We start from the raw sequence: 57,671 nt of genomic DNA on the forward strand, positions 1-57,671 counted from the left end.
TTATAAATTTGACAATCCGGAGACCATTGTTCAGGATTTGGAAGTCTTAAAGGAAGATATACCAATGTTTATCGAGGTAGATATCTCTCGCAAGGAGCATGTTCTTCCAATGGTGCCGGCCGGCAAGAGCAATCATGAGATGTTGGGGGTGAAGTTCCATGCGTAGAATGTTGACAGCTAAACTCCAAAACCGTTCGGGTGTTCTAAACCGCTTCACGGGTGTTCTTTCCAGACGTCAGGTCAATATTGAGAGTATCTCAGTCGGAACGACGGAAAATCCGGAAGTATCCCGTATCACCATCATCATTGATGTGGCTTCATTGGCAGAGGTTGAGCAGATTATCAAGCAGCTGAACCGTCAGATTGATGTGATTCGAGTTCGAGATATCACGGACCGTCCTCACTTGGAGCGCGAAGTGATTCTGGTTAAGGTCTCGGCTCCAGCTGATAAGCGGGCAGAGATTCTGTCTATTATCCAGCCATTCCGGGCAACAGTTGTAGATGTAGCACCTAGCTCCATTACCGTTCAGATGACCGGTGATGCAGAGAAGAGCGAGGCTCTGCTTCGAGTCATTCGCCCATATGGTATTAAAAATATTGCTCGGACTGGAGCGACAGGCTTTACCCGAGATTAAATCAAACCTTTAATTTGTTAAAACCGCCTAACAGGCAATAAAAATAGAAAAGAGAGTAAAACTTATGGCAGTAACAATGGAATACGAAAAAGATGTAAAAGTAGCAGCACTTGATGGTAAGAAAATTGCCGTAATCGGCTATGGTTCACAAGGTCATGCTCATGCGCAAAACTTGCGTGATACAGGCCACGATGTGATTATCGGTGTTCGTCCTGGTAAGTCATTTGACAAGGCTAAAGAAGATGGCTTTGATACTTATACAGTAGCAGAAGCAACTAAATTGGCTGATGTTATCATGATTTTGGCTCCAGATGAAATCCAACAAGATCTCTATGAAGCAGAAATCGCTCCAAATCTGGAAGCTGGCAATGCTGTTGGGTTTGCTCATGGTTTCAACATCCATTTTGAATTTATCAAAGTTCCTGCTGATGTAGATGTCTTCATGTGTGCGCCGAAAGGTCCTGGTCACTTGGTTCGCCGTACTTTCGAAGAAGGTTTTGGCGTACCAGCTCTCTATGCAGTTTACCAAGACGCTACTGGAAATGCCAAAGACATCGCAATGGACTGGTGTAAAGGTGTTGGTTCAGCTCGTGTTGGTTTGCTTGAAACAACTTATAAAGAAGAAACAGAAGAAGATCTCTTTGGTGAACAAGCTGTGCTTTGTGGTGGTTTGACTGCCCTTATCGAAGCAGGTTTTGAAGTCTTGACAGAAGCAGGTTACGCTCCTGAATTGGCTTACTTTGAAGTGCTGCACGAAATGAAACTGATTGTGGACTTAATCTATGAAGGTGGCTTCAAGAAGATGCGCCAATCTATCTCAAACACAGCTGAATATGGCGACTATGTATCTGGTCCGCGCGTGATTACTGAGCAAGTCAAAGAAAACATGAAGGCGGTCTTGGCTGATATCCAAAACGGTAAATTTGCAAATGACTTTGTAAATGACTACAAGGCTGGTCGTCCAAAACTCACTGCTTACCGTGAGCAAGCTGCTAATCTAGAGATTGAAAAAGTCGGTGCAGAATTGCGTAAAGCAATGCCATTCGTTGGTAAAAACGACGACGATGCTTTCAAGATTTACAATTAAGATAAAGAGCAGATAAGACATTAGGGGTAGGAATGCGAATTCCCAGCCCCTTGTTTTGCTTGATAGAGAATAAACTGAAAAAACAGGGAAGGAAGAAACATGCTCAGAGCAAAAGATATCACGCATGCTCATAAAGTGTTAAAAGATGTGGTTGTCAATACACCTCTTGACTATGACCACTATTTGTCAGAGAAGTACCAGGCTAAGATTTACCTAAAGAAAGAAAATATGCAGCGGGTACGCTCTTTTAAACTCCGCGGGGCTTATTATGCCATTTCTCAACTTAATGAAGAGGAACGTCATCGTGGGGTTGTCTGTGCTTCTGCGGGAAATCACGCCCAAGGAGTGGCCTATACTTGTAAGGAAATGAAAATTCCAGCAACTATTTTTATGCCCATCACGACTCCTCAGCAGAAGATTGGCCAAGTCCGCTTCTTTGGCGGTGAATTTGTGGATATCAAGCTGGTTGGAGATACCTTTGATGCTTCGGCTAAGGCAGCGCTTGACTATACTAAGGCTGAAAACCGCACCTTTATCGATCCTTTTGACAATGAAGATGTCCAAGCGGGTCAAGGGACTGTAGCCTATGAAATCTTAGACGAGGCCAAGAGAGAAGCTATTACTTTTGATGCAGTTTTGGTACCAGTTGGCGGCGGCGGCCTGATATCAGGAGTCTCAACCTATATCAAAGAAAGTCAGCCAACTATTGAAGTCATTGGTGTGGAAGCCAACGGTGCCCGCAGTATGAAAGCAGCCTTTGAAGCAGGTGGTCCAGTCAAGCTCAAAGAAATCGACAAATTTGCGGACGGCATAGCAGTCCAGAAAGTCGGTGCGTCAACCTATGAGGTTACACAAAAGAATGTTCAAAATCTTATCGGTGTAGATGAAGGGCTTATTTCAGAGACCATTATTGACCTATACTCCAAGCAAGGGATTGTCGCAGAGCCAGCTGGTGCGGCAAGTGTTGCTGCTTTGGAAGTGCTGAGCGAGTATATCAAGGGGAAGACTATCTGCTGCATTATCTCAGGTGGAAACAATGACATCAACCGTATGCCAGAGATGGAAGAACGGGCACTTATTTATGATGGTATCAAGCATTATTTCGTGGTTAACTTCCCACAGCGTCCAGGTGCCCTGCGTGAATTCGTAAATGATATTTTAGGGCCTAATGACGATATTACTCGTTTTGAATATATCAAGCGGGCAAGCAAGGGAACGGGGCCGGTTTTGATTGGTATTTCTCTGGCAGATAAGCATGATTATGCTTCTTTGATTAACCGTATTGAGCAGTTCGATCCATCCTTTATCAATTTGAACGGAAATGAAACACTCTATAATATGCTGGTCTAATTATAAAAATATTTTAGCCTAATTTTTATGTTTTTGTTTGAAACTACAAATTAGATATGGTAGAATATATTGTAGTGAATCAAGGAGGACTTGAACATGCTTTTTATTCCACTCTTCTTTATCATATTGCTTATAATATTTATATTCTTAATACTTAGTGCGGTTTATGTGGTTCGTCAACAATCTGTAGCAATCATTGAACGGTTTGGACGTTATCATAAAACTAGCAGCAGCGGCATCAATTTTCGTCTTCCATTAGGAATTGACAAGATAGCGGCTCGTGTTCAGCTACGTTTGTTGCAGAGCGAAATTATCGTTGAGACTAAGACACAGGATAATGTTTTCGTAACTATGAACGTTGCGACTCAATATCGTGTAAATGAAAACAACGTGATTGACGCTTATTACAAGCTTATGCGGCCAGAAGCTCAGATTAAGTCCTATATTGAAGATGCCCTTCGTTCCTCAGTTCCAAAACTGACCTTGGACGAGCTCTTTGAAAAGAAGGACGAAATTGCCCTAGAAGTCCAAAAGCAGGTGGCAGAAGAAATGTCGACTTATGGCTATATTATTGTTAAAACATTAATCACTAAGGTTGAACCAGATGCAGAAGTTAAACAGTCTATGAACGAAATCAATGCGGCGCAGCGTAAGCGCGTGGCTGCTCAGGAATTGGCCGAAGCGGATAAGATTAAGATTGTGACCGCTGCTTCTGCGGAAGCTGAGAAAGACCGCCTGCATGGTGTTGGTATTGCCGAGCAACGGAAGGCCATTGTGGATGGTTTGGCAGACTCGATCAAGGAATTGAAGGGTGCCAATATTGAGTTGACAGAAGAGCAGATTATGTCTATTCTTTTGACCAACCAGTACCTGGATACGCTGAATAATTTTGCAGATAGTTCGGGTAGTAATACCATCTTCCTTCCAGCAAATCCAGAAGGTGTTGAAAGTATTCGAACTCAGATACTTTCAGCTCTCAAAGCTAAGTAAAGAAAATTCTGAATTATTTATTTTTTTTGAAAGTAGTCTGTTTAAGTTGACAAACTGTTAAAAAACAATTATAGTTAATACTATAACTAGATAGAGAGGAGTAAGAAATGGCTAAATCTAATTTCGAGAAAGTAGAAACTGTTGTTAGTTGGGTACGTGATAAGAAGATCACCGGTTACCGTATTAGTAAAGAAACAAATGCACGTGAAATGTCTATCATTGCTCTTGCTCAAGGACGTGCAAAAGTGAAAAATATCTCTTTTGAAACAGCTCTTGGCTTGATTGATTTCTACGACAAAAACCATGAAAAATTTGAAGACTAAACTTCAAAATTGTGCAACCGATATTGCTCATTAAATAAAAAAAGGAATCTGGACTTGGATCCAGATTCCTTTTTGCTTTTGAAAATAGAAGTAATTTAGCTGAGGAAGCGCTGCAGGAATTCTTTGGTTCTTTCTTCTTTGGGATTGGTGAAGATATCCTGCGGGCTGCCAGTTTCAGCGATGACGCCCTTGTCCATAAAGATAACACGGCTGGAGACATCACGGGCAAATTCCATTTCGTGGGTTACGACTATCATAGTCAGTCCTTCCTGAGCCAGTTCTTTCATGATTTTCAGAACTTCACCAACCATTTCAGGGTCGAGGGCTGAAGTCGGCTCGTCAAAGAGGATGGCATCAGGATTCATGGAGAGGGCGCGGGCAATAGCGACCCGCTGTTTCTGACCGCCTGAGAGTTGCTTAGGCTTGGCCTGCCAGTATTGCTCGCCCATGCCAACCTTGTTGAGGTTTTCTTTGGCAATTTTCTCGGCTTCTGACCGTTCTTTTTTCAGGACAGTTGTCTGAGCGACGATGGTATTTTCTAGGACATTAAGATTCTCGAAGAGATTGAAAGACTGAAAGACCATGCCCAGCTTTTCACGGTAATGGGTCAAGTCGTAATTCTCGTCCAGGACATTCTTGCCGCGATAGAAAATCTGTCCGCCAGTTGGTGTTTCCAGAAGGTTAATGGAGCGCAGGAAGGTTGACTTTCCGCTGCCGGAGCTACCGATGATGGAAATCACTTCTCCTTTATGAACGGTGAGGGAGATGTCCTTGAGGACTTCGTTTTCACCGTAGGACTTTTTGAGGTTTTTAATTTCTAAAATGGTTTCTGTCATGATTTTACTTCTCCTGTCTGCATTTGATTGGCACCTGTCGTGTAGTTGTCTGTGTCGAAGCGTTTTTCAACATAGCGCAGGATGCGTGTCACGCTGAATGTCAGGACAAAGTAGATTACAGCGATAATGGTAAAGGTTTGGAAATATTGGTAGGTCTGGGTAGCAATAGTATTTCCAGAGAAATAAAGCTCAACAACTGAGATAACGTTCAACACGGATGTATCCTTGATATTGATGACAAATTCATTACCAGTTGCAGGCAGAATATTACGGACGACCTGAGGCAGAACAATCTTGCGCATGGTCTGACCATGAGTCATACCCAGTGCTGTTGCAGCCTCGAATTGCCCTTTATCAACGGCAAAGATACCACCGCGGACAATCTCGCTCATATAAGCTCCGGTGTTGATAGAGACGATGAAAATAGCAGCGATAGTCCGGTCGATAGAAATTCCAAAAGCCTGAGCTGTTCCGTAGTAGATAACCATGGACTGAACAATCATGGGAGTTCCGCGGAAAATCTCAATATAGACATTTAAGAACCAGCCAAAGATTTTTTGCAGTGATGCTAGGAGTTTATTCTTAGAAGCTGGTGCCGTCCGATAAACGCCAATCAGCAGTCCGATGATGAGGCCTGCAATGGTTCCTGTAATCGAAATGAGTAGAGTCAAACCAGCTCCGCGTAGGAATTGAGGCCAGTTTTCAGCCAGAATCTTAGCTACTTGACTGAAGAATGATTCCTTAGCTGCTTCACTATCCGTATCAACAGGCTGTTTCTGAATCATCTCATCCATCAGCTTAACTTGGTCATTAGTAGAAATCTTAGCGATAGCTGTATTAGCTTGCTCGATACGGTCGTCATCCTTGCGCATCCCAATAGCAATGGAAGCATCCTCTTCGCCAACTTCAAAGCCTTTCTCAAATTGAATCATTTTGAAGTTGGAGTTGGCAGTCTCGGCGGTCAAGGCTTCTGGCCGCTCAGAGATATAGCCATCAATAACCCCGGATTCCAAGGCTTGACGCATCTGAGCAAAATCGCCCATAGCTGTTTCTTTTTTGGCGTCAGGCAGCTGGTCAATGAGATTGTAGAGATAAACTCCTTGCTGGGAAGTGACTTTAGCGTCTTTGAAGTCTTCTAGAGTCTTAGCGGATGCATATTTTCCATCTTTACGAACTAGGAGAACTGGTTCGCTGGTGTAGTAACTGTTGGAAAAGGCGATTTCCTTTTTTCGCTCGGCAGTTGGACTCATACCCGCAATAATCATGTCAATCTTTCCGGAGGTCAGAGCAGGAATTAAGCCGTTCCAGGAAGTCTTGACAACCAGAGGTTCCTTGCCCATCTCTTGAGCAATTTTTTTGGCAATCTGCACATCGTATCCGTTGGCATATTGGTTGGTGCCTTCGATTTTTACAGCACCGTTGGAATCGTCATCCTGAGTCCAGTTGAAGGGCGCGTAGGCTGCTTCCATACCGATTCTCAGGTAGTCATCGGCCTGAATAACATGGATCGTTCCTAAGGTGACCAGGAGGGCTGTAAATAAAGTGAGTAATAATTTCTTCATGGGTTTCTCCTGCTTATCTAATAATAGTTCTTCCTATTCTATCGAAAATTACCGTTCTTTTCAATCCTAGTAAGCCCTTACTTGATAAAAATGATATAATAGAACAAAATATCTGTAAAGAGAGGTTGAGTATGAAACGATATTTTTGTCTCCTATTAGTCTTATTTTCCTGTCTTTGTTTTGGTCAGGTTGTCTCGGCTGTTGACTATGATATTGAATCCTATCAAGGCGATCTGGCCTTGCGTGAGGACAATACAGCTACCTACACAGAGAAAGTAACCTACAAGTTTAATGACGACTATAACGGTCAAATTGTGTCGCTGGGCTCTGCTGGAAAGATGCCCAATGGCTTTGCCATTGATGGGAATCCGACGGTCTCGGTTCTGACGAATGGTGAGCCAGATATGGACATTAACCCCCAAGTCAAAGACTTGGGAGATGGCTATGAGGTCAAAATCTATAATTCAGGAAACAACGGTGACAGAGTTGTTGTTACTGTGACTTGGCAGCTGAGAAATCTCCTTTTTCTTCACAAGGATATTGCTGAGCTCAACTGGACTCCTATCAGCGACTGGGATCAGGGGATAGAAGAAGTCGTTTTGACAGTTTCTGGCTTGAGCAATCCAGATAAGAGCGAGCTTTTTGCTCATAGTGGCTACTTTGGAACCCAGCCTTTCGTGGATAAGGATGGCACCGACTATCTGGTCAAACTCAATGGAATTGGCTCGGGTGATAATGTCGAGCTCCACGGCTATTGGGATCGACAAGCGGTCTCTCTTGTGTCCCAGAATGAAGACGAGAGCGACTACTTGCCAACCTTTAAAGCTCAAGAAGAAAAAATTGCCCGCAAGACGGTCTTTTACCGGCAACTAGGAGAAATTTATATGCCCTTGCTGCTCCTATGTGCCATCCTTGCAGCGGCTATTCTTTATTTTGTCTTTGCCCAGAAGATCAAGCCTAAGCAGTCTTATCCCAAGAATGCCCGTCTATATGAGGCTCCTCAGGACTTGTCTCCTCTTGTCTTGGCGGAAAATATTTACGCGGTGGACATGGAGGATGTCGATCCGACTAGGGGCGGCAAGGCAGTGCTGAACTTTGAAAACATGGTTCAGGCGACTTTGTTAGACTTGCTGGATAGGGGCAATCTCCTCCTGCAGGGAGATGCTGAAAATCCTGTTCTGCAAATAGCGACCTATGATGGACTGGCGGACTTTGAAAGACGTTTTCTGGGCATGGCTTTCAACAAACAATCCCAAGCCAGTGTGAAAGATCTCTTTTCAGCCTATCAAATTTCAGAAGATATTTATAAGCACAAGTCTTCTGCGGATGAGTCCTATATTCGTAACATTGGTAGTAATATCAAGTCCTTATTTACTAACAGTTTGCGCTCCTTATCTAAAGAAGTGCGCTCTGAAGGCAAGCGTTTGGGTCTCTTTAGTCACTACCGGCCTCTTAAAGTTCAGGAAAAGAGATTACTAATTACTGCCATTATTCTAGCTAGTGCTGTTTTGCTGTTTTCTCTTGGATTTTTATTTGTCTACTTGGGCGCTTTTGGAGGCTTTATCTGGATATATATTCCCTTAGCACTGATGGGGCTTGTTTTGATTTGCATTTTTGCTAGTAAGGCGCAGCTTTATTGGCGAGATGGCGTCCTGAATGATGAAGGCGCGCATGATTACTATCTGTGGCGAAGTTTTTCCAATATGCTGCGAGATATTGCTCATCTGGACAATACAGAAATTGAAGGTATTATCCTTTGGAACCGTCTCTTGGTCTATGCGACCCTCTTTGGCTATGCAGATCGTGTCAGCCGTGTCATGGCTCTGCGTCAGATTCGCTTGCAAAATCCATCTATGGACAGCTATGTTCAGGCTAACTTGCACTATGCCTTCTATAGCAGTATGCACAGTTTCTCAAACTACGGCCATGTAGCCACCACAGCCAGCAATTTCTCCGTCTCATCTGGCGGAAGTTCAGGTGGTGGGTTCTCCGGTGGCGGAGGTGGCGGAGGCGGTGGAGCTTTCTAATAGACAAGCCCTCGCCTATCCAGAAAAGTCTTATTACTGGCTTTTCCTAGCATTGAAATTGTGATATAATAAGACCTAATACTCTTTGGGAATTTAAATGTGACTTTCCTTGAGTAAACCCTTGTTTCAGGAGTATTCTATGTTTATCATTGAAATTTTTATCTCTATTATTTACGGAATCATCGAAGGAATCACAGAATGGCTGCCGATTTCCAGTACAGGGCATCTGATTTTGATTCAAGATTTTATCCAGTATAAAAATCAAAGTCCAGCCTTTATGGAAATGTTTAATGTCGTTATCCAGCTGGGAGCTATTTTGGCGGTTGTTGTCATCTATTTTGATAAGCTCAACCCTTTTAAACCAGGCAAGTCAGCACGTCAGGTTCAAAAGACTTGGCAACTTTGGGCTAAGGTCGTCGTGGCAGCCTTGCCGGCTGCTGTTATCGGCTTATTCTTGGATGATTGGTTTGAAGCGCATTTCTACAATCTGGTCTCTGTATCAGTGATGCTGATTGTCTATGGGGCGGCCTTTATCTATCTGGAAAGGCGCGAGCATGAGGAGCCTGCTGTGACAGATTTAGCTTCTCTTCCTTACAAAACTGCCTTGCAAATTGGTCTCTTTCAGATTCTAGCTCTCTTCCCTGGAACTAGCCGTTCTGGTGCCACCATTGTCGGTGGTCTCCTGAATGGTGTCAGTCGTTCTGTCGTGACAGAGTTCACTTTCTATTTGGGGATTCCTATTATGTTTGGCGCTAGTGGCTGGAAAATTCTCAAGTTCATCAAGAATGGGAACAGTCTGGGATTTGGGCAAATCTTTTTGCTCTTAGTTGCCATGGGGGTGGCCTTCGGTGTCAGTCTAGTCGTGATTCGTTTCCTGACAGACTACGTCAAAAAGCATGACTTTACAATTTTTGGGAAATATCGGATTGGCCTAGGCGGCGTGCTTCTGGTTTATGCAGCATTCAAAGCCTTGATGGGATAAAAGGGGGAGATTTTAATGTTTCCCTGACTCTCTCATGTAGTGAAATAAGAAGCTCTCGGAATTTTCTGAGAGTTTTTTCTTGCAACCTCCATTTTCAGACCAATACTAGCTATTTTTTGAAATACGGGGGATTTTTTAGTATAATAGTAGGACTAGAAGTGTATGAGGTAGAGATATGGAAATGAAACAGATTAGTGATTCGACCATAAAAATCACGATTCAGCTGGAAGATTTGGAAGAGCGCGGCATGGAAATGGCCGATTTCTTGGTCCCCCAAGAAAAGACGGAAGAGTTTTTCTATACTATCTTAGATGAGTTGGAAATGCCGGATAATTTTTTGGACAGCGGTATGCTGAGTTTCCGTGTGACGCCTAAGCCAGATAAGGTAGATGTTTTTGTTACCAAGTCTAAATTAGATAAGAATCTGAGTTTTGAGGATTTGGCAGATCTGCCAGACATGGATGAGCTGTCTCATATGTCTCCAGATGAATTCCTCAAGACATTGGAAAAGAGCATTTTTGAAAAGAGTAAGGAAGACATAGAAGCAGTCCAATCTTTGGAAACAGCCGAAGCAGAGGAAGGGGCGCAATTTTCTCAGCAGGCGGCCGATGAGCAGTTGACAGAAAATGCAGAGCGTTACATTTACTATATCCTGCGTTTTGAAGATATTAAGGCTGCTGCGGCCTTTGCCCAGACGGTGGACTATAAGATTGACTTATCAGAGCTTTATAAGCATGATTCTGCTTATTATTTGACGATTTTAGTAGATGTTGAGGGTTTTCCAGAGCGCTATCCAGCTTGGCTCTTGGCCAAGATGCGTGAGTTTGCAGATGATTCAGATATCACTCGGGCGGTGCTTCAGGAGCACGGTCATCTGCTTTTGGTGACAGATGCGGTCTCCGGCCTGCAGAAGGTTGAATGCCTATGATTACTTTTCCGTTAAAGTTTATCTTGGTATTGCTGGGAACTTTTTTTATCGGGGTGATTCTGACGCCCTTGGTTCGGCTCTTAGCCTTTAAGATTGGTGCGGTAGATTATCCCAATGCTCGCCGCATCAATAAAAAGCCCATGCCTAGCAGTGGCGGGCTGGCGATTGTAGCGGCCTTTTCTATCTCTACTCTGCTCTTGATGCCACAGATTGTTGCTGTAGATTTTTTTGGACAGACCTATTTTGATTATGTTTGGCCGGTCGTGATTGGTGGTTTGATTATTGCCTTTACAGGGCTGGTCGATGATATCAAAGAGCTGTCGCCTATGCTGAAAATGGGGGGAATTGTTCTAGCGGCCAGCCTAATCTGGTGGCTGACGGATTTCCGATTGGATGATTTTAAGCTTCCTTTTGGCGGACCTTTCCTGCATTTTGAGCCTTGGCTGTCCTATATTTTGACAGTGGTGTGGATTATTTCTATCACCAATGCGGTTAATTTGATTGACGGTCTGGATGGTCTGGTGAGTGGGGTGTCCATCATCTCCTTGGTAACGATGGGGATTGTTTCTTACTTCTTTTTGCCCCAGCACAATCTCTTTTTGACCCTGACAATTTTCGTCTTGGTCTTGTCAATTGCGGGTTTTTTCCCTTACAATTACCACCCGGCTATCATCTATCTTGGTGATACGGGGGCTCTCTTCATCGGCTTTATGATTGCCGTCTTGTCCTTGCAAGGGCTAAAAAATGCGACGGCTGTTGCGGTGGTGACGCCTATGATTATCTTAGGAGTGCCGATTACGGATACTTTTCTGGCGATTATCCGCCGTACTCTATCTGGTCAGAAATTCTACACGCCTGACAAGCATCATCTTCATCACAGACTCTTATCCTTGGGATTGACCCACCGCGGGACAGTGCTGGTTATCTACGGGATTTCGCTGGTCTTTGCCATGATTTCTCTCTTGTTGAATGTTTCCAGTCGAATTGGTGGCGTGCTCTTGATGATAGGCTTACTTCTGGGTGTTGAGCTCTTTGCTGAGCTGGTCGGAGTTTTGGGGCCTAATCGTACTCCTTTGCTCAATATTCTCCGCTTTATTGGCAACTCCTACTACCGTGAGGAAGTTCGGCGGAAATGGCGTCAAAAGAGGAATAAATAAGAATAGCTCTAAACAAAATAAAAGCCTTTTGGGCTTTTTTTTGGTATACTAAAGTATGTAAATCAGCTAAGCAAAGAAAGGAAAAAGAAATGTCTGTCTTAGAAATTAAAGATCTTCATGTTGAAATCGAAGGGAAAAAAATTCTCAAAGGGGTGAATCTCACTCTGAAAACGGGAGAGGTCGCAGCTATTATGGGCCCAAATGGAACAGGGAAGTCCACCTTGTCTGCAGCAATTATGGGCAATCCTAACTACGAAGTGACTCAAGGAGAAGTGCTTTTTGATGGAGTCAATATCTTAGAATTGGAAGTGGATGAGCGTGCTCGCATGGGACTCTTCCTGGCTATGCAGTACCCTAGTGAAATTCCTGGTATTACTAATGCAGAGTTTCTACGTGCAGCTATGAATGCTGGCAAAGAAGATGAGGAAAAAATCTCTGTCCGCGACTTTATCATGAAGCTGGATGAAAAGATGGAACTGCTCAACATGAAAGAAGAAATGGCTGAGCGCTACCTCAATGAAGGTTTCTCCGGTGGTGAAAAGAAGCGTAACGAAATCCTGCAGTTGCTCATGCTTGAGCCGACTTTTGCGCTCTTGGATGAGATTGACTCGGGACTGGATATCGATGCTCTTAAGGTTGTGTCCAAAGGGGTTAATGCTATGCGCGGTGAGGGCTTTGGTGCTATGATTATCACTCACTACCAACGCCTGCTCAACTATATCACTCCAGATGTAGTTCATGTCATGATGGATGGTAAAGTCGTTCTTTCTGGCGGTCCTGAATTGGCAGTCCGTTTGGAAAAAGAAGGCTATGCTAAATTGGCTGAAGAGTTGGGCTTCACCTATACCGAAGAAGCCTAGTCAAACATTCTTTTGACTTTGATAAAAGATAGGAGAATGACATGACTAAAGAATTGATTCAAGAATTTTCACAGCTACATGCAGAGCCAGATTGGCTCTTTCAACTGCGCCAGCAGGCCTTTGATAAGATTGACCAGTTAGAATTGCCGCGTATTGAGCGGGTTAAATTTCACCGTTGGAATCTGGGTGACGGCCGTATTTCAGAGAGTGAGCCGCTGACAAGTGTTCCAGACTTTACAGCCCTAGATGACAATCTCAAGCTTGTCCAAGTGGGAACTCATATTGTTTTGGAGCAATTGCCAGCTGACTTGGCAGCACAAGGTGTGGTTTTCACTGATTTCCACACTGCCTTAGAAGAGATTCCAGAGCTGGTAGAGAAGCATTTTATGTCTGCGGTCAAGTACGACGAGGACAAATTGGCAGCTTACCACACTGCCTATTTCAACAGCGGTGCCGTTCTTTATGTGCCGGACAATGTTGAGATTGACCAGCCAATTGAAGGAATTTTTTATCAGGACAGCGAAAGCGATGTTCCTTTTAACAAGCATATTTTGATTATCGCAGGCAAGCATTCCAAGGTTAACTACTTGGAACGCTTGGAAACTTACGGCGAGGGCTCTGTCCCAGTAACAGCCAATATCACTGTCGAAGTTATTGCTCAGGCTGGAGCTCAGATTAAGTTTTCAGCTATTGATCGCTTGGGCGAAAATGTAACAGCTTATATCAGCCGTAGAGGTAAGCTGGACAATGATGCCATGATTGACTGGGCTATCGGCGTTATGAACGAAGGCAATGTTGTGGCTGACTTTGATAGCGACCTTTATGGCAAGGGCAGCCATGCGGATATGAAAGTAGTGGCTCTCTCAAGTGGCAAGCAGGTTCAGGGGATTGATACCCGAGTAACTAACTATGGCTGCAACTCTATCGGAAATATCCTGCAGCACGGGGTTATCCTAGAAAAAGGAACCCTGACCTTCAATGGTATCGGCCATATTATCAAAGGTGCCAAGGGAGCAGATGCCCAGCAGGAAAGCCGAGTTCTCATGCTGTCTGACCAGGCTCGTTCAGATGCTAATCCAATCCTCTTGATTGATGAAAACGATGTGACAGCTGGTCACGCGGCTTCTATCGGCCAGGTGGATCCAGAGGATATGTACTACCTCATGAGTCGGGGTCTTGATAAGGCGACGGCTGAACGCTTGGTCGTGCGCGGCTTCTTGGGCTCAGTGATAGTAGAAATCCCTGTTAAGGAAGTCCGTGATGAAATGATTGAAAATATCGATATTATTCTCGCAAAAAGATAAAAAGCTGGACCTTGTCCCGTAAAAGTAGATAGGAGTCTTCATGTCTGGATTTAACGCAGAAGCAATCAAGCAAGATTTTCCCATTTTGGACCAAATTGTCAATGATGAGCCTTTGGTTTATTTGGACAATGCGGCGACAACCCAGAAACCCAAGCAGGTGCTGGCAGCTATTGAAAACTACTATCTTAGAGACAATGCCAATGTGCACCGCGGTGTGCATACGCTAGCCGAGCGTGCGACAGCGGCCTATGAAGCAGCCAGGGAAAGAGTTCATTCTTTTATCAATGCAGCTTCAAGCAGAGAAGTCCTCTTTACACGAGGAACTACGACGGGCCTTAACTGGGCGGCTCAATTTGCGGCTGAAAGGCTGCAGCCTGGTGATGAAGTGATGATTTCGATTATGGAGCACCATTCCAATGTCATTCCTTGGCAGGAAGTTTGTAGGAAGACTGGAGCCAAGTTGGTCTATGTCTATCTCAAAGATGGTGCTCTGGATATGGAGGATTTTCGTGCTAAGCTCAATGAGCGGACAAAGTTTGTCTCTCTAGCTCATGCTTCTAATGTCCTTGGGGTCATCAATCCCATCAAGGAGATTGCCCAGCTGGTTCATCAGCGAGGAGCGCTTTTGGTGGTGGACGGTGCTCAATCCATTCCGCATATGAAGATTGATGTGCAGGATTTGGATGTGGACTTCTTTGCCTTTTCGGGACATAAGATGGCCGGACCTACCGGTATCGGCGTTCTCTATGGTAAGGAAGAATTGCTAGAGCAGATGTCGCCAGTTGAGTTCGGCGGCGAAATGATTGATTTTGTCTATGAGCAGGAAGCGACCTGGAAGGAATTGCCTTGGAAGTTTGAGGCTGGCACTCCGAATATGGCAGGAGCAATCGGTCTTGCGGCAGCCATTGATTATTTGGAAGACTTGGGTATGGATGCCATTGCCCAGCATGAGCAGGACCTGATTGCCTACGTATTTCCTAAGCTGCAGGCAGTGGAAGGTTTGACCATTTATGGCTCTCAGGATTTGGCCCAGCGATCAGGTGTGATTGCCTTTAACCTGGATGATCTCCATCCGCATGATGTCGCGACGGCTCTGGACTACGAAGGAGTGGCTGTTCGGGCGGGTCACCATTGTGCCCAGCCTTTGCTTACCTATCTACAGGTGCCAGCGACTGTGCGTGCCAGCTTTTATATCTACAATACCTATGCAGATTGTGACAAGCTGGTAGATGCTTTAGAAAAGACAAAGGAGTTTTTCAATGGCGCTTTCTAAGTTAGACAGTCTTTACAAGGCGGTTGTGACGGACCACTCGGCTCACCCCCATCACCATGGGAAACTGGAAGATGTGGAGCAGGTAGTCCTTAATAACCCAACCTGTGGCGATGTTATCAGCCTGTCAGTGAAGTTTAATGCTGAAAGTCAGATTGAGGATATTGCCTTTGTAAATTCTGGTTGTACTATCTCAACGGCTTCGGCCAGCATGATGACGGATGCGGTTCTGGGCAAGACAAAAGAGCAGGTGCTGGAATTAGCAGAAGTTTTCTCGCAGATGGTTCAGGGCCAGGAAGACAGTCGCCAGAAAGAATTGGGAGATGGAGCCTTTTTAGCAGGCGTTGCCAAATTCCCGCAGCGGATTAAGTGTGCGACCTTGGGTTGGAATGCCCTCAAGCGAGCAATTGAAGATGATAAAAAGTAAGAATGTGAAAGGAAATTATGTCAGAAGAAAGAGTAGAACCAAAACCGATTGATCTCGGTGAATACAAGTTTGGTTTCCATGACGATGTTGAACCTGTTCTCTCGACAGGGAAAGGGCTGAATGAAGCGGTCATTCGTGAGCTTTCTGCAGCCAAGGATGAACCAGAGTGGATGCTGGATTTCCGCCTCAAATCCTACGAGGCTTTCAAGAAGATGCCGATGCAGACTTGGGGGCCGGATTTGTCAGAAATTAATTTTGATGACTTGATTTATTACCAAAAGGCTTCTGATAAGCCTGCTAGAAGCTGGGATGAAGTGCCTGAGAAGATTAAGGAAACCTTTGAGAAGATTGGGATCCCAGAAGCAGAGAGAGCTTATCTCGCTGGTGCGGCGGCCCAGTATGAATCAGAAGTGGTCTACCACAATATGAAGGAAGAGTTCCAAAAGCTAGGAATCGTTTTCACGGATACCGACTCAGCTCTAAAGGAATATCCAGAGCTCTTCAAGCAGTATTTTGCTAAGCTGGTTCCTCCGACAGATAACAAGCTAGCAGCTCTCAACTCCGCCGTCTGGTCAGGTGGTACCTTCATATATGTTCCAAAAGGTGTCAAGGTAGATGTTCCTTTGCAGACTTATTTCCGGATTAACAATGAAAATTCGGGTCAGTTTGAGCGGACTTTGATTATCGTTGATGAGGGTGCTAGCGTCCATTATGTAGAAGGATGTACTGCTCCGACTTATTCCAGCAATAGCTTGCATGCTGCGATTGTTGAAATTTTTGCCCTCGATGGGGCCTATATGCGCTACACCACTATTCAAAACTGGTCCGATAATGTATACAACCTCGTGACCAAGCGGGCGCGGGCTATGAAAGATGCGACAGTTGAGTGGATTGACGGGAACCTCGGTGCGAAAACGACTATGAAATATCCGTCTGTCTATCTGGATGGACCTGGAGCGCGTGGAACTATGCTTTCCATTGCCTTTGCCAATACCAATCAGCACCAAGATACAGGGGCTAAGATGATTCACAATGCTCCGCATACCAGCTCATCTATCGTGTCTAAGTCTATTGCTAAGGGCGGAGGTAAAGTGGATTACCGCGGTCAAGTGACCTTTGGAAAGAATTCACAGAAATCTGTCAGCCATATTGAGTGTGATACGATTATCATGGATGATATTTCGGCATCAGATACCATTCCCTTTAATGAAATTCATAACTCTCAGGTGGCTCTGGAGCATGAGGCCAAGGTTTCTAAGATTTCCGAAGAGCAGCTCTACTATCTCATGAGCCGTGGCTTGTCCGAATCCGAAGCAACCGAAATGATTGTCATGGGCTTTGTTGAACCTTTCACCAAAGAACTGCCTATGGAGTATGCTGTTGAGCTGAACCGCTTGATCAGCTATGAAATGGAAGGATCAGTTGGGTAAAGCTTCGTCTAAGCGAAATTTTGAATCACTGCTTGAAGACACGCATTGTGAGTTAATATTCAAAGATGTTTGCTAGCTCTAGCCCAACATTTAGAAAACATACAAAACAGCCACGAATCATTTGATTCGCGGCTGTTCTTTATAGTTTCTCGTTGACATAGCGGACGAAGTCATTCCACCAGACCTTGAAGAAGATACTTTTTTCTACCTCTTGGCCTGCCACCATCGTGACAGAAGGCGCTTTGTTTTCCAGATAACCTTGGCCGATTGGCTCAGGGTCGGTATAGGTCAAGGTTCCGAGCTCAGTATTTTTTTTCAGCGGAGCTTGGAAGCCTTTTTCGTTGGTGGAAAATTCCACCTTGTGCTCAGCCTGATTGGCAATGCGTTCAATGATGGTGAAATCCTTGCTGGCGACGGCTGGAACGGTCTTTTGCTTGCCGTCAATAACGGTTGACTTGCTTTTATTGTAGGCTTCCCCCTCAGCCACAATAGTCGTCTGGGTGAAGTTTTGCGAAACATAGTTCATTAAAGACGCTGTGGCTACAAAGCGTGCGTAGGGGTCGCCGTCAGTTTGCTCAACGTCCAGCACAACTGTAATCATGCGGATGCCATTTTCAGTAGTCGTCGCAACAAAGGAAGAGCCCCCCTTATCCGAACTGCCGGCTTTGAGTCCGTCTACACCTGAGCGGAAGTTGGACTGGTTTTCCAACATGAAGTTATAATTTTCCAGACTCGTCCCTGCAATTTTAGCTGTGGACTTGGACGTGATGTCTGTCACTTGAGGGAAGTCCATAATCAGATGCCGGCTGATAACAGCCAAGTCGTAGGCACTGAACTTGTTTTCAGTGTCCTTGCTTTTTTTAGATGTGCTAGCTGAGGCGCTATACTCTGTTTCTTCAGTTGCGTATTCCAGAAGAAGAGTATTCAGCCCTGTGGAGTTCACAATAGTAGCATCTGTGATTCCCCATTCTTTGAGCTTGGCCTTCATCATTTGGACGAAATTTTCTTCGCTGCCTCCAACCTTCTCAGCCAAAGCAATCGTGGCACTGTTGGAGCTGGACATCAAGGACGCGGCAATCAAGTCCTTGACTTTGTAACGTTTGGCTTCCAAAGGGACATTGCTGATATTTGGATTAGATGTTAGATTGTAAGCATAGTCTGAAATATCAACATAGGTATCGGCAGTCAGGTCTCCTCTCTCAATGGCTTCATAGACCAGGTAGATGGTCAAAAGATTGGTGATGGAGCCGACTTCAATTGGAGTATTAGCATCTTTTTCGTAGAGAATCTTTCCGGAAGTAGCGTCCACAGCCATTGCACTCTTAGCGGCAATGTTGAAATCATCTGCTGCAACCTTGCTGGCGGTCATTCCGACCAAAACTAGTAAACATAGGAATAATCGTTTCATTTCTTTCCCCTAAAACAAGATATAACCATTGTATCATAAAATTCTCTTTTCTTTTATAAATCAAGGATAATAAAAGGTTACAAAATAAATGTAGAGAAAAGTAGGGTAATCCCCTTAAAGAGATTTTTTATAAAAGCATCTTTCGGAAAAACTCACAAAATAGAAAAATATTTGAAATAATACAGATATACAAGCTGAAAAATAGAAAATTATTATTTTTCTACATAAAACATTTGTTTTTATAAAAAAATATTGTATAATAATACAATATAAATTGAGAAGGAGAATGCTCATGAAAAAATCTAAATGGTTGGCCATTACTGGACTGACAGTCGTGTCAACACTAATCTTAGCTGCTTGTGGAAGCTCTAGTGCCAGTAATACCTATTCTTATGTCTATTTGAGTGATCCTGATACTTTGGACTATGTCAATTCAAATCGAGCTACTACGTCCGATGTTATTACAAACTTGGTGGACGGCCTTTTAGAAAATGATAAATACGGCAATTTGGTTCCATCTATTGCGGAAGACTGGACTGTTTCAAAGGATGGTTTGACCTATACCTATAAGCTTCGTAAAGATGCTAAGTGGTACACATCAGATGGTGAAGAATATGCAGAGGTTAAAGCACAAGACTTTGTAGCAGGTTTGAAGCACGCGGCAGATGAAAATTCTGAAGCTCTTCCTATCGTCCAAAGCTCTATCAAAGGCTTGGATGCCTATGTCAAAGGAGAGTCTAAAGACTTCTCAACAGTTGGAGTAAAAGCAGTTGATGACCACACGGTCGAATACACGCTCAACCAGCCAGAAAGCTACTGGAACTCTAAGACGACCATGGGGATTCTGTTCCCCATCAATGAGGATTTCTTGAAGTCACAAGGCAAAGATTTTGGTACCGTAAAACCTTCTTCCATTCTTTATAACGGACCTTATGTTCTGAAAGCATTCACTTCTAAGTCTGTCATTGAATATGCTAAAAACCAGAACTATTGGGATAAGGACAATGTCAAGGTTGAAAATATAAAACTGACTTATTTTGATGGTTCGGATCAGGAATCCTTGATCCGCAACTTCTCAGACGGGGCTTATTCTCAAGCACGGCTTTACCCTACGAGCTCTAACTATGCTTCTGTAGAAAAGCAGTACAAAGACAATATTATTTACACACCACAGAATTCAACTAGTTTCTATTTTGCTTTCAATCTGAATCGTAAGACTTATAATCATTCGTCTAAGACATCAGATGCTCAAAAGGCATCAACTACAGCTGCTATTCAAAATAAAGACTTCCGTCAGGCGATTAACTTTGCCTTTGACCGGACATCTTTTGGAGCTCAGATGAATGGTAAAGATGGGGCGACTAAACTCATCCGTAGCTTACTTGTTCCTCCTAGCTTCGTGCAGGTTGATGGCAAAGACTTTTCAGATGTAGTAGAGAGCAAACTTCCTACATACGGTGATGAGTGGAGCGGTGTCAAACTGACAGATGCCCAAGACAGCATCTACAATGCTGACAAGGCCAAGGCTGAGTTTGCTAAGGCTAAGGAAGCCTTGCAAGCAGAAGGTGTTGAATTCCCTATCCATATTGATGTTCCTGTGGATCAGACTGACAAAGTCTTAGTGCAGCGGACTAACTCTTTCAAACAGTCTGTTGAAGCAGCACTCGGTCAGGACAATGTCGTCATTGATGTTCAGCAAATGTCTACAGATGACTTTGATAACTCTGCCTACTTTGCAGAAACAGCAGCTCAGAAGGACTACGACCTCAACATGTCTGGCTGGTCAGCAGACTACCAAGATCCATCAACTTATCTGAATATTTTCAACCCAGAAACGGGTGACGCTACAGATAATATTGGTTTAGAAAAAGGGAAAAATGCTGATGTTGCAAATAAAGTTGGCTTGAACGAATACAAAGAGTTATTGGATGAGGCTGATAAGGAAAAACAAGATACCAATGCTCGTTATACTAAATACGCAGCAGCTCAGGCTTGGCTGACAGATAGCTCCATTGTTATTCCCGGTGTTTCTGGCGGTGGTTCACCAGTTGTTCAAAAGGTCGTGCCATTTACCAAGTCTTACTCTTATGTCGGAATCAAAGGAGATGTCTATGTCTTTAAGAACATGGAGCTCCAAAATGATATTGTGACAGCTAAAGACTACGAAGCGGCTCTTAAGAAATGGGAAAAAGAAAAGGAAGCATCCAATAAAAAAGCCCAAGAAGAGCTAGAAAAACATATCAAATAAGATTTTGAACAGCAAAAGTTTGTCTCTTTGTGGCTGTCCTGAATCAAGTTATTTAGTTGAGAGAACATTTTGTTCTCTCTTTTTATGTTCGTCTCCATTGCATTGAAGCGTTTACATCCTGTCGCAGAAGTGCTATAATGAAAGTAATCTTAATGAAAACTGGAGGAAGTTTATGAAAACATCTAAGTTAGCTGCAGCGACTGGGCTTGTCATTCTCTCTGCAGGAATTTTGGCTGCCTGTTCGTTTGGCGGCTCCAATTCATCTGGGAAAAACTATAGTTATGTTTATACGGCAGATCCAGATACGCTGGATTACACAGTGTCCAATAAACGGGCAACCAATGAGATTATGGCTAATGTAGTAGATGGTTTGCTGGAAAGCGATAAGTATGGTAACTTAGTTCCCTCTTTGGCAGAAGATTGGACGGTTTCAAAAGATGGTCTGACCTATACTTATAAGCTTCGTAAGGGAGTGAAATGGTATACTTCTGATGGTGAAGAATATGCAGATGTGACTGCTAAGGACTTTGTGACCAGTCTGAAGCATGCCGCAGACAGCAAGTCTGATGGTCTCTATATCGTTCAAAAATCCATTAAAGGCTTGGACGACTATGTCAATGGTAAAATAACTGACTTCTCCCAAGTTGGTGTTAAGGCGGTGGATGATTCTACTGTTCAGTATACTTTGAATCAGCCAGAAAGTTTCTGGAATTCTAAGACAACCATGGGGATTCTTTTCCCAATCAATGAAGAATTTCTGAAATCAAAAGGTGACAAATTTGCTCAGGGAACGGATCCGACCAGTGTCCTCTATAACGGTCCGTTTATCTTGAAATCTATCACTTCGAAATCTCAAATTAGCTTAGAGAAGAATCCTAACTATTGGGATAAGGAAAAGGTGAAAATTGATACTGTAAAATTCTCTTACTACGATGGTCAAGATACAGAGTCTCTGGTGCGTGGCTTCTCTGACGGCAACTACACCATTGCCCGTCTTTTCCCAAATAGCTCCAACTTTGCCAGTGTGAAGAAACAGTATGGTGATAATATCGTCTACACTCCTCAAGGTTCAGGAACCTTCTTTGTTACAACTAATATCGACCGTCAGTCTTACGAGCATACTTCTAAGACAACGGATGCACAGAAATCGTCCACTAAGAAAGCACTGCTCAATAAAGATTTCCGTCAGGCTCTGCTTTTTGCCTTTGACCGTACTGCCTATTCTGCCCAAACCAATGGCGAAGAAGCAGCAGACAAGCAACTTCGTAATACCTTTGTTCCGCCAACCTTTGTTCAAGCTAATGGTAAAGAGTTCGGCAGCATTGTAGAAGAAAATCTAGCTAGCTACGGTGATGAGTGGAAGGGAGTCAAATTAGACGACGCTCAGGATGGCTTTTATAATCCAGAAAAAGCTAAGGCAGAATTTGCCAAAGCTAAAGAAGCGCTGCAGGCAGAAGGAGTGGAATTCCCTATTCATCTGGATATTCCGGTCAGCTCAGCAGATACCAATGGTGTTAAGAGTGTTCAGTCACTGAAGCAGTCTATTGAAGCCAACCTTGGCTCTGACAATGTGGTGATTGATATTCAGCAGATGACAGATGATGACTTGAATAACATCACCTACTTTGCGACCTCAGCATCTCAAGAAGACTGGGACTTGAATAATAATCTTGGCTGGAGCCCAGATTATAACGATCCTTCTTCTTATCTGGAAATCACTGGATCTAAGACTGGTGAAAATGTTGACAGCTACTTTGGTTTTGATCCTGGTACAGACAATGCAGCAGCTAAAGAGGCTGGCTTTGAAGAGTATGATAAGCTCTTGGAAGACGCTGCTTCAGAAAACGAGGATATTAACAAACGTTACGAAAAATATGCGGCAGCTCAGGCTTGGCTGACAGACAGTGCTCTGTTGATGCCAGCTTGGTCATCTGGTGCAACACCAAGTGTCCGTAAGGTTGTTCCATTCTCAGGACCATTTGCTTGGACTGGAAACAAGGGTGAATACAGCTTTAAATATGTTGAAATCCAAGATAAACCAATAACGACTAAAGAATATGAAAAAGCGCGTGAAAAATGGGCAAAAGAAAAGGAAGAATCCAATAAAAAAGCTCAAGAAGAACTCGCAGAACATATCAAATAAAGCAAGAAAATCCCATTGTAGCAACAGTGGGATTTTTGATGATTTTTGAAGACGAAATGGGTCAGCTTGAGGTTGTCCAGTCCTAGATGACAGACATGCGGGAAACCTAATTGCATAAACATCTGAGGGTGTTAGCGAGCTAACTTAATATTCTGAAAATTTATTTTACTTTTAGTACTATCTATGCTATAATCTTAATTAAATCTAAAAATCTAAAAGATGGAGAAACCCATATGAAACAAAGCAAAGTCCTTGCGCTAGCAGGAGTTACTCTTCTTGCAGCTGGCTTTCTTGCAGCTTGCTCAGGCTCTAAGCCAAACACAAAGTCAGGCAGTTCAAATACTTCAAACACCTTAAATACCTTTAATTATATTTACGAGACAGAACCTGAAAACTTGAACTATCTCACTTCAAGTAAGGCTGCTACAACAGACTTGACAGCCAATGTCATTGACGGTCTTTTAGAAAATGACCAATATGGAAACCTGATTCCATCAATGGCAGAAGATTGGACCGTATCTCCGGATGGGAAAACCTACACTTACAAGCTTCGCAAAGACGCTAAGTGGTATACTTCTGAAGGTGAAGAGTACGCAGATGTTACAGCGGAAGACTTTGTTACAGGTCTCAAGTATGCAGCAGATAATAAATCTGAAACAATCTACTTGGTTGAGGATTCTGTTAAAGGACTTAAAGACTATATTTCTGGGAAGATAGATTTCTCAGAAGTAGGAATCAAAGCGATTGATGATTATACGGTTGAGTATACTCTCAATGAGCCTGAAAGCTTCTGGAACTCTAAGACTACAATGGGAATTCTATACCCAGTAAACAAAGAGTTTTTGGAAAACCAAGGTGATAAGTTCGCTCAAGCAACTGATCCAACTAGCTTACTTTACAACGGACCTTTCTTGCTCAAATCATTGACTTCAAAATCTGAAATCCAATTTGAGAAGAATCCTAATTATTGGGATAAAGAAAATGTTCACGTAGATACAGTTAAACTCTCTTTCTATGATGGACAAGATCAAGGAAAACCTGCTGAGCAGTTCAGCCAAGGCGCTTTGTCAATAGCGAAGCTCTTTCCAACAAGTCCGACTTATGAAAAGGTAGAAAAAGATTTTAAAGATAATATCGTCTATACACCGCAGGATGCTTCAACTTTCTTAGTAGGTACAAACATTGATCGCCAGTCTTATAATCATACTGCAAAGACATCAGAAACTCAAAAAACTTCAACAAAGAAAGCCTTGCTTAACAAAGACTTCCGTCAGTCATTAACTTTTGCTTTCAATCGTGAGTCCTATGCATCACAGACTAATGGTAAGGACGGAGCAGATAAACTCCTTCGTAACCTTTACATCCCACCAACCTTTGTGCAGGCTGGTGATAAGTCCTTTGGTGACCTGGTTAAGGAAAAAGTCGTTACCTATGGGGAAGAATGGAAAGATGTAGACTTCTCAGATGGTCAAGATGGTTTTTATAATGAAAAGAAAGCTAAGGCAGAATTTGCTAAAGCAAAAGAAGCTTTGAAAGCTGAAGGCGTAGAATTCCCAATCCATTTGGATATTCCGGTTGATCAAACAGCTACTTCTAAGGTACAACGTGTTCAATCTCTCAAGCAGTCTATTGAAAAGACCTTAGGGAAAGATAATGTTGTGATTGATGTTCACCAATTATCTAAAGATGAAGTGACCAATATTACTTTGTTTGCACCTTCTGCTGCTGAAGAAGACTGGGATATTTCAGATAATGTCGGATGGACTCCGGACTATCAAGATCCATCTACTTATCTAGATGTCATCAAACCTGGTGGTGAAAACACTAAGACTTTCTTAGGTTTTGATGGCACAGAAAATGCTGCGGCGAAAAAGGTTGGCTTGGATGAATATGCTAAGCTGGTGGACGAAGCAGGTGCAGAAAAGCAAGATCTGAATAAACGCTATGAAAAATATGCAGCAGCTCAGGCTTGGTTAACTGATAGTGCCTTGCTGATTCCAGTAACTTCTAAAACAGGACGTCCAATCTTGACTAAGGTGGTACCATTCTCAGCTCCATTTGCATGGTCTGGTGCTAAGGCGCGTGATGCAGCAAGTTATAAGTATATGAAATTGCAGGATGAGCCTGTAACGACAAAAGATTATAATAGCGCTCAGGAAAAATGGAATAAAGAACGTGCGGAATCTAATAAAAAAGCTCAAGAAGAATTAGCAGACCACGTGAAATAAGCTTGCTAAGAGAACTTTCTCTAATAGAGGAGAAAGTTCTTTTGGAATTTAAAGGAAACGATAAATGAAAAAATATATTTTTATGCGTATCTTACGCTCAATTGTGTCGATTTTCTTGGTGACGACCCTGACTTATGCCATTATCTATACTATGGTGCCAAGAAGGTTGATTTTCAAGCAGGATCCCAACTATAATAAAATAGCGACCAATAAAGATAAAAAGACTAACTATGAAAACACCATCTTTGAGCGGATGGGTTACATTGACTATTATGATACTAAGAAACTGCAGGATAAAGCCAGTAAGGAAGATTCTTCTGTTACCACAGAAGCTACTGAAGCAAACGAGAAGATTTATCAGAAGTATGTTGATAAACTTGGTAATGGTTGGAAATTGAAGAAATTCCCACTGAGCGGAGAATTCTACGCTGTGCGTGAAGTACCTGTGTATGAACGTGTCTTCGAGTTCTATGCTAATTTGATTCAAATTGACCATCCAAATGTTATCCAAGATGAGGAAAATCCAAACCTAGAGCGTTATATCCGGTTTGAAAATGATCCTTCTGTCGGCTGGTCTCTTGTAGGTTCAGGTACCAAGCATAAGTATTTGCTTTACTTTAATGGTCAGTTCCCATTTGTTCATCAGAACTTTATTACCTTTAATTTAGGGAATTCTTATCCAACCTATGCTAATATCCCTGTACTGCAGGTTATTACACAAGGGCAAGGACAAACTAAATCTTCCGAAGTCCAATTCCCAACAGGTAAAAAGACATCGTCTGTTAACATTTACTCTCGTACCTATAAGACACCAAGCAAAGCCGATTCACAGGACATTGCTAAGTTTGGTAAGGGAGATGCTTATACAGCGACTCAAAGCAACTATCAAAATCCATCCATGATTACCAGCTCAGCTATTATTGGTTTGATTGGTGTGGCTCTGTCTTATCTGATTGCTATTCCACTCGGTTCTTACATGGCTCGACTCAAGAATACATGGTTTGATAGCATTTCTACAGCGGGCTTGACCTTTATGATGTCACTGCCAACCATCGCCTTGGTCTACATCGTCCGTTTGGCGGGCTCTGCTGTTGGTCTTCCAGACTCCTTCCCAATCTTGGGAGCGGGAGATTGGCGTTCTTATGTCCTTCCAGCTGTTATTTTAGGGCTTTTGAGTGCTCCTTGGACAGCTGTTTGGATTCGCCGGTATATGATTGACCTTCAGTCTCAGGACTTTGTCCGCTTTGCGCGTGCTAAGGGTCTCTCAGAAAAAGAAATTTCTAACAAGCACATTTTTAAAAACGCTATGGTGCCGCTGGTATCTAGTATCCCAGCTTCAATTGTCGGAGTTATTTCCGGTGCAACCTTGACAGAAACAGTCTTTGCTTTCCCTGGTATGGGTAAGATGTTGATTGATTCCGTTAAGGCATCTAATAACTCTATGGTTGTTGGTCTTGTATTCATCTTCACATGTCTGTCTATCTTTGCACTCTTGCTGGGTGACATTCTGATGACAGTACTGGACCCACGTATCAAGTTAACATCAAAAGGAGGTAAATAATGGCTACAATTGATAAAAGCAAATTCCAATTTGTCAAACGTGACGATTTTGCCTCTGAAACGATTGATGCTCCAGCCTATTCTTACTGGAAGTCAGTCATGCGTCAATTTCTGAAAAAGAAATCAACCATTACCATGCTGGGGATTCTGATTGCCATTATTCTTATGAGTTTCATTTATCCTATGTTTTCAAACTTCGACTTTAATGACGTGAGCAAGGTAAATGATTTTAGCATGCGTTATATCAAGCCAAGTGGTCAATACTGGTTTGGAACGGATAGTAATGGTAAGTCTCTCTTTGACGGTGTTTGGTTTGGTGCCCGTAACTCTATTCTTATTTCGATTATTGCGACGGTTATTAATCTGGCTATCGGAGTTATCATTGGCGGTATCTGGGGAATTTCCAAAACAGTTGACCGTGTCATGATGGAAATCTACAATATCATTTCAAATATCCCAGCCCTCTTGATTGTCATTGTTTTGACCTACTCTATCGGTGCTGGTTTCTGGAATCTGATTTTTGCCATGACGATTACGGGATGGGTCGGTATTGCCTACACTATCCGTGTGCAGATTATGCGCTATCGGGATTTGGAGTACAACCTTGCCTCTCGTACCCTTGGTACACCGACTCTCAAGATTGTTACGAAGAACATTATGCCGCAGTTGGTATCTGTTATCGTGACCACCACTTCGCAAATGTTGCCAAGCTTTATCTCTTACGAAGCCTTTCTGTCCTTCTTTGGATTAGGACTTCCTGTAACAGTGCCAAGTTTGGGACGCTTGATTTCAGATTATTCTCAAAATGTGACGACGAATGCCTACCTCTTTTGGATTCCACTCACAACTCTGATTTTGGTATCCCTTACTTTCTTCGTAGTTGGTCAAAACTTAGCCGACGCCAGCGATCCACGTACACATAGATAGGAGTAAATATGACAAAGAATGAAAATGTAATATTGACTGCTCGCGATATTGTCGTGGAATTTGATGTTCGCGACCGAGTTTTAACAGCCATTCGCGGAGTCTCTCTGGACTTGATTGAAGGTGAAGTACTGGCTATTGTTGGTGAATCTGGTTCAGGTAAGTCTGTCTTAACCAAGACCTTTACGGGTATGTTAGAAGAAAACGGCCGTGTAGCTAAAGGAACCATTGACTACCGCGGTAAAGATTTGACAACTCTTCGGAGTAATAAGGATTGGGAGCCGATTCGCGGTGCAAAAATTGCGACTATCTTCCAAGATCCGATGACGAGCTTGGATCCCATTAATACGATTGGAAGCCAGATTACAGAAGTCATTATCAAGCACCAAGGAAAATCAGCCAAAGAGGCTAAAAAAATGGCCATTGATTACATGAGTAAGGTCGGGATTCCAGATGCGGAAAAACGTTTCGAAGAATATCCTTTCCAATACTCAGGTGGTATGCGTCAGCGGATTGTTATTGCTATTGCCTTGGCTTGCCGCCCTGATATTCTTATCTGTGATGAGCCGACAACGGCCCTCGATGTAACAATTCAAGCGCAAATCATTGACTTGCTCAAATCCTTGCAGCAAGAATATCATTTCACAACCATCTTTATTACGCACGACCTTGGTGTTGTGGCTAGTATTGCAGATAAGGTTGCGGTCATGTATGCCGGTGAGATTGTAGAATACGGTACAGTTGAAGAAATCTTCTATGAGCCAAAACATCCTTATACATGGAGCTTGCTATCCAGCTTGCCTCAGTTGGCAGATGCAAATGGTGCTCTTTACTCGATTCCTGGAACTCCGCCGTCACTTTATTCACCAATCAAAGGGGATGCCTTTGCTTTGCGTTCTGACTATGCCATGTCAATTGACTTTGAAGAAGAAGCACCGGCTTTCAATGTTTCAGATACTCATTGGGCAAAGACTTGGTTGCTACACGAAGATGCGCCTAAGGTTGATAAACCAGAGATTATCGAAAATCTACATGAAAAAATTCGTTCAAAAATGGGCTTCAATCAATTAGAAGCTTAGGAGGAAGGAAATGACTGAAAAATTAGTTGAAATTAAAGATTTAGAAATTTCCTTCGGCGAAGGAAGTAAGAAATTTGTAGCAGTAAAAAACGCAAATTTCTTCATTAACAAGGGAGAAACTTTCTCTCTTGTAGGAGAATCAGGCTCTGGTAAGACTACTATTGGTCGAGCTATTATCGGCCTTAATGATACCAGTTCAGGTGATATCTTCTACGAAGGCAAAAAGATTAATGGTAAAAAGTCAAAAGCAGAAGAAGCGGACTTGATTCGCAAGATTCAGATGATTTTCCAAGACCCAGCAGCTAGCCTGAATGAACGTGCAACAGTTGACTATATCATATCTGAGGGTCTTTATAATTACCATTTGTTTGATAGTGAAGAAGACCGTCAAAGAAAAGTCAAAGATATCATCAATGAAGTCGGTTTGTTGGCCGAGCATTTAACTCGCTATCCTCACGAATTCTCTGGTGGACAGCGTCAGCGGATTGGGATTGCTCGTGCTTTGGTCATGCAACCAGACTTTGTGATTGCTGATGAGCCGATTTCAGCCTTGGATGTATCTGTTCGGGCTCAGGTCTTGAATCTTTTGAAAAAATTCCAAAAAGAGTTGGGTTTGACATATCTTTTTATTGCCCATGACCTTTCGGTAGTTCGTTTTATTTCTGATCGTATCGCCGTGATTTACAAAGGTGTCATTGTAGAAGTGGCTGAGACAGAGGAATTGTTCAACCATCCTGTCCACCCCTATACACAATCCTTGCTCTCGGCTGTTCCAATACCAGACCCAATCTTAGAGCGCAAGAAAGTGTTGAAGGTCTATGATCCTGACCAGCACGATTATTCTGTTGATAAACCAGAAATGGCAGAGATTCGTCCGGGACATTATGTCTGGGCTAATAAAGCTGAACTCGAAAAGTATAAGAAAGCAAAACAATAAAAAAGAAAAGCCTCTTTAGGCTTTTCTTTTTTATTGATTAAGGTTAAATATACTTGTATTATTCGAATGGGATCATTGAGATTTGTCTTCGAAAAATGCACTGTAAAGTGCACGAATGGCAGCTTTTTCTTGATTTTTTTCAACAACAAACATGATGGATACTTCGCTTGAGCCTTGGGACATCATTTGAATGTTGATGTTATTTTCTGAAAGAGCTTTGGTTGCAGTGGCAGTTACACCAATATGACTTTTCATTTTTTCGCCGACAATCATGATAATGGAAAGGTTGTGTTCGATTTCTGCATGATCAACCTCTGCTTTTTGGACAAGCTGGCGAAGGATCTCTTCCTCTTTGATAGGAGTTAGTTCGCGCTCGCGCAAGATAATGGAAAGGTCATCAATTCCTGTAGGCATGTGCTCCCAACCAATATTCAGGTCTTCGAGAATTTGAAGGACGCGTCTACCAAAGCCGATTTCTCTATTCATCAGGTACTTGGACATGTTAATGCTGACAAATCCTGCATCTCCAGCAATTCCAACGACCGGGAGGTGGTCCTTACTGTGTTTATGAACAATTTGAGTTCCAGGATGTTCAGGATTATTAGTATTTTTAATAACTAAAGGAATTTTGCCGCGGTATGCTGGAAGCAGAGCCTCGTCATGGAGAACAGTAAAGCCAGCGTAGGCCAATTCACGCATTTCACGATAGGTTAGCTCGGGAATGGAATGCGGTTTGTGGACAATGCCGGGATGGGCAGCAAAGATGCCATCAACATCAGTAAAGTTTTCATAAATGTCTGCTTTGACACCCGCAGCAATGATAGAACCTGTAATATCAGAACCACCACGGGAGAAAGTACAGATTTGGCCATCTTGTGTAACACCAAAGAAACCAGGGATAACTAGAACTTCATCAGAATTATTAAGTTCTTCAATTTTATCATAGCTGGAAGGAAGAATTCTTGCATTGCCAGGCTCACTGGAAACGACGAGTCCTGCTTCTCTCGGATGCACGTAGCTAGCTGGAACACCATTTTGACTGAAATAAGCTGCAATTAATTTGGCATTGTTGTTTTCTCCTGCAGCAAGAAAAGTATCATAAAGAAATGCATTATCTTCAATTGGCAAAGTTGCAAGGCTTGTGATACTTTTGGAAATTTTCTCCAGAACTTTTGGTTTCAAACCTAGTTCTGCCACCATATCTGCATAGCGATTGATAATCCACTGTTGGTTTGGTGTGACATCATTTCCTGCTATGTACTCTCGGTAATATTTAATCAGAGCATCAGTTACTTTGATATCGTCATCATGGCGTTTTCCTGGCGCTGATACTACAACAAATCGACGTTCAGGATCAGATTTGACGATATTCAAAACTTTTTCTAATTGAGTCGCAGAAGCCAGTGAACTTCCACCAAATTTTACAACTTTCATTGGTTCTCCTATCTTATTTTAAAAATTATAACAAAATTCTGAAAATTATTCAAACGCTGTTTTTATACTATTTTTATCCAAATTATTACTTTCACACTTCAAATTTGAAGACCATCTAATTTTTCCCATTTTTTATTTCCTTTCTTTTATATTTTATGATAAAATATAAGTTGTATATAATTTGAACATCAAATTATTTAAGAATAAAATAAAACGACTGATTTGAGATTGGGTCGGGAATGGAGCTGAAATGACATTTAATGGAATTCTCTATCATGTAGCAGATGAGGTGGCAACGATTACTTTTAATCGTCCTGAAGTTTCAAATGGCTTTAATATCCCTATGTGTGAGGAAATTATAGAGGCTATTGAACTTGCTGCTAAGGATGAGTCCGTCAAATTTTTAGTTATCAATGCAAATGGTAAGGTTTTTTCAGTGGGCGGGGATTTGGCTGAGATGCAGAGAGCTGTCAGTGATGATGATGTCCAATCCTTGGTGAAAATCGCAGAACTGGTGAACGATATTTCTTTTGCTATGAAACGTCTTCCTAAGCCTGTCATCATGAGTGTTGATGGCCCAGTTGCTGGTGCGGCTGCTAATATGGTCGTTGCAGCAGATTTCTGTATTGCCACTGAAAAATCCCGCTTCATTCAGGCCTTTGTTGGGGTTGGTCTGGCGCCAGATGCTGGCGGTCTTTACTTACTGACTCGTGCTATCGGGGTGACTCGTGCGACCCATCTGGTTATGACTGGGGAAGCTCTGACTGCAGAGAAAGCTCTGGATTACGGCTTGCTTTATAAAGTCTGTGAAGCAGAAAAGTTGGAAAAAACAACGGAACAGTTGCTGAAGAAGCTGAAACGTGGCTCTCTAAATTCTTACAGAGCAATGAAAGAAATGGTTTGGAAGAGTCTGTTCAGTGGCTGGTCTGAGTATGCAGAGCTAGAGTTGGAACTACAGAAATCGCTGGCTTTCACAGAAGATTTCAAAGAGGGAGTTCGGGCACACTCTGAGAAGCGTCGTCCAAATTTCACAGGTAAATAATATATTGGTTCAAGGTTGCTTAATTTGCAAGTTGTTTACGAAAATATTTGAAAATCAAATTAATTTTCAAAAAAGCTTGCAAATTACTTTTCTATCTGATAAAATTTGATTGTCAAAGTATTTTCTTAAGGAGGGTTGGTTTTGAATTTTCAGTTAGTAAATGATTACTTAACGTCTATTTTCAATAATGTCTTGGTTATTGAAGAATCGAGCCTAAGAAGCAGTCGCTTCAACGACGTCTCCATTAAGGAAATGCATACGATAGATGTCATTGGCACAACGCCAAATGCTACTCCAAGTGATATATCACGAGAACTGATGGTTACTTTGGGAACTGTTACGACCAGTTTGAATAATCTGGAGCGTAAGGGTTATATTGAGCGGCGTCGGTCGGAAGTTGACCGTCGTGTGGTGCATCTGAATTTGACAAAGAATGGGCGGCTTTTGTATCGTCTTCACAAGCGATTCCACAACCGTATGGTCATGCAGGTAGTGGATGGGATGAGTCCAGAAGAGAGACAAGTGATGCAAAAGGGCCTGCAAAATTTATATAGTTTCCTAGAGGATTTGAAATAATGAACTATGCTAAGATTAGCCAAGCGGCTCATTATGCTCCCCGTCAGGTTGTCAGTAATGATGATCTAGCAGAGATTATGGATACCAGTGATGAGTGGATTTCAAGTCGAACTGGGATTAAAAAACGCCATTTATCGTCAGATGAAACGACCAGTGATTTAGCGACAAAAGTAGCAGAGAATTTGCTGCAAAAGTCGGGAATTTCTGCTCAAGACCTAGATTTTATCATTGTTGCTACCATTACACCTGATTCTTTAATGCCTTCAACGGCTGCGAGAGTACAGGCCAACATCGGTGCTAACAATGCCTTTGCCTTTGATCTGACAGCGGCCTGCAGTGGTTTTATCTTCGCCTTATCGACTGGAGAAAAATTAATTTCTTCAGGTCGTTATCAAAAAGGTCTGGTTATAGGAAGTGAGACGCTCTCTAAGACTGTAGATTGGTCGGATCGTTCAACGGCTGTTCTCTTTGGAGATGGCGCTGGCGGTGTCCTGTTGGAAAGTGCTTCAGAACAGCATTTTTTGGCAGAAAGTCAGTTTACGGACGGATCTCGCGGAGATAGTCTGACCTGCGGAAAAATTGGTTTGTCTTCACCTTTTTCTGAAAAGGGTGAGAATCAGCCTTATCTGACAATGGACGGTCGAGCTATTTTTGATTTTGCTATTCGTGATGTTGCTCGTTCTATCAAAGAAACCATTGAAAGCAGTCAGCTTTTAGCGGAAGATTTGGATTTTCTGTTGTTGCATCAGGCCAATATCCGTATTTTGGATAAAATGGCTAAGAAGCTTGGTGTTGCGCGGGAGAAGCTTCCAGCCAATATGATGGAATATGGTAATACTAGTGCAGCTAGCATCCCGATTTTATTATCTGAGTGTGTGGAGCAAGGACTAATCAAACTGAACGGAAATCAGACAATTTTGATGTCAGGTTTTGGTGGAGGTTTGACATGGGGCACGCTTATTGTTACAATTTAGTTAATCAAGTGGAAACACATGATAAAAAATATTTTATTTTTAAAGGAGTCTATCCATGGCAGTATTTGAAAAAGTACAAGAAATTATCGTTGAAGAACTTGGCAAAGAGCCATCAGAAGTTACTCTTGAGTCAACTTTCGATGATCTTGAAGCAGATTCATTGGACTTGTTCCAAGTGATTTCAGAAATTGAAGATGCATTTGACATCCAAATCGAAACTGAAGAAGGTTTGAACACAGTTGGTGATTTGGTTGCTTATGTAGAAGAAAAAACTAAATAAGCAAGTAACTGAGAGTATCGAAAGATATTCTCTCTTGTTTAGGTAATAGTTTGACTGTCAAAGTAAAGAAAATACATCTAGCGTGTGGTAGTTTGAGATCAAGCTATTACTTAAGCAATGATAAAAGGAAGGTATTATGCAAACACGTATTACAGAATTATTGAACATTGATTATCCTATTTTCCAAGGCGGAATGGCCTGGGTTGCTGACGGTGACTTGGCTGGCGCAGTTTCAAAAGCTGGCGGTCTTGGTATCATCGGTGGCGGAAATGCACCTAAGGAAGTGGTAAAGGCTAATATTGACAAGATTAAGTCTTTAACAGACCGTCCTTTCGGGGTTAACATCATGCTCCTGTCTCCTTTTGCGGACGACATTGTGGATCTCGTCATTGAAGAGGGAGTAAAAGTAGTAACCACTGGTGCGGGTAATCCAAGCAAGCACATGGCTCGTTTCCATGAAGCGGGAATTACAGTTATCCCTGTAGTTCCAAGTGTGGCCTTGGCTAAGCGGATGGAAAAAATCGGTGCGGATGCGGTCATTGCAGAAGGTATGGAAGCCGGTGGCCACATCGGGAAATTGACTACCATGTCCTTGGTTCGTCAGGTTGCAGAAGCAGTTAGCATTCCGGTTATTGCTGCAGGTGGTATTGCAGACGGTTCTGGTGCTGCAGCTGGCTTTATGCTGGGAGCAGAGGCCGTTCAGGTCGGAACTCGCTTTGTCGTTGCTAAGGAATCTAATGCTCATCAGAACTACAAGAATATGATTTTGAAGGCTCGCGATATTGATACGACTATCTCTGCCCAGCATTTTGGTCATGCGGTTCGTGCTATCAAGAATAAGCTGACGCGTGATTTCGAAAAGGCAGAAAAAGAAGCCTTCAAGCAAGAAAATCCAGATTTGACTGTTTTTGAAAATCTTGGAGCTGGTGCTTTGGCCAATGCGGTTGTTCGCGGAGATGTGGAAAATGGTTCCGTCATGTCTGGTCAAATTGCTGGTTTAATCAGTAAGGAAGAGACAGTCGAAGAGATCCTCAAAGATATCTACTATGGTGCTGCTGAGAAGATTCAGCAGGAAGCAAAACGTTGGGCAGGAGTAACTAGAAATGACTAAAAGAGCCTTTCTCTTTGCCGGTCAGGGAGCGCAGTACCTTGGAATGGGGCGTGAGCTTTATGATCAGTATGAGCTTGTGCGGTCAACTTTTGATGAAGCTAGCCAAGTTCTAGGCTATGATGTCCGAGCTTTGATCGATCAAGATGAAGAAAAGCTCAATCAAACTCGCTACACGCAACCGGCTATTTTAACAACTTCAGTAGCTATTTATCGGCTCTTGGCTGATAAGGGAATCGAGCCTGATATGGTAGCAGGTCTCTCGCTTGGAGAATATTCTGCTTTGGTGGCTGCGGGCGCCCTTGATTTTAAGACGGCAGTGGCCTTGGTTGCTAAGCGCGGTAGCTTCATGGAAGAGGCTGCTCCAGCTGGCTCTGGAAAAATGGTCGCTGTTTTAAATGCAGAGGTTTCTCTCATTGAAGCGGTCTGTCAAGAAGCAAGTGCTATTGGTGTAGTCTCACCGGCCAACTATAATACGCCTAGTCAGATTGTTATCGGAGGAGAAGTGGCAGCAGTGGATAAGGCTGTGGAGCTTTTGAAAGATGCAGGCGTCAAGCGCTTAATTCCTCTCAATGTATCCGGACCTTTCCATACAGCGCTTTTAAAGCCAGCCAGCGAACGATTGGCAGAAGTCTTGGAAACAGTTGAGTTTTCAGATTTTGTACGGCCATTAGTCGGAAATACTGAAGCAACTGTGATGGAAAAAGAAAGAGTCAAAGAGCTTTTGACTCGTCAGGTAATGGAGCCAGTGCGCTTTTATGACAGCATTGCTACAATGCAGAAAGCTGGTGTGACTGAATTTATCGAAATCGGTCCTGGCAAAGTTCTGTCTGGTTTTATTAAGAAAATTGATAAATCTGCAGATGTACGCCAAGTTGAAGATGTAGAAAGTTTGAATGCTCTTCTAGAAAAATAATGAGGAATCATCATGGAATTACAAAACAAGAATGTGTTAATTACAGGGTCCGCTCGTGGGATTGGGCTGGCAATTGCGCATAAATTTGCCAGTGTCGGAGCCAATGTTATCTTAAACGGACTAAGCGGGATTTCTGATGATATTTTGGCTGAATTTGCCGGCTATTCTGGTAAAGTCGTAGCTGTTATTGGGGATGTGTCTAAATCTGCGGATGCTCAGCGGATAGTGGAAGAAGCTGTTGCGGCTCTGGGGTCTGTTGATGTATTGGTCAATAATGCTGGTATTACCCGTGATAAGCTCATGCTGAAAATGACGGAAGAAGATTTTGAGCAGGTGCTGAAAGTGAACTTGACTGGAACATTCAATATGACACAATCAGTCCTGAAACCGATGACAAAAGCTCGTCAGGGTGCTATTATCAACCTATCGAGTGTCGTTGGTTTAGCTGGAAATATCGGTCAGGCAAACTATGCAGCTTCCAAGGCCGGTCTGATTGGTTTTTCTAAGTCAGTAGCCCGTGAAGTGGCAGCGCGTAATATCCGTGTGAACTGCATTGCCCCTGGCTTTATCGCATCTGATATGACAGATGTGCTCCCAGAAAAAATTAAGGAAGCGTCTCTGGCGCTCATTCCGATGAAGCGTTTTGGTACTCCGGAAGAAGTAGCAGATGTTGCTCTCTTCTTGGCGGGTCAAGAATATCTGACGGGTCAAGTCATCACGATTGATGGCGGCTTTACTATGCAGTAAGTCACAGTTTTTAAATATTAACGAGTAGAAAATCAGTTGATTCATCTAAATAAAGGAGCTCAATATGAAACTTAATCGAGTTGTTGTAACAGGATACGGTTTAACTTCACCTATCGGGAATACTCCAGAAGAATTCTGGAATAATTTAAAAGAAGGCAATATTGGAATCGGTCCAATTACTAAATTTGATCATAGTGAATACAGTGTTCACAATGCGGCGGAAATTCAGGATTTCCCTTTTGATAAATACTTTGTCAAAAAGGATACCAATCGTTATGATAATTACACACTTTATGCGATTTATGCTTCTCAAGAAGCGGTCAACAATGCTCACTTAGATGTAGATGCGTTGGATAAGGATCGCTTTGGTGTCATCGTTGCCTCAGGTATCGGTGGGATTCAGGAAATTGAAGAGCAGGTTGTTCGCTTGCATGAAAAAGGTCCTAAACGTATCAAACCTTTGACCTTGCCAAAAGCCCTGCCAAATATGGGGGCAGGAAATGTAGCGATGCGCTTTGGAGCCAATGGTATCTGTAAGTCTGTCAATACGGCCTGTGCCTCAGCAAACGATGCGATTGGTGAAGCTTTCCGCTCAATTAAATTTGGCTATCAAGATGTGATGCTGGTTGGTGGTTCAGAAGCTTCTATTACACCATTTGCGATTGCTGGTTTCCAAGCTCTGACTGCTCTTTCTACCACAGAAGATCCTAAGCGTGCTTCTATTCCGTTTGACAAGGACCGCAATGGCTTTGTCATGGGTGAAGGTTCTGGTATGCTGGTTCTGGAAAGCTTGGAACATGCTGAGAAGCGCGGAGCGACTATCTTGGCTGAGGTGGTAGGATACGGTCATACTTGTGACGCTTACCATATGACTTCTCCGCATCCAGAAGGTTTGGGCGCTATCAAGGCGATTAAACAGGCGGTTGAAGAAGCTGAAATTGAGCCGAAAGATGTAGCTTATGTCAATGCTCATGGTACATCAACTCCTGCTAACGAAAAAGGCGAAAGCGGAGCCATTGTTTCTGTCTTTGGTAAAGATGTAGCGGTGTCTTCTACTAAATCCTTTACAGGACATCTGCTCGGTGCAGCGGGCGCGGTTGAGGCTATTGCGACGATTGAAGCAATGCGTCATAGCTATGTGCCAAAAACAGCTGGTACAAGAGAGCTGCCAGACTATATTGAAGCCAACGTTATTTACGGTCAAGGTAAGGAACAGGAAATCCCTTATGCGATTTCCAATACATTTGGCTTTGGCGGCCACAATGCAGTTCTTGCCTTTAAACGCTGGGAGGCTTAAAAACCTATGAATATCAACGAAATTAAAGATTTAATGGCGCAGTTTGACAAGTCTAGTCTGCGTGAGTTTTCTTACAAAAATCAGAGCGATGAGCTGACTTTTAGTAAGAATGAAGGTCAGGCTGCAGTTCCAACAGCAAGTTCAGCTCCAATTGCTGCACCTTTGCAGGCTGCGAGTGCGCCTGTGATTGAGCCAACTCCTCAAGCAGCTCCGTCTGTAGAGCCAGAAACAGCTTCAGAAGCTCCGGCACCTGCTGCTGAAGGTGATGTTGTGGAAAGCCCTTTGGTTGGTGTGGCTTACTTAGCAGCTGGTCCAGACAAGCCGCCGTTTGTATCAGTTGGAGACCAAGTTAAAAAAGGTCAAACCCTGATGATTATTGAAGCAATGAAGGTCATGAATGAAGTTCCAGCACCTAAAGATGGTCTAGTTACAGAAATTCTAGTTCAGAATGAAGAAATGGTTGAATTTGGGAAAGGGCTGGTACGCATCAAATGATTGATATCAATGCAATAAAAGAAGCACTTCCTCATCGCTACCCAATGCTTTTGGTGGATCGTGTTTTGGAAGTTAGCGAAGATGAGATTGTTGCTCTGAAAAATGTGACAGTCAATGAGCCTTTCTTTAACGGGCATTTCCCTCAATATCCTGTTATGCCAGGTGTCTTGATCATGGAAGCTCTAGCTCAAACAGCCGGCGTGCTGGAATTGTCCAAAGAAGAAAATAAGGGCAAACTGGTCTTCTATGCTGGCATGGACAAGGTTAAGTTCAAGAAGCAAGTTGTACCAGGTGATCAGCTGATTATGACAGCTAAGTTTGTCAAGCGCCGCGGAACGATTGCGGTTGTAGAGGCGAAAGCAGAAGTTGATGGAAAACTTGCAGCCAGCGGTACCTTGACCTTTGCGATTGGCCAGTAGATAAAAGGAGCTTTCACCATGTTTCGTAAAATTTTAATTGCTAACCGTGGGGAAATTGCGGTCAGAATTATTCGTGCAGCTCGCGAGTTGGGAATTGATACGGTAGCTGTTTATTCAACAGCTGACAAGGAAGCACTCCATACCTTACTGGCTGATGAGGCAGTCTGTATCGGTCCAGCCAAGTCCACTGATTCTTATCTAAATATGAACGCAGTCCTGTCTGCTGCTGTTCTGACAGGTGCAGAAGCCATTCATCCTGGTTTTGGTTTTTTGAGCGAAAACTCTAAATTTGCGACCATGTGCGAAGAGGTTGGCATTAAGTTTATTGGGCCTTCAGGTGCTGTTATGGACATGATGGGGGACAAGATTAATGCTCGGGCTCAGATGATTAAGGCGAAAGTGCCAGTTATCCCAGGTTCTGATGGAGAAGTTCATACCTCAGAAGAAGCTTTGGAAGTCGCCGAAAAGATTGGTTATCCAGTCATGCTTAAAGCTTCTGCTGGCGGCGGCGGCAAGGGCATTCGTAAGGTTGAAAAGGCTGAGGATTTAGTAGCGGCCTTTGAGTCTGCATCTAGCGAAGCCAAAGCAGCCTTTGGGAATGGTGCCATGTATATGGAGCGAGTCATCTATCCAGCGCGCCATATTGAAGTGCAGATCTTGGCAGATCAGCAGGGGCATGTGGTTCACTTGGGCGAGCGGGATTGCTCTTTGCAGCGTAATAATCAAAAAGTGCTTGAAGAAAGTCCATCTGTGGCGATTGGGAAAACCTTGCGTCAGCAGATTGGTGAAGCAGCTGTTCGGGCTGCTCAGTCTGTCGGCTATGAAAATGCTGGTACAATTGAGTTTCTTCTCGATGAGGCCAAGGGTGAATTCTACTTTATGGAGATGAACACTCGGGTGCAGGTTGAGCATCCAGTCACCGAGTTTGTTACCGGTGTGGATATTGTAAAAGAGCAAATTAAGATCGCAAACGGTCAAGAGCTGTCCTTCGGCCAGGATGATGTTGAAATCCGAGGGCATGCGATTGAGTGTCGGATCAATGCTGAAAATCCAGCCTTTAACTTTGCGCCGAGTCCAGGTAAGATTTCAAATGTTTATCTGCCAAGCGGTGGAGTGGGGCTGCGCGTGGATTCAGCCGTCTATCCTGGCTACACCATCCCCCCTTACTACGATAGCATGATTGCGAAGATAATTGTTCATGGGGAAAATCGCTTTGATGCTTTGATGAAGATGCAGCGTGCACTCTATGAACTAGAAATTGACGGTGTTGTGACCAACAGCGGCTTCCAACTGGACTTAATCTCAGATCCTAATGTAATTGCTGGTGATTATGACACAGCCTTTCTCATGGAGAAGTTCCTTCCGGCTTATCAAGAGAAACAATAGATGAGACATGTAAGAGCTGCTCTGTAAACTAAAAAGACGGCGGCTCTTGCAGTTTGATGTGCCTGAGTATAAAATCTTGAAAAGGAGAAGACGTAAACGATGGCTTTGTTTTCAAAGAAGGATAAATATATCCGTATCAATCCTAATCGAGCGAGTCGGGAAAAGCCTCAAGCAAAGCCTGAGGTACCAGACGAACTCTTTTCGAAATGCCCAGGTTGTAAGCATACCATTTACCAAAAAGATCTTGGAAATGACAGTGTGTGTCCTAACTGTGGCTATAATTTCCGTATTTCTGCTCATGAGCGCTTAAATCTAACTGTGGATGAGAACAGTTTTGAGGAGATGTTCACTGGAATTGAAACCAAGGATCCTCTGAACTTCCCTAATTATCAGGAGAAATTGGCTCTTACTCGTGAGAAGACGGGACTTGATGAGGCAGTTCTGACTGGGACGGCTAGCATCAAGGGGCAAAAAACAGCTCTTGGAATCATGGATTCAAACTTTATCATGGCTTCTATGGGGACCGTTGTGGGTGAAAAGATTACCCGTCTCTTTGAGTATGCGACAGAGCATAAATTGCCAGTCGTTCTGTTTACGGCTTCTGGTGGTGCCCGCATGCAGGAGGGCATTATGAGCTTGATGCAGATGGCTAAGGTCTCTGCGGCTGTTCAGCGGCACTCTGCAGCAGGTCTCTTCTATCTGACCGTCTTGACGGATCCGACGACTGGTGGTGTCACAGCCTCTTTTGCCATGGAAGGTGATATTATTCTGGCTGAAACACAGGCTCTAGTTGGATTTGCCGGACGTCGAGTTATTGAGTCCACGGTTCGTGAGAAGCTGCCAGATGATTTTCAAAAGGCCGAATTTCTCATGGAGCATGGTTTTGTAGATGCCATCGTCAAGCGTGGTGACATGAGAGATACACTTGCTACCTTATTAGCATTCCATGGAGGTCAAGCATGACAAAAATCACTCGGATTATTAAAGAAGCGCGTGATCAGGCTCGTTTGACTGCGCTGGATTTTGCACAAGGAATTTTTGATAACTTCGTCGAGCTGCATGGAGATCGCTCTTTTCGAGATGACGGTGCAGTGATTGGAGGTATTGGGACACTAAACGGTCAGCCTGTAACGGTGGTCGGTATTCAAAAGGGACGCAATTTGCAGGATAATTTGCGCCGAAACTTTGGACAGCCGCATCCGGAAGGCTACCGCAAGGCTCTGCGCCTCATGAAGCAGGCAGAAAAATTTGGCCGTCCTGTGGTAACCTTTATCAATACGGCAGGTGCTTATCCTGGTGTCGGTGCTGAGGAGCGTGGCCAAGGGGAAGCTATTGCCCGTAACTTGATGGAAATGAGCAATCTCAAAGTACCGATTATTGCCATTATTATTGGTGAAGGTGGCTCTGGTGGGGCTTTGGCTTTAGCTGTAGCAGACAAGGTCTGGATGCTGGAAAACTCTATGTATGCAGTTCTCAGTCCGGAAGGCTTTGCTTCTATCCTCTGGAAAGACGGCAGCCGCGCTATGGAAGCGGCAGAACTGATGAAAATTACTTCACATGAGCTCTTGCAGATGGAAGTGGTGGATAAGGTTATTCCCGAAAGAGGCTTTAACAACCATGAATTACTGGCTGCAGTGAAAGAAGAAATCGCTGCTGAGTTGGATAATCTGTCTCAGCTTCCCTTGGAACAATTACTGGAAAATCGCTATCAGAGATTCAGGAAATATTAAAATATCGAAGCCAAAAGGCTTCTTTTTCTCGTTTCGGATTCTTGTTTGAAATTGATGTGGAGCTACCTCACGAGGGAAATATATTTTAGTTTGAAAAATTGAATTATATTCTCTTTATAGGACTTATATAAAATATATATTATACAAGCCACTCGTCCTATGTTAAGATAGTTTCTAATTAAAAGAAATGAGGTTTCATATGTCAGAATTTACTATCCACACGATTGAGTCCGCACCAACCGAGGTAAAAGAAGTCCTGGAAACTGTTCAAAAAGATAACGGTGGCTACATCCCTAATCTTATCGGTCTTTTGGCCAATGCGCCAACGGCTTTGGAAACATATCGGACGGTTGGAGCCATCAATCGCCGTAACAGCCTGACACCAACTGAGCGTGAAGTAGTGCAGATTACGGCTGCAGTTACCAATGGCTGTGCTTTCTGTGTAGCGGGTCATACAGCCTTTTCAATCAAGCAGATTCAAATGAATGATGATCTTTTGGAGGCTCTGCGCAATCGTACTCCGATTGATACAGATCCGAAGTTAGATACGCTTGCTAAATTTACTATTGCTGTCATTAATACTAAGGGACGGGTCGGAGATGAGGCTTTGTCAGACTTCCTAGAAGCAGGCTATACGCATGAGAATGCACTGGATGTAGTTCTAGGTGTTAGCCTTGCGACCCTCTGTAATTATGCCAATAATCTGGCCAACACGCCAATTAATCCGGAATTACAGCCTTATGCCTAGTCTTTGAGGAGGTGGCAAATGACATTTTTTTCAGAAGAGTTTATCAACTGGTTGGATGATCACGCTGACCAAATTGACAAAGAATCCTGTGCAGCGGGTAACCAACTGATTGAGCGTATCGCCGCTGAAGGAGCCTTAAGGGTTGGCGTTCCAGAAGAGCTGGGAGGCCGAGGTGGCAATGATACCGATGTGATTGAAGTGCTCAAGGAGCTGGCTCACCATTCCTTGACCGCTTCCTTTATCTCTTGGGGGCAAAGGACCTTTATTGATAACGTTTTAAAGTCTTCTAATCCCTACTTTAGAGACCACTATTTGGAAGGGCTCCTGTCAGGAGAATATGCAGGTGCTACAGCCCTGTCCAATGCCGTTAAATTCCTGTCGGACCTAGAGGAGTTAAATGTCTCTATTGTAGAAGAAGACGGGAAGCTTTATCTCAAGGGACGTCTACCTTGGGTAACCAATGCTCGCGCGGATCGCTTCCTCAGCATATTTGTTGCCGGTTTCGAAGACGGGAGCCGCCAGCCGCTGGTTCTGGCTGTGCCGTCTGACGCTGAGAATTTCTCCCGTTCAGCGGATTTAGAGTTTGTATCCTTGCAAGGGGGAAATACAGCTGCCCTGACTTTTAACCATGTGCCTTTGCAAGAGGAATGGATTCTTGCACAAGATGCCCAGGCCTTTTTGGCAGAAAATCGCCCAGCTTTTCTAGGTTATCAGTTTGGTCTGGCTCTTGGCCTAGCAGAGAAGTCTTTGGCAGAGGTCGAAGCCAATCTGTCAGTCCGCTCCATTTTGAGAGAGGAGTGGGAGGAGCAAGTGGCTGCTCTGACTGAAATCCAGGATCAGCTCTATAGAGGTCTCCTCCAGCCTGGTTATTTTGTTGAGCGTCCTAAGGAGCTCTTTCAGCTGCGAATTGATATAGTTGATGTGGTAGCTCAAAGTCTGCTCTTGGAGCTGCAGGCTAGTGGAGGCAGAGGATACTTGAGTAATTCGACTTCTGGCTTTATCCGTCGTTGGAACGAAGGAGCATTTCTTCCCATTGTCTCACCGAGTGCAGTCCAGCTGCGGCATATTTTAGAAGTTTCATAGAAATGATGGCAAACAAACGTCTGATTGTCATTGAAAAGGAGCTTTGAGATATTACTATAAAGGAGTTGCTTCGTGAACAGTAAACGACCGCCCATTCTCTTATCTGGGTTGATTCTAGGCCTGTTTGGCCTAGGTAATCTTTTACTAAACTACCATTCTATCTTTTTCCACTTCTTGAATAGTCTAGCTTTGATACTTTGGATTTATCTGACACTGGCTTTAGTACTGTCATTTTCGGACTATTGGCAGGATTTGCAAAAGGCTCCTTTCTTATCGAGCTTTGCGACTTATCCTATGGCTAGTATGCTCTTAGCTTCTTACCTAAACAAGCTTGGTTTACTTTGGATGGGTCAGTTTCTTTGGTATATAGCCTTGCTGCTGCATATTTTTCTAATAGCTATCTTTACTTGGAAGTATGTGCTTAAAGCCAAGGGATTATCTTTGACCCCGAGCTGGACGGTCTTATATGTTGGATTAGCCATGGCAAGCTTGACCCAGGGTGTAGTTCATCAGCCGCTTTTAGGCTATGTAGCTTGGTTTTTTGCTCTGCTACTGAGTTTGATTCTCTATCCCTTATTTTACAGAGCTAGGCGGTCACAAAGGCTACCTGATGCTTTAAAGCCCCAGTGGGCCATTTATTGTGCACCTTTCTCGCTCCTGCTGGGAAGTTATATCCGTTTGGCTGGTTCTGATGCTGAAGGTTGGTTTGTTGCCTTGCTGCTCCTCTTATCACAAGCCTTTTATCTCTTGGTCCTATGCCTCTTACCTCGCATTTTCCGATTGGGACCTCAGCTTAGCTGGTCAGCCTTGACCTTTCCTCTTGTCAATACAGCTTTTGCCCTGAAACTGGGAATTGATTATCTAGGTTGGACCTGGCTTGTTTGGCTAAGTCATGCTGAAGCTTTGCTAGCTTTCGTAATTGTCCTTTATGTTTGTTTTTACTATACACTCTCATTGCGAGCCAGAAAGATAACAAAAAATCCGAGATGATACTCTTTGAAAATCAGTTTTTGATTTTCTCTGAGTTGAACTCGGATTTTTTTAATTTTAGCAAAATAAGTCTGCATTTAGACCTAATGATATAGGCAAAGTATCAGGAGAATCTGCTTTTTATTTTGGTGCGATGACTTCTAATCCACCCATATACGGACGCAGAACCTCTGGGATAGTCACAGAACCATCTTCATTTTGGTAATTTTCTAAGATAGCTGCCACCGTACGTCCGACAGCTAGTCCAGAACCGTTGAGAGTATGAAGGAGTTTGACCTTGCCATCTGCTTCGTCACGGTAGCGAATTTGAGCTCGACGGGCTTGGAAATCTTCTGTGTTAGAGCAACTAGAGATTTCACGGTAGGTGTTCTGAGCAGGAATCCAAACTTCCAAGTCGTAGGTTTTAGCAGCTGAGAAGCCCATATCTCCAGTACAGAGTGCTACAACTCGGTAAGGTAAATTCAGCTTTTGCAGGATGTTTTCAGCGTTGGCAGTCATCTTTTCCAGCTCTTGATAAGATTCTTCTGGCTTAGAAAATTTCACCATTTCAACCTTGTGGAATTGGTGCAAACGAATGAGACCGCGCGTGTCACGACCAGCAGAGCCAGCTTCGGAGCGGAATGATGGGCTCATAGCTGTGAAGTAGATTGGCAATTCTTTTCCATCCAAAATTTCATCTCGGTAGTAGTTGGTCAGTGGAACTTCAGCAGTTGGAATCAGAACGAAGTTGGTATCGCTTAGCTCAAACGTATCTTCTTTGAACTTAGGATATTGCCCTGTCCCAAACATAGAATCATGGTTGACCATGTAGGGAGTGATGACTTCTATGTAGCCTTCTTTGCCATGCTCGTCCAGCATAAAATTGTAGATAGCACGCTCAAGTCTTGCTCCCAAGCCCTTATAGAAGAGGAAGCGAGCACCAGTAACTTTTGCCCCACGCTCCCAGTCTAAGATGTCCAAATCCTCACCTAAATCCCAGTGAGCTTTAGCTTCAAAGTCAAATTGGCGCGGTGTCCCCCAGCGACGAACTTCGACATTTTCGTCCTCGTCTGCTCCGACATGAACACTTTCGTGTGGAATGTTAGGTAGAGTAGTAGTGAATTCAGTCAACTTAGCATCCAGTTCAGCCAAGGTTGCGTCTAAGTTCTTGACTTCAGCAGAGAGTTTTTGCATGGCAGCAATCTTGTCATCTGCATTTTCTTTGTTGCGTTTAGCTTGAGCAATCTCAGCAGAAACAGTATTGCGCTCTGCTTTGAGTTCTTCGACCTTTACCAATAAATCCCGGCGTTCTTTGTCAATGGTTTTCATTTGGTTAAGGGTAGCAGCGTCAACACCTCGCGTAGCTAATTTTTCAGCGACAGAATCAAAGTCTGTACGGATGCGTTTTAAATCTAACATAGGTACCTCCAAAAATAAAAAGCACTTTATGAAACTGTTGGAGCGACAGAGCCGCGGTTCCATCCAACTTCACAAAAGTGCACTTGCTTAATTATTCATTTTTAAACTAACGGTAGAATTTCCTATTTTCTCCTTATCTGCTCACAGCCACCGCAGACTTTCTGAAAAGTGCCCAATAGTACTTATCCGTTTCGACTATTATACAGGATTTTCCGGAAAATGTAAATCCCAGGATGGGAAAAATCTTGACAGAAAAAGATAACTATGTTATCTTTAGATAAAGGTAACATAGTTATCTAAAGGAGTTCTTATGGTAAAACAAACAACGCGTGACCGTATGATTGAAAAGGCAAGCCAGCTTATCAGAGAGTATGGCTATCAGAATATCCCCCTAAGGAAACTGGCATCTCTGCTGGGGGTTACGACTGGTGCTTTCTACAAGGCTTTTGAGAATAAGGAGGAACTTTACTATCAGGTCTGTCTTTTGGAAAACCAGAAGCAGCTTAAGCGTTTAGAGGAGCAGTATCTAGATGGAGTCTCTGATCCTCTGGATTGCATTTGGCAGATAGGACTCTTTCTTTTATCGGAATACAAGACCAACAGTCAGATAATGGATTTTCTCTTTTTCAGCCCTGTAGCGACAGAGGCTTACCGGAAAGGTGAGCTTCTGGAAATCGGGAATAAGACAGTGGTTTATCTGGATCAGCTGCCTATTGAGAGTCAGAAAGAGAAAAAGATTCTTTTGCTCAAGCTGGACACCTTCATCACAGGCTATGGTCATTTTATTGCCAAAGGCTTGGAGCCTTTTGATGAGGAAGTCTATCGCTCAATGTTCAATGATTTACTAGGAGGTTACAAACATGTTTAAAAATCTCATTGTTTATGCACATCCCTATGATAAAAGCTTTAACCATGCTATTTTAGAGCAGGTTCAGGACTTGTTGGAGAAGAAAGGTCAGACCTATGAACTGATTGATCTCTACGAGGATGGTTTTAATCCTGTCTATACCAAGGAAGAGCTAGCGCTTTTTAATAAAGGGCAGGCACTAGACCCACTGGTTTTAAAATATCAGGAAGCCCTTGCGTCCTGTGACCGCCTTATCATGATTTTTCCTATCTGGTGGGCGGATATGCCAGCTATTGTCAAGGGCTTTGAAGATAAGGTCTTTTTGAAAAATAAGATTTACGAGGAGAGCAAAACTCGCCAGTTAGTTGGTCGTCTGACAAATATTAAAGAGGTATTGGCCATTACTACCTCTGCAGCACCGACCTTCTATCTTAAGTATTTCTGTGGTGATGTCGTCAAGAAAGCCATGTTGGGCCATACCTTTAAGTCTATCGGTGCTAGACAGCGACGTTGGTTGAATTTCGGGAATATTTCTCAGTCTACAGCTGAAAAACGGCAGGCTTTTTTAGAAAAATTAGCAGAAAAGATTTGAAGAGGTAGCTATCATGATTCGTTTTCGAAGAGCAGATGAACGAGATCTTGCTGCTGCAGTCTCAGTTTTAACTGCTGCTTTTGCTGAGCATGAGATCTACAGAAAAAAATTTCGTCCTCTCTTTGGCAGTAGCCAGTCTTATATTGATTTTCTAAATAGATTGCATGCAGTTATGGTTAAGGCAGCGATGCGTCATCATATTTGCCTGCTTGCTGAAGTGGACGGGCGTCTTATGGGGGTCGCTACTATTCATAAGCTCGGTAATCATCCTGTCGGTATGCTTTCATTTTTGCGGGCAGGAGCATGGAGGATGTGGCAATATATTCCTCAGCTTTTAGCTTTTCAAAAAGTCTTTGGGGAGGGCAGTAAAGAAGCTAAGAAAAGGGGTAGTTCAACTCTTTATCTTGAATTGCTGGGGGTGCTACCTGATTATCAAGGACAGGGAGTTGGCGGTCTTTTTATCTCAAAGGGACTTGAGTTGCTTGCAAAAGAAGAGAAATGCCAGCGGCTTACTTTAATTACTCATACAGAAAGCAACTGTCGTTTTTACAAAAAGAACGGATTTAAACAACTAGATGTCCGTGATGTTGAAGGTGTCAAGACATGGACTTTTGAGAAAAAAATAGCTGATGTTTATACTTTTTGAAGATCTAATGATGCGGTCTTGCATTAATAATGTCAGCTTACCCCACCCCATCATTTCAAGGGACTGAAATAGTGCATTCTCAAACCTGTTTGACTTTTCAATTTTTTGTGCTAGCTCCATTTTGCTGATACAAATAGCTTTTGTCTTAGTCGAAAATATAAAAAATAAGGTTGAAACTTTTTCAACCCTATTTTTTCTTCTTAAAGATTCCAGTAATTTTCTGTAACAGAGTCGGCAATCTCACAACTTTGTCGTTGCCGATATGTTCTCGCGCAATTTTGAGAATCTTACCAGAGTCTTTGGAGGCAAAGAGAAACTTTCCCTTGTCAGTCCAGATTTCAAAGTGGCGGCTGACTCTTTTGCCAGAAACATTAGCACCGATAGTAGTGATGCTAGTCCAAGGCAGCTGAATATAATCTTCTACATTGGCATCCGCATAAAACTCCAGAGCTGTCTCGCCGATTAAAATTTTCCCAACCTTTCCGCCTAATCCAAGATAGGAAACGCCAGTGGTATTAAACTCAATTGTTTTGTTTTGTGACTGTGCCATAGAGTAACTCCCTTTTAAATAATATAGCTATTATACCACAATAAAAAGAAGGCCGAAACCTTCTTTTTGATTACATCAAACCAGCAACGTGAGCTAGTACACCAACTACGAAGAGGGCGATGATGATAGTGATAGGGGATACTTTTTTCTTAAGCAACCACATACAAGCGAAAGTTAGAAGCAGTCCCATCAAACCAGGAATCAAGGAATCCAAGTTTTGTTGGAAAGTTGTAACTTTTTCAGGGGTTTGAGATAGTCCTTGACCTACTTGAGCAAAGGCTTCTTGGATACCCTTATAGCCACTAGACAATTTGTCCCAATGGATATATGCTTTATCATCTAGCTTAACAGATGAAACATTAAAGACAAACTTAATAGATACCCAGCGCTCAACCAGAACAGCCAAGATAAACATACCTAGAATTGAAGCACCTTTGGTAATGTCCTGAAGGATACCACCAGACATGTCTTTAGTAATTTCAGAACCAGCCTTGTAGCCTAATTCTTGTGTGTACCAGAGGAAAGCCATCCGGATAGCATTCCAAGCTAAGAAGAAGATAAGTGGCCCAATGATATTTCCAGTCAAAGCAAGAGATGCACCAAGTGCTCCAAGGATAGGACGAACTGTGAACCAGAAGACAGGGTCTCCGATACCAGCCAGAGGTCCCATCATACCGATTTTAACCCCTTGGATAGCCGCATCGTCAATTGCTGCACCATTTGCTTTTTCTTCTTCAAGCGCAAGTGTAACTCCGATGATTGGAGCTGCTACATATGGGTGAGTGTTGAAGAATTCCAAGTGACGCTCAAGAGCAGCAGCTTGATCTTCTTTTTTAGTATAAAGCTTCTTAATAGCTGGAATCAGTGAATAAGCCCAGCCCAAGTTTTGCATACGTTCGTAGTTCCAAGAGCCTTGCAAGAAAGTAGAACGCCACCAAACTTTTTGACGGTCAGCCTTTGAAAGAGTCAATTTTCCTGACTCATCAGGTTTTACAGTATTTAATTCTGTCATGATAGTGTGTCCCCTTTCTTAGTAGTCTTCTAGGATGTCGCCGATTGGATCATTAGATGAAGCTGTTGCTCCACCGCCACCATTTCCGCCTTTTTTAGACAAGGCAAGATAGATGAGGGCAATAGCGACACCAATTGCACCGAGGGCAATCAGAGTGAGTTCGCTGACAGCAGCTAAAGCGAAACCAATAGCGAAGAATGGCCATACTTCACGAGTTGCCATCATGTTGATAACCATGGCATAACCAACGGCTACGACCATACCACCACCGATTTGCATACCTTCTGATAGCCAAGCTGGCATAGCTTCAAGAGCAGATTTAACAGACTCAGCAGGAATCATCAAAAGAAGTGCTGCAGGGATAGCAATACGTGCTCCTTGCATGAAGAGAGCGATAAAGTGAGCGCGTTCAACTCCTTTAATGTCTCCTTTTTTCGCAGCAGCATCTGCACCGTGAACCAAACCGACTGACAAAGTGCGGACAATCATAGTCAAGAAGAGACCAGCAACAGCAAGCGGAATAGCAACACCTTGTGCTACAGCGATTCCTTTGCTTGAGAAGTCTCCACCCAGTACCATGATGATGGCAGCGGCAACAGAAGCGAGGGCGGCATCAGGTGCCACAGCAGCTCCGATATTAGCCCAGCCAAGAGCAATCAGCTGGAGAGAGCCACCCAGCATAACACCGGCAGCCAAATTACCAGTTACCAGTCCAATCAAGGTACAAGCAACCAGCGGTTGGTGGAATTGGAATTGGTCCAAGATACCTTCTAGACCGGCTAAGAAGGCAACAAAGACTACTAAAACCATAGAAATAATAGACATGTTCTAAATCCTTTCGTAAATTAATAGAAGCAAAACGTTTGATTCTACTGCACGTTGGCTTTCTTAATCAAATCAAACAAATCTTTTTTAGAGTCATTTGGTACTTTACGTACGTCAAATTCAACGCCAAGGTCACGCAGCTTTTCATAAGTAGCAACGTCTTCCTTGTCCATTGACAGTACGTTGTTGACCATCGTTTTACCAGTTGAGTGAGCCATGGAACCAACATTAAGGGTCTTGATTGGCACACCGCCTTCAATAGCACGCAGGGCATCTTGAGGAGTTTCAAACAGAATCAAGGCATGAGTATTGCCAAAGCGAGGGTCTTTTGAAACAGCAATCAATTTGTCGATTGGGACAACATTGGCTTTGACATTACCTGGTGCAGCTTGCTTAATCAATTCTTTACGAAGTTCATCTTGAGCTACTGAGTCAGAAGCAACGATAATACGATCTGCTTTTGAATCTGGCGTCCAAGCTGTTGCTACCTGACCGTGCAGCAAGCGTGTGTCGATCCGGGCAAGGTTGATTTTGAGCTTGCCGTCACCGATTACAGTCCCTTCAGGGATCGCTGCTTGGGCAACTGGAGCAGCTGCAGCAGGAGCATTTGCTTCTTCAACAGCAGGGTTCAGCTCTTCAGGCAGAGCTTTGACTCCTTCCTTGGCTTCTTTGATGATGTTAGCAACAACAGCTTCAACGCCGGCGTTGGCATCCATCATCCTTTCTGTATAAGCTTGAATCAGCATAGGCAGGTTCAAGCCTGTAATGATAGCGAACTTGCGGTCTGGATTTTCACCCATGACACGGCTAGCTTGGTTGAATGGAGAGCCACTCCAAAGGTCAGCCAAGACCAACACTTCATCGTCCGCATCAAACGAAGCCACAGCGTCATTGAACTTTGCATAGAGATCATCTGGTCCTTCGTTGGGCATGAAAGTAACAACTTGTACTTTTTCCTGCTCACCGAAAATCATAGAACCTGATTGATGAATACCAGCAGCAAATTCACCGTGGCTAGCAATAATGATTCCGATACTCATTATTGACATTCCTCCTTATAAAATGTTTGACTTAAGTTTTAAGAAAACTTTAAGGCAAGTTTATTATAAAACGTTTTCATGAAAAATGCAAGCGTTTGTTCCTAAAAACGACTTTTTCTTTCAAAAATGTCAGTATTTGCTGAAAACCTGATAAATATAGGTATAAGCAAACCATAGCTATAGAAATGTTTTAATAAATTAGGAAAACAGAAAATACAATAGGTCAATATATGAAAAAATATTGAAATAATATGAAAGAGACTTTTGAAATGAAAGAAAAGAATCGTGTTTGAGAAAGTGTTTGTTTATCAAAAAAAAAAGAGGAGGACCAAAGACAAAAAATCGCATCTTATGTCTTTAGTCTCCCTCTATAATGGCAAAAGTTTCTAAATAATATCAAGTCTGCCCATCATACGTTTCCAAGAGTTAGGTAAATGTTGGGACTGACATGCTTTAAAACATTAGTGTGTGAAGTCAAGTACCATACGTCCCTGAATGGTACCCGCTTCCATTTCATCAAAGACATCCACTGCATCTGAAACAGGACGTTTTTGAACGACGGGAGCCACTAATCCTTCAGCACCAAACTGGAAGGCTTCTTCCAAGTCCTTGCGAGTACCAACGAGGGAACCGATGACTTGGATACCATCTAAAACGGTTTTGACAATGCTGAGGTCCATCATTTCAGATGGCAATCCAACGGCAACTACACGACCGCCAGCACGAACAGAGTCAACAGCTTGGTTGAAGGCAACTTTAGAAACGGCTGTTACTACGGCAGAATGCGCACCGCCAGTTTTTTCTTGGATAAGAGCAGCGACATCTTCAACTTCATGGCCGTTGATGACGATATCAGCACCGACTTCTTTGGCCAAAGCTAGCTTGTCATTGTTGATATCAACAGCGACAACATGGGCATTAAAGACTTTCTTGGCATATTGAACCGCTAGGTTACCCAATCCACCTGCTCCAAAGATTACTGTCCATTGTCCTGGCTGCAGCTGGGCTTCTTTAATAGCCTTGTAGGTAGTCACGCCGGCACAAGTGATAGAAGAAGCTTGAGCAGGATCCAGTCCTTCAGGGACTTTGACAGCGTAGTCAGCTGTTACGATACATTGCTCTGCCATCCCACCATCAACAGAATAACCAGCATTTTTTACTGTACGGCAAAGGGTTTCGCGACCAGTTGTACAGTATTCACAAGCGCCGCAGCCTTCAAAGAACCAAGCGACACTGACGCGGTCTCCGACCTTGAGACTTTTTACATCTGGAGCGATTTCTTTGACAATACCGATACCTTCATGCCCAAGAACGCGACCTGGCACCTTGCCAAAGTCACCATGCGCGACGTGCAGATCAGTATGGCAGACACCGCAGTATTCGATATCAACGAGAGCTTCCCCTGTTTCAAGAGGACGCATTTCTTTATTTTCGATGAGTTGGACATTAGTTCCCTCTGGATTTACAACAACTGCTTTCATAAGTAGTTTCCTCCTGTTATTTAGTTTTTGATTATGTTAATTATATCACAAACTCAAACAAATAGCAAACGCTTACAAATATGAGCGAAAGTAACCTTTAAAACTATGATACGGCGGATAAGCTTCTATTTTTAAAGCTTTTGAGCATGATTGAGGTTGAGAGAAGACAAAAAAGAAAAGACAAACTCTCGAACAGAGTTTGTCTAATTGTCTACTTTTATAAAAAGAGTTTGTTGAGCTCGTGGGCGACGCCATCTTGGTCGTTAGTCAAAGATAATTGCTGGTCGGCGTAGGGTAGCAGGTCAGTATTGGCATTTTTCATGGCATAGCCAGTGCCAGCAAAGGACAGCATCTCAGTATCGTTTTGCTCATCTCCAAAGGCAATCAGATTTTTGCGATCCACATTGAGAACATTAAGCAGGTACTGAAGGGCGAAGGCTTTGTTGACCCCTTTGGGAGCACACTCGAGAATGTTGAGCGGCCCGCCCCAAGAGTTGATAGCAAGTTCATGCTGATAAAAAGCATTCATTTCCTCTGCCAGAGCATATTTGTCAGCTGCACGTGTCTGCAGGAGAATGGCGTTAGGATTCTCCGTTACTAAGTTGGCTTGAAACTGATTTTCAGGCTTGAAAGCATCGATGCCAAATAGCTTGGGATCAGCAATTTCTTCATTGGGATTGGTGATGTAGAACTTATTGCGGTATTCGCCGGCAATGAAATCCGCTTCAATCTCATCCTTTCGCTTAACCATATCTAGTAAGAAGGACTTATCCAGCGTCAGCGATTTTTCAAAGTCCCATTTCTTTTCTGGAATGTGAGTCAAAGAGCCATTGAAGTTGATCATGGGCGTATTGAGCTCTAATTCTTTATAATATTTCAAAGCCATGCGGTAGGGACGACCTGTTGTGATAATGACCTTGTGGCCCTTTTGGGAAATTTTTTTGATAGTTTCTTTGGTGAAGTCAGACAGATTGCTATTAGAATCCAGCAAGGTTCCGTCCAAGTCCACAGCGATTACTTTTTTTGTCATGTGAGTCTCTTTTCAGTGATAATACAGACTATTATAACAGAATTCAGTGTAAATAACACGACTTATGTTATAATGGTGCTCTAATCAGTCACAATTATGACACAGCAAGGAGGAGCTTTTCGTATGCGTAAACCGATCATGATTCATGCTCTTTTTCTGATGATTGCCTTTTTTATCTATATCCAATCTCTAAATGGCGGTCCGACCTATCTCATCTGGAATATGACCTTGGCCTTAATCAGCTATGATGCAGCTGTCTTGACACTTTTATTCAAGAAGCAGAAGTGGGCTTATCCTCTTCTTTTCCTGTTGTGGTTGCTTTTCTTCCCCAACACTTTCTATATGATTACTGATTTGATTCATATGACTTGGGTGGCAGATGTTCTGAGTAAGCCAAGTGTTTTCTTGCTCTTTTTAGCTTTTGTTTCCAGTATTTTATTCGGGATTTTCTGTGGTATGGAGAGCTGGTATGTCATCAAGGAAGGCTGGAAGCTTAACTGGTATTTGGACTTGTTGCTGACGGCAGCTCTGTCGGCTGTGTCCAGTCTGGCTATCTACATAGGACGTTATGATCGCCTCAATAGCTGGGATTTATTGCTTCATCCTCAGCTGGTTCTACAGAAGCTCTTGCAAACTTTGCAGCCTGATCGACTGCCTTTCATTCTTGGTTTTACCTTTTTACAGTTTATGAGTTTGGTATTTCTGATGAGAGATAATAAAAAATAAGAATAGCGAGACATTCATCTTGAAAAAGTGAATGTTTTTTATTATAATTTAAAATATCGTTCGTAAATAAACGAAATTCAATCTGTTTTTCTTTGTTATTGAACTAGATATTAGAAATTTTACTCAAAAGGAGATTTATTGAAAAATGGATAAATTTTTCAAATTGACCGAAAAAGGGACAGATGTCCGGACTGAGGTTTTAGCTGGTCTGACGACTTTCTTTGCCATGTCCTACATTTTATTCGTCAATCCGGCCATGCTGGCTCAGACAGGTATGCCCAAGCAGGGTGTTTTCCTAGCTACGATTATCGGGGCTGTTGCCGGAACCTTGATGATGGCTTTCTTTGCCAACCTGCCTTATGCGCAGGCACCGGGCATGGGGTTGAATGCCTTTTTCACTTTTACGGTCGTCTTTGCCTTGGGCTACACTTGGCAGGAAGCCTTGGCTATGGTCTTTATCTGCGGGATTATTTCGCTCATTATCACTTTGACCAAGGTGCGTAAGATGATCATTGAGTCAATTCCAGGCTCCTTGCGAGCAGCTATTTCAGCAGGGATCGGAGTCTTTCTGGCTTATGTAGGTATTAAAAATGCTGGCTTGCTCAAGTTTTCAATCGATCCGGGAAACTATACAGTAGCTGGCAAGGGGGCAGATAAGGCCGCAGCAGCTATTACGGCTAATTCAGCAGCAACTCCAGGTCTGGTAGACTTTAACAATCCGGCAGTTCTAGTAGCCTTGGTCGGTTTAGCCATCACAATCTTCTTTATCGTGAAAAATATCAAGGGTGGTGTTATCCTATCCATCCTAGTAACAACAGTGGTAGCTATTCTGGTTGGCTTGGTTGATTTGTCAGCCATTGACTTTGGGCAGAATAACATTGGTACTGCTGTTAATGAACTGGGACAGATTTTTGGGGTGGCAGTAGGACCGAAAGGTCTGGGTGCCCTTTTAGCAGATTCAGCTCGCTGGCCCCAGACATGTATGGCTATTCTGGCTTTTTCATTGACAGATATTTTTGATACCATTGGTACCTTGATTGGGACAGGTGAAAAGGTCGGGATTGTGGCGACTTCTGGAGAAAACCATGAATCAGAAGGCTTGGATAAGGCGCTTTACTCGGACCTCATTGGAACCTCTATTGGCGCAATTGCTGGAACCTCTAATGTGACGACTTATGTGGAGTCTGCAGCTGGTATCGGAGCTGGAGGCCGAACAGGTCTGACCGCCTTGGTTGTAGCCATCTGCTTTGCAGTATCAAGCTTCTTTAGTCCGCTTTTAGCCATTGTTCCTAATGCTGCCACTGCACCGATTCTGATTATTGTTGGGATTATGATGTTGGCTAGTCTGAAAAATATCCATTGGGATGATATGACAGAAGCCATTCCAGCTTTCTTTACTTCTATTTTTATGGGATTTGCCTACTCTATCACTCACGGGATAGCAGCTGGATTTATCACCTACACCTTGGTCAAAATCTTCAAAGGTCAAGCTAAGGATGTGCATTCTATGATTTGGATTTTGGATCTTCTCTTTATTTTGAATTTTGTAAATCTGGCTTTAAATTAGGTCTAAACATTGCTGGATTTCCCTGAGTTTAGTACAGTTTGGATAGGTTATGTTTTTGTTATAAAAAATCAGCTTTTTGCGGCTGATTTTTCTTTTGCAAAATTAAGCAGAAAAAAATTTTTTCTGGTATAATAAGAGAATGTTTAGTCATAATGAGGAAGAATTAATCCAGTGGGGTCAGCGCCTGGGCAAATCGCTTCAGGCAGGGGACGTACTGGTTTTAACGGGAGATTTAGGAGCAGGGAAGACAACCTTTACTAAGGGTCTGGCTCTAGGTTTGGGCATCAGTCAGATGATTAAAAGTCCAACCTATACCATTGTTCGGGAATACGAGGGGCGCTTGCCGCTCTATCATCTGGATGTCTACCGCATCGGAGACGATCCAGATTCCATTGATTTGGATGACTTTCTCTTTGGGGAGGGTGTGACAGTCATTGAATGGGGGGAGCTGCTAGGAGAAAATCTACCTGAAGACTGTCTCAAATTAAGCCTCTTGAAAAAGGAAGACGGGCGTGAATTGGTTTTTGAAGCCCAAGGAACACGAGCCCAAGAGCTGCTTGAGGGACTGCAGAATGACTGAATATGAATTATGCTTGCGTGAAGCGGAAAAAACAGATGCTGCTGAGCTGATTGCCTTCCTCAATCAGGTCGGGGCTGAGTCAGATTATATGACGCTGGATGAGGCTGGAATCTTGATAAATCAAGAGGAGATGGCTTTATTCATTGAGCATCAGGCTGCTTCTAGTAATCAGCTTTATCTGTTGGCGCTTTTAAATGGTGAGATTGCTGGCCTTGTCAGCATCACAGCTGATTTCCATGAGCGGATTCGCCATATTGGTCAAGTCTTTGTCGTGGTGAAGAAAGCTTTCTGGAACCAAGGACTGGGACGCATACTGCTGGAAGAGGCACTAACTTGGGCAGAGAGTTCTCATGTTATTAGACGTTTGGAATTGAGCGTTCAGGTTAGAAATGAACGAGCAGTTCACCTTTATAAAGATTTAGGATTTGAAATTGAAGGCTTACAAAAAAGAGGAGCC

The 57,671-nt window shown here is 43.1% G+C and carries 56 protein-coding genes (2 of these 56 cut by a window edge); 45 read left to right on the forward strand and 11 right to left on the reverse strand.

Going from position 1 to position 57,671, the window contains the following annotated elements; translation table 11 throughout:
• The 6 genes from AX677_RS06740 to AX677_RS06765 form a co-directional block, all read left to right on the forward strand.
• Nucleotides 1-166, forward strand: partial view of an acetolactate synthase large subunit gene (locus AX677_RS06740; RefSeq protein WP_060976593.1) — the final stretch only. The gene continues 1,535 nt to the left of window position 1, outside the view; only the last 166 of its 1,701 coding nucleotides appear in the window; its start codon lies off the left edge, out of view; its stop codon occupies nt 164-166.
• Nucleotides 159-635: an acetolactate synthase small subunit gene (gene ilvN / locus AX677_RS06745; RefSeq protein ID WP_002898887.1), complete on the forward strand. Its 477-nt coding sequence runs from the start codon at nt 159-161 to the stop codon at nt 633-635. Before AX677_RS06740 ends, ilvN begins: the two co-directional genes overlap by 8 nt.
• A gap of 64 nt (nt 636-699) precedes the next feature.
• The gene (ilvC, locus tag AX677_RS06750; RefSeq protein ID WP_060976594.1) at nt 700-1,722 is read left to right on the forward strand and encodes a ketol-acid reductoisomerase; all 1,023 of its coding nucleotides are present in this window, start codon (nt 700-702) and stop codon (nt 1,720-1,722) included.
• Between the two features lie 99 nt (nt 1,723-1,821).
• A complete protein-coding gene (ilvA, locus tag AX677_RS06755) occupies nt 1,822-3,072 on the forward strand; it encodes a threonine ammonia-lyase IlvA (RefSeq protein WP_060976595.1) in 1,251 nt (416 codons plus the stop codon).
• Nucleotides 3,073-3,168: 96 nt separating this feature from the next.
• Complete coding sequence (locus AX677_RS06760; RefSeq protein ID WP_004193320.1) at nt 3,169-4,062, forward strand: SPFH domain-containing protein; 894 nt, start codon at nt 3,169-3,171, stop codon at nt 4,060-4,062.
• A gap of 107 nt (nt 4,063-4,169) precedes the next feature.
• Nucleotides 4,170-4,385, forward strand: coding sequence for a hypothetical protein (locus tag AX677_RS06765; protein ID WP_004193318.1), 216 nt, complete (start codon nt 4,170-4,172; stop codon nt 4,383-4,385).
• A gap of 95 nt (nt 4,386-4,480) precedes the next feature.
• Here the strand turns inward: AX677_RS06765 and AX677_RS06770 are convergent, their stop codons facing one another.
• Nucleotides 4,481-5,221, reverse strand: coding sequence for an amino acid ABC transporter ATP-binding protein (locus AX677_RS06770; RefSeq protein ID WP_060976596.1), 741 nt, complete (start codon nt 5,219-5,221; stop codon nt 4,481-4,483).
• Complete coding sequence (locus AX677_RS06775) at nt 5,218-6,783, reverse strand: ABC transporter substrate-binding protein/permease (RefSeq protein ID WP_060976597.1); 1,566 nt, start codon at nt 6,781-6,783, stop codon at nt 5,218-5,220. Before AX677_RS06775 ends, AX677_RS06770 begins: the two co-directional genes overlap by 4 nt.
• Before the next feature lie 131 nt (nt 6,784-6,914).
• Between AX677_RS06775 and AX677_RS06780 the strand changes: the two genes are divergently transcribed.
• The 9 genes from AX677_RS06780 (at nt 6,915) to sufB (ending at nt 17,168) form a co-directional block, all read left to right on the forward strand.
• Nucleotides 6,915-8,810 carry a DUF2207 domain-containing protein gene (locus tag AX677_RS06780; protein WP_060976598.1) on the forward strand — a complete coding sequence of 632 codons (1,896 nt, stop codon included), beginning with the start codon at nt 6,915-6,917 and terminating at the stop codon, nt 8,808-8,810.
• A gap of 139 nt (nt 8,811-8,949) precedes the next feature.
• Complete coding sequence (locus AX677_RS06785) at nt 8,950-9,792, forward strand: undecaprenyl-diphosphate phosphatase (protein WP_060976599.1); 843 nt, start codon at nt 8,950-8,952, stop codon at nt 9,790-9,792.
• 175 nt (nt 9,793-9,967) lie between these two features.
• The gene (mecA, locus tag AX677_RS06790; RefSeq protein ID WP_048774117.1) at nt 9,968-10,720 is read left to right on the forward strand and encodes an adaptor protein MecA; all 753 of its coding nucleotides are present in this window, start codon (nt 9,968-9,970) and stop codon (nt 10,718-10,720) included.
• Nucleotides 10,711-11,877, forward strand: a complete 1,167-nt coding sequence (locus tag AX677_RS06795) for a glycosyltransferase family 4 protein (RefSeq protein WP_060976600.1) — start codon at nt 10,711-10,713, stop codon at nt 11,875-11,877. Before mecA ends, AX677_RS06795 begins: the two co-directional genes overlap by 10 nt.
• 89 nt (nt 11,878-11,966) lie before the next feature.
• On the forward strand, nt 11,967-12,737 hold the full coding sequence (gene sufC, locus AX677_RS06800; RefSeq protein ID WP_002893635.1) for a Fe-S cluster assembly ATPase SufC: 771 nt from the start codon (nt 11,967-11,969) through the stop codon (nt 12,735-12,737).
• A gap of 41 nt (nt 12,738-12,778) precedes the next feature.
• Nucleotides 12,779-14,041, forward strand: coding sequence for a Fe-S cluster assembly protein SufD (gene sufD / locus AX677_RS06805; protein ID WP_060976601.1), 1,263 nt, complete (start codon nt 12,779-12,781; stop codon nt 14,039-14,041).
• Between the two features lie 40 nt (nt 14,042-14,081).
• Nucleotides 14,082-15,314 (forward strand): cysteine desulfurase, encoded by a 1,233-nt coding sequence (locus AX677_RS06810; RefSeq protein ID WP_060976602.1) that lies wholly within the window; start codon nt 14,082-14,084, stop codon nt 15,312-15,314.
• On the forward strand, nt 15,301-15,738 hold the full coding sequence (sufU, locus tag AX677_RS06815) for a Fe-S cluster assembly sulfur transfer protein SufU (RefSeq protein WP_060976603.1): 438 nt from the start codon (nt 15,301-15,303) through the stop codon (nt 15,736-15,738). Before AX677_RS06810 ends, sufU begins: the two co-directional genes overlap by 14 nt.
• Nucleotides 15,739-15,755: 17 nt before the next feature.
• The gene (sufB, locus tag AX677_RS06820; protein WP_002893631.1) at nt 15,756-17,168 is read left to right on the forward strand and encodes a Fe-S cluster assembly protein SufB; all 1,413 of its coding nucleotides are present in this window, start codon (nt 15,756-15,758) and stop codon (nt 17,166-17,168) included.
• Nucleotides 17,169-17,307: 139 nt separating this feature from the next.
• Here the strand turns inward: sufB and pbp3 are convergent, their stop codons facing one another.
• Nucleotides 17,308-18,576 (reverse strand): D-alanyl-D-alanine carboxypeptidase PBP3, encoded by a 1,269-nt coding sequence (pbp3, locus tag AX677_RS06825; protein WP_060976604.1) that lies wholly within the window; start codon nt 18,574-18,576, stop codon nt 17,308-17,310.
• A 292-nt stretch (nt 18,577-18,868) separates the two neighbouring features.
• Between pbp3 and AX677_RS06830 the strand changes: the two genes are divergently transcribed.
• The 7 genes from AX677_RS06830 to AX677_RS06860 all read left to right on the forward strand — a co-directional run bounded on the left by AX677_RS06830 (nt 18,869) and on the right by AX677_RS06860 (nt 29,695).
• Nucleotides 18,869-20,824 (forward strand): peptide ABC transporter substrate-binding protein, encoded by a 1,956-nt coding sequence (locus AX677_RS06830; RefSeq protein WP_060976605.1) that lies wholly within the window; start codon nt 18,869-18,871, stop codon nt 20,822-20,824.
• Nucleotides 20,825-20,996: 172 nt separating this feature from the next.
• Nucleotides 20,997-22,967, forward strand: coding sequence for a peptide ABC transporter substrate-binding protein (locus AX677_RS06835; protein WP_060976606.1), 1,971 nt, complete (start codon nt 20,997-20,999; stop codon nt 22,965-22,967).
• A gap of 233 nt (nt 22,968-23,200) precedes the next feature.
• Nucleotides 23,201-25,195, forward strand: a complete 1,995-nt coding sequence (locus tag AX677_RS06840; protein ID WP_060976607.1) for a peptide ABC transporter substrate-binding protein — start codon at nt 23,201-23,203, stop codon at nt 25,193-25,195.
• Nucleotides 25,196-25,259: 64 nt separating this feature from the next.
• Nucleotides 25,260-26,756, forward strand: coding sequence for an ABC transporter permease (locus AX677_RS06845; protein WP_060976608.1), 1,497 nt, complete (start codon nt 25,260-25,262; stop codon nt 26,754-26,756).
• A complete protein-coding gene (gene oppC, locus AX677_RS06850; protein WP_002908085.1) occupies nt 26,756-27,682 on the forward strand; it encodes an oligopeptide ABC transporter permease OppC in 927 nt (308 codons plus the stop codon). The genes AX677_RS06845 and oppC overlap by 1 nt, the downstream gene beginning before the upstream one ends.
• 8 nt (nt 27,683-27,690) lie before the next feature.
• Nucleotides 27,691-28,758 (forward strand): ABC transporter ATP-binding protein, encoded by a 1,068-nt coding sequence (locus AX677_RS06855; RefSeq protein WP_002898856.1) that lies wholly within the window; start codon nt 27,691-27,693, stop codon nt 28,756-28,758.
• Between the two features lie 10 nt (nt 28,759-28,768).
• On the forward strand, nt 28,769-29,695 hold the full coding sequence (locus AX677_RS06860; RefSeq protein ID WP_060976609.1) for an ATP-binding cassette domain-containing protein: 927 nt from the start codon (nt 28,769-28,771) through the stop codon (nt 29,693-29,695).
• Between the two features lie 72 nt (nt 29,696-29,767).
• Here AX677_RS06860 and AX677_RS06865 read toward each other — a convergent pair whose 3' ends face one another.
• A complete protein-coding gene (locus AX677_RS06865; protein ID WP_060976610.1) occupies nt 29,768-31,129 on the reverse strand; it encodes an aspartate kinase in 1,362 nt (453 codons plus the stop codon).
• A 250-nt stretch (nt 31,130-31,379) separates the two neighbouring features.
• Here AX677_RS06865 and AX677_RS06870 point away from each other — a divergent pair, with 250 nt between their 5' ends.
• From AX677_RS06870 to AX677_RS06945, 16 genes are all read left to right on the forward strand, one after another.
• The gene (locus tag AX677_RS06870) at nt 31,380-32,171 is read left to right on the forward strand and encodes an enoyl-CoA hydratase (protein WP_060976611.1); all 792 of its coding nucleotides are present in this window, start codon (nt 31,380-31,382) and stop codon (nt 32,169-32,171) included.
• A gap of 141 nt (nt 32,172-32,312) precedes the next feature.
• Nucleotides 32,313-32,747, forward strand: coding sequence for a MarR family winged helix-turn-helix transcriptional regulator (locus AX677_RS06875; RefSeq protein ID WP_002901186.1), 435 nt, complete (start codon nt 32,313-32,315; stop codon nt 32,745-32,747).
• Nucleotides 32,747-33,721: a beta-ketoacyl-ACP synthase III gene (locus AX677_RS06880; RefSeq protein WP_060976612.1), complete on the forward strand. Its 975-nt coding sequence runs from the start codon at nt 32,747-32,749 to the stop codon at nt 33,719-33,721. Before AX677_RS06875 ends, AX677_RS06880 begins: the two co-directional genes overlap by 1 nt.
• A 55-nt stretch (nt 33,722-33,776) precedes the next feature.
• Nucleotides 33,777-34,001: an acyl carrier protein gene (locus tag AX677_RS06885; RefSeq protein ID WP_002893611.1), complete on the forward strand. Its 225-nt coding sequence runs from the start codon at nt 33,777-33,779 to the stop codon at nt 33,999-34,001.
• Nucleotides 34,002-34,137: 136 nt separating this feature from the next.
• Nucleotides 34,138-35,112, forward strand: coding sequence for an enoyl-[acyl-carrier-protein] reductase FabK (fabK, locus tag AX677_RS06890; RefSeq protein WP_002893610.1), 975 nt, complete (start codon nt 34,138-34,140; stop codon nt 35,110-35,112).
• Entirely contained in the window at nt 35,105-36,025 is a 921-nt protein-coding gene (fabD, locus tag AX677_RS06895; RefSeq protein WP_002922212.1) for an ACP S-malonyltransferase, read from the forward strand. Before fabK ends, fabD begins: the two co-directional genes overlap by 8 nt.
• Nucleotides 36,026-36,037: 12 nt before the next feature.
• Complete coding sequence (gene fabG, locus AX677_RS06900; protein WP_002893608.1) at nt 36,038-36,772, forward strand: 3-oxoacyl-[acyl-carrier-protein] reductase; 735 nt, start codon at nt 36,038-36,040, stop codon at nt 36,770-36,772.
• A 64-nt stretch (nt 36,773-36,836) separates the two neighbouring features.
• Nucleotides 36,837-38,069 carry a beta-ketoacyl-ACP synthase II gene (gene fabF, locus AX677_RS06905; RefSeq protein ID WP_060976613.1) on the forward strand — a complete coding sequence of 411 codons (1,233 nt, stop codon included), beginning with the start codon at nt 36,837-36,839 and terminating at the stop codon, nt 38,067-38,069.
• 6 nt (nt 38,070-38,075) lie between these two features.
• On the forward strand, nt 38,076-38,564 hold the full coding sequence (gene accB, locus AX677_RS06910) for an acetyl-CoA carboxylase biotin carboxyl carrier protein (protein ID WP_060976614.1): 489 nt from the start codon (nt 38,076-38,078) through the stop codon (nt 38,562-38,564).
• Nucleotides 38,561-38,983 carry a 3-hydroxyacyl-ACP dehydratase FabZ gene (gene fabZ, locus AX677_RS06915; protein ID WP_002896886.1) on the forward strand — a complete coding sequence of 141 codons (423 nt, stop codon included), beginning with the start codon at nt 38,561-38,563 and terminating at the stop codon, nt 38,981-38,983. Before accB ends, fabZ begins: the two co-directional genes overlap by 4 nt.
• Nucleotides 38,984-39,001: 18 nt before the next feature.
• Nucleotides 39,002-40,369 (forward strand): acetyl-CoA carboxylase biotin carboxylase subunit, encoded by a 1,368-nt coding sequence (locus AX677_RS06920; protein ID WP_060976615.1) that lies wholly within the window; start codon nt 39,002-39,004, stop codon nt 40,367-40,369.
• A gap of 99 nt (nt 40,370-40,468) precedes the next feature.
• Entirely contained in the window at nt 40,469-41,332 is an 864-nt protein-coding gene (accD, locus tag AX677_RS06925; protein WP_060976616.1) for an acetyl-CoA carboxylase, carboxyltransferase subunit beta, read from the forward strand.
• Complete coding sequence (locus tag AX677_RS06930; RefSeq protein WP_004185500.1) at nt 41,329-42,099, forward strand: acetyl-CoA carboxylase carboxyl transferase subunit alpha; 771 nt, start codon at nt 41,329-41,331, stop codon at nt 42,097-42,099. The genes accD and AX677_RS06930 overlap by 4 nt, the downstream gene beginning before the upstream one ends.
• Before the next feature lie 199 nt (nt 42,100-42,298).
• Nucleotides 42,299-42,847 (forward strand): carboxymuconolactone decarboxylase family protein, encoded by a 549-nt coding sequence (locus AX677_RS06935; RefSeq protein WP_060976617.1) that lies wholly within the window; start codon nt 42,299-42,301, stop codon nt 42,845-42,847.
• Between the two features lie 18 nt (nt 42,848-42,865).
• Nucleotides 42,866-43,930, forward strand: a complete 1,065-nt coding sequence (locus AX677_RS06940) for an acyl-CoA dehydrogenase family protein (protein WP_060976618.1) — start codon at nt 42,866-42,868, stop codon at nt 43,928-43,930.
• A 72-nt stretch (nt 43,931-44,002) separates the two neighbouring features.
• A complete protein-coding gene (locus AX677_RS06945; protein ID WP_060976619.1) occupies nt 44,003-44,920 on the forward strand; it encodes a TDT family transporter in 918 nt (305 codons plus the stop codon).
• Between the two features lie 120 nt (nt 44,921-45,040).
• On the opposite strand, the gene serS is transcribed toward AX677_RS06945, so the two are convergent.
• Entirely contained in the window at nt 45,041-46,318 is a 1,278-nt protein-coding gene (gene serS / locus AX677_RS06950; protein ID WP_060976620.1) for a serine--tRNA ligase, read from the reverse strand.
• A 310-nt stretch (nt 46,319-46,628) separates the two neighbouring features.
• Here serS and AX677_RS06955 point away from each other — a divergent pair, with 310 nt between their 5' ends.
• Genes AX677_RS06955 through AX677_RS06965 form a run of 3 tightly spaced genes read left to right on the forward strand, consistent with a single transcriptional unit; the run spans nt 46,629 to nt 48,403 of the window.
• The gene (locus AX677_RS06955) at nt 46,629-47,186 is read left to right on the forward strand and encodes a TetR/AcrR family transcriptional regulator (protein ID WP_060976621.1); all 558 of its coding nucleotides are present in this window, start codon (nt 46,629-46,631) and stop codon (nt 47,184-47,186) included.
• Nucleotides 47,179-47,757, forward strand: a complete 579-nt coding sequence (locus AX677_RS06960) for an NAD(P)H-dependent oxidoreductase (RefSeq protein WP_060976622.1) — start codon at nt 47,179-47,181, stop codon at nt 47,755-47,757. Before AX677_RS06955 ends, AX677_RS06960 begins: the two co-directional genes overlap by 8 nt.
• A 13-nt stretch (nt 47,758-47,770) precedes the next feature.
• Nucleotides 47,771-48,403, forward strand: a complete 633-nt coding sequence (locus AX677_RS06965; RefSeq protein ID WP_060976623.1) for a GNAT family N-acetyltransferase — start codon at nt 47,771-47,773, stop codon at nt 48,401-48,403.
• Nucleotides 48,404-48,590: 187 nt separating this feature from the next.
• Here the strand turns inward: AX677_RS06965 and AX677_RS06970 are convergent, their stop codons facing one another.
• From AX677_RS06970 to AX677_RS06995, 6 genes are all read right to left on the reverse strand, one after another.
• A complete protein-coding gene (locus AX677_RS06970) occupies nt 48,591-48,953 on the reverse strand; it encodes a DUF956 family protein (RefSeq protein WP_060976624.1) in 363 nt (120 codons plus the stop codon).
• Nucleotides 48,954-49,023: 70 nt separating this feature from the next.
• Nucleotides 49,024-49,965 carry a PTS system mannose/fructose/sorbose family transporter subunit IID gene (locus AX677_RS06975; RefSeq protein WP_002893579.1) on the reverse strand — a complete coding sequence of 314 codons (942 nt, stop codon included), beginning with the start codon at nt 49,963-49,965 and terminating at the stop codon, nt 49,024-49,026.
• 18 nt (nt 49,966-49,983) lie between these two features.
• Complete coding sequence (locus AX677_RS06980) at nt 49,984-50,790, reverse strand: PTS mannose/fructose/sorbose transporter subunit IIC (protein WP_002893578.1); 807 nt, start codon at nt 50,788-50,790, stop codon at nt 49,984-49,986.
• Between the two features lie 44 nt (nt 50,791-50,834).
• Nucleotides 50,835-51,830 carry a PTS sugar transporter subunit IIB gene (locus AX677_RS06985; protein WP_060976625.1) on the reverse strand — a complete coding sequence of 332 codons (996 nt, stop codon included), beginning with the start codon at nt 51,828-51,830 and terminating at the stop codon, nt 50,835-50,837.
• A 461-nt stretch (nt 51,831-52,291) separates the two neighbouring features.
• Nucleotides 52,292-53,311 carry an alcohol dehydrogenase AdhP gene (adhP, locus tag AX677_RS06990; RefSeq protein WP_002896899.1) on the reverse strand — a complete coding sequence of 340 codons (1,020 nt, stop codon included), beginning with the start codon at nt 53,309-53,311 and terminating at the stop codon, nt 52,292-52,294.
• Between the two features lie 217 nt (nt 53,312-53,528).
• Nucleotides 53,529-54,341 (reverse strand): Cof-type HAD-IIB family hydrolase, encoded by an 813-nt coding sequence (locus AX677_RS06995; RefSeq protein ID WP_011837443.1) that lies wholly within the window; start codon nt 54,339-54,341, stop codon nt 53,529-53,531.
• Between the two features lie 96 nt (nt 54,342-54,437).
• Between AX677_RS06995 and AX677_RS07000 the strand changes: the two genes are divergently transcribed.
• The 4 genes from AX677_RS07000 to AX677_RS07015 form a co-directional block, all read left to right on the forward strand.
• A complete protein-coding gene (locus AX677_RS07000; RefSeq protein WP_082730263.1) occupies nt 54,438-55,067 on the forward strand; it encodes a DUF1361 domain-containing protein in 630 nt (209 codons plus the stop codon).
• A gap of 145 nt (nt 55,068-55,212) precedes the next feature.
• Nucleotides 55,213-56,634, forward strand: coding sequence for an NCS2 family permease (locus tag AX677_RS07005; RefSeq protein WP_002905253.1), 1,422 nt, complete (start codon nt 55,213-55,215; stop codon nt 56,632-56,634).
• 139 nt (nt 56,635-56,773) lie between these two features.
• Nucleotides 56,774-57,214 (forward strand): tRNA (adenosine(37)-N6)-threonylcarbamoyltransferase complex ATPase subunit type 1 TsaE, encoded by a 441-nt coding sequence (tsaE, locus tag AX677_RS07010; RefSeq protein WP_060976627.1) that lies wholly within the window; start codon nt 56,774-56,776, stop codon nt 57,212-57,214.
• Nucleotides 57,207-57,671, forward strand: partial view of a GNAT family N-acetyltransferase gene (locus tag AX677_RS07015; protein WP_060976628.1) — the 5' portion only. The gene runs 57 nt beyond the window's last position; the window shows 465 of its 522 coding nt (coding positions 1-465); its start codon is at nt 57,207-57,209; its stop codon lies off the right edge, out of view. Before tsaE ends, AX677_RS07015 begins: the two co-directional genes overlap by 8 nt.

This window comes from Streptococcus sp. CCH8-C6 (assembly GCF_001557225.1).
In the GTDB taxonomy this organism is placed as follows: Bacteria; Bacillota; Bacilli; order Lactobacillales; family Streptococcaceae; genus Streptococcus; species Streptococcus sanguinis_C.

Excerpts from the sequence above, each read along its gene's own strand:
- ilvN (WP_002898887.1), top strand. The coding sequence starts at position 159 with ATGCGTAGAATGTTGACAGCTAAACTCCAAAACCGTTCGGGTGTTCTA.
- ilvC (WP_060976594.1), top strand. The coding sequence starts at position 700 with ATGGCAGTAACAATGGAATACGAAAAAGATGTAAAAGTAGCAGCACTT.
- ilvA (WP_060976595.1), top strand. The coding sequence starts at position 1,822 with ATGCTCAGAGCAAAAGATATCACGCATGCTCATAAAGTGTTAAAAGAT.
- AX677_RS06760 (WP_004193320.1), top strand. The coding sequence starts at position 3,169 with ATGCTTTTTATTCCACTCTTCTTTATCATATTGCTTATAATATTTATA.
- AX677_RS06765 (WP_004193318.1), top strand. The coding sequence starts at position 4,170 with ATGGCTAAATCTAATTTCGAGAAAGTAGAAACTGTTGTTAGTTGGGTA.
- AX677_RS06770 (WP_060976596.1), bottom strand. The coding sequence starts at position 5,221 with ATGACAGAAACCATTTTAGAAATTAAAAACCTCAAAAAGTCCTACGGT.
- AX677_RS06775 (WP_060976597.1), bottom strand. The coding sequence starts at position 6,783 with ATGAAGAAATTATTACTCACTTTATTTACAGCCCTCCTGGTCACCTTA.
- AX677_RS06780 (WP_060976598.1), top strand. The coding sequence starts at position 6,915 with ATGAAACGATATTTTTGTCTCCTATTAGTCTTATTTTCCTGTCTTTGT.
- AX677_RS06785 (WP_060976599.1), top strand. The coding sequence starts at position 8,950 with ATGTTTATCATTGAAATTTTTATCTCTATTATTTACGGAATCATCGAA.
- mecA (WP_048774117.1), top strand. The coding sequence starts at position 9,968 with ATGGAAATGAAACAGATTAGTGATTCGACCATAAAAATCACGATTCAG.
- AX677_RS06795 (WP_060976600.1), top strand. The coding sequence starts at position 10,711 with ATGCCTATGATTACTTTTCCGTTAAAGTTTATCTTGGTATTGCTGGGA.
- sufC (WP_002893635.1), top strand. The coding sequence starts at position 11,967 with ATGTCTGTCTTAGAAATTAAAGATCTTCATGTTGAAATCGAAGGGAAA.
- sufD (WP_060976601.1), top strand. The coding sequence starts at position 12,779 with ATGACTAAAGAATTGATTCAAGAATTTTCACAGCTACATGCAGAGCCA.
- AX677_RS06810 (WP_060976602.1), top strand. The coding sequence starts at position 14,082 with ATGTCTGGATTTAACGCAGAAGCAATCAAGCAAGATTTTCCCATTTTG.
- sufU (WP_060976603.1), top strand. The coding sequence starts at position 15,301 with ATGGCGCTTTCTAAGTTAGACAGTCTTTACAAGGCGGTTGTGACGGAC.
- sufB (WP_002893631.1), top strand. The coding sequence starts at position 15,756 with ATGTCAGAAGAAAGAGTAGAACCAAAACCGATTGATCTCGGTGAATAC.
- pbp3 (WP_060976604.1), bottom strand. The coding sequence starts at position 18,576 with ATGAAACGATTATTCCTATGTTTACTAGTTTTGGTCGGAATGACCGCC.
- AX677_RS06830 (WP_060976605.1), top strand. The coding sequence starts at position 18,869 with ATGAAAAAATCTAAATGGTTGGCCATTACTGGACTGACAGTCGTGTCA.
- AX677_RS06835 (WP_060976606.1), top strand. The coding sequence starts at position 20,997 with ATGAAAACATCTAAGTTAGCTGCAGCGACTGGGCTTGTCATTCTCTCT.
- AX677_RS06840 (WP_060976607.1), top strand. The coding sequence starts at position 23,201 with ATGAAACAAAGCAAAGTCCTTGCGCTAGCAGGAGTTACTCTTCTTGCA.
- AX677_RS06845 (WP_060976608.1), top strand. The coding sequence starts at position 25,260 with ATGAAAAAATATATTTTTATGCGTATCTTACGCTCAATTGTGTCGATT.
- oppC (WP_002908085.1), top strand. The coding sequence starts at position 26,756 with ATGGCTACAATTGATAAAAGCAAATTCCAATTTGTCAAACGTGACGAT.
- AX677_RS06855 (WP_002898856.1), top strand. The coding sequence starts at position 27,691 with ATGACAAAGAATGAAAATGTAATATTGACTGCTCGCGATATTGTCGTG.
- AX677_RS06860 (WP_060976609.1), top strand. The coding sequence starts at position 28,769 with ATGACTGAAAAATTAGTTGAAATTAAAGATTTAGAAATTTCCTTCGGC.
- AX677_RS06865 (WP_060976610.1), bottom strand. The coding sequence starts at position 31,129 with ATGAAAGTTGTAAAATTTGGTGGAAGTTCACTGGCTTCTGCGACTCAA.
- AX677_RS06870 (WP_060976611.1), top strand. The coding sequence starts at position 31,380 with ATGACATTTAATGGAATTCTCTATCATGTAGCAGATGAGGTGGCAACG.
- AX677_RS06880 (WP_060976612.1), top strand. The coding sequence starts at position 32,747 with ATGAACTATGCTAAGATTAGCCAAGCGGCTCATTATGCTCCCCGTCAG.
- AX677_RS06885 (WP_002893611.1), top strand. The coding sequence starts at position 33,777 with ATGGCAGTATTTGAAAAAGTACAAGAAATTATCGTTGAAGAACTTGGC.
- fabK (WP_002893610.1), top strand. The coding sequence starts at position 34,138 with ATGCAAACACGTATTACAGAATTATTGAACATTGATTATCCTATTTTC.
- fabD (WP_002922212.1), top strand. The coding sequence starts at position 35,105 with ATGACTAAAAGAGCCTTTCTCTTTGCCGGTCAGGGAGCGCAGTACCTT.
- fabG (WP_002893608.1), top strand. The coding sequence starts at position 36,038 with ATGGAATTACAAAACAAGAATGTGTTAATTACAGGGTCCGCTCGTGGG.
- fabF (WP_060976613.1), top strand. The coding sequence starts at position 36,837 with ATGAAACTTAATCGAGTTGTTGTAACAGGATACGGTTTAACTTCACCT.
- accB (WP_060976614.1), top strand. The coding sequence starts at position 38,076 with ATGAATATCAACGAAATTAAAGATTTAATGGCGCAGTTTGACAAGTCT.
- fabZ (WP_002896886.1), top strand. The coding sequence starts at position 38,561 with ATGATTGATATCAATGCAATAAAAGAAGCACTTCCTCATCGCTACCCA.
- AX677_RS06920 (WP_060976615.1), top strand. The coding sequence starts at position 39,002 with ATGTTTCGTAAAATTTTAATTGCTAACCGTGGGGAAATTGCGGTCAGA.
- accD (WP_060976616.1), top strand. The coding sequence starts at position 40,469 with ATGGCTTTGTTTTCAAAGAAGGATAAATATATCCGTATCAATCCTAAT.
- AX677_RS06930 (WP_004185500.1), top strand. The coding sequence starts at position 41,329 with ATGACAAAAATCACTCGGATTATTAAAGAAGCGCGTGATCAGGCTCGT.
- AX677_RS06935 (WP_060976617.1), top strand. The coding sequence starts at position 42,299 with ATGTCAGAATTTACTATCCACACGATTGAGTCCGCACCAACCGAGGTA.
- AX677_RS06940 (WP_060976618.1), top strand. The coding sequence starts at position 42,866 with ATGACATTTTTTTCAGAAGAGTTTATCAACTGGTTGGATGATCACGCT.
- serS (WP_060976620.1), bottom strand. The coding sequence starts at position 46,318 with ATGTTAGATTTAAAACGCATCCGTACAGACTTTGATTCTGTCGCTGAA.
- AX677_RS06955 (WP_060976621.1), top strand. The coding sequence starts at position 46,629 with ATGGTAAAACAAACAACGCGTGACCGTATGATTGAAAAGGCAAGCCAG.
- AX677_RS06960 (WP_060976622.1), top strand. The coding sequence starts at position 47,179 with ATGTTTAAAAATCTCATTGTTTATGCACATCCCTATGATAAAAGCTTT.
- AX677_RS06965 (WP_060976623.1), top strand. The coding sequence starts at position 47,771 with ATGATTCGTTTTCGAAGAGCAGATGAACGAGATCTTGCTGCTGCAGTC.
- AX677_RS06970 (WP_060976624.1), bottom strand. The coding sequence starts at position 48,953 with ATGGCACAGTCACAAAACAAAACAATTGAGTTTAATACCACTGGCGTT.
- AX677_RS06975 (WP_002893579.1), bottom strand. The coding sequence starts at position 49,965 with ATGACAGAATTAAATACTGTAAAACCTGATGAGTCAGGAAAATTGACT.
- AX677_RS06980 (WP_002893578.1), bottom strand. The coding sequence starts at position 50,790 with ATGTCTATTATTTCTATGGTTTTAGTAGTCTTTGTTGCCTTCTTAGCC.
- AX677_RS06985 (WP_060976625.1), bottom strand. The coding sequence starts at position 51,830 with ATGAGTATCGGAATCATTATTGCTAGCCACGGTGAATTTGCTGCTGGT.
- adhP (WP_002896899.1), bottom strand. The coding sequence starts at position 53,311 with ATGAAAGCAGTTGTTGTAAATCCAGAGGGAACTAATGTCCAACTCATC.
- AX677_RS06995 (WP_011837443.1), bottom strand. The coding sequence starts at position 54,341 with ATGACAAAAAAAGTAATCGCTGTGGACTTGGACGGAACCTTGCTGGAT.
- AX677_RS07000 (WP_082730263.1), top strand. The coding sequence starts at position 54,438 with ATGACACAGCAAGGAGGAGCTTTTCGTATGCGTAAACCGATCATGATT.
- AX677_RS07005 (WP_002905253.1), top strand. The coding sequence starts at position 55,213 with ATGGATAAATTTTTCAAATTGACCGAAAAAGGGACAGATGTCCGGACT.
- tsaE (WP_060976627.1), top strand. The coding sequence starts at position 56,774 with ATGTTTAGTCATAATGAGGAAGAATTAATCCAGTGGGGTCAGCGCCTG.